The following is a 57,671-nucleotide window of genomic DNA, read 5'->3' on the forward strand; positions in this document are numbered from 1 at the left end:
TTGATTCCCCATCGCTGACCTACTCCGACACCATTGTCAAAAACAGCCCAGTTTCCGGTTCCTAAAGTCCAGTTAGTGGAAGGAAGTGCATCCGGACCGGTAGTTGATTCGAATCCTTCCACTGCCATTTGAGCATAACCACAAATGGATAGTAGGAAAGGCAATAATAAGATGGTAATTTTTTTCATAATGGTTGGTATTTGGTCAAGGGTAATAGGAGTTGTTTACATCAGACTTTAAAAATACCGCCTATCGTAACAATTCTTTGCAGGAAAAAGAAATTCTGAGAGGCTCTGTCAGCTGTATTGTGAGTTATTCTGATATCATTCATATCAATGTAACCTCCTTTAAATTCAGTTTGGAGGAAGAAGTGCTTAAAGAAAGTAAAGTTCAAACCCACTTTTGCTGAAACACCGTAACCCGCTATGTGAAACTCATCATAACGCTCTTTTCCCATAACCATAGCATTGGTTTTAGGGTATAAAAAGCCGGCGCCAAGTCCTTCGGTCAGGTTAATTTGAAAAATGTCGGTGTTGTTTATGTTGAAGATTTTAGAAATATCATCTACACGACTAATTTCGGTATTGATGTAATTCAACCCATCGGTATGCTCGAAAGTCAAAAAGTCCTCAGTTAAAATAATCGGATCGTTGTTGTAAGTTCCGTCGAATATGCCTCCTTCGTTGATTGTACCGTTTATAGTTGTGATTTGATTTTGATTCATCACATACTTCATGTGGTCAACTCCAATAGATATGTTGTAATGGTCTGAAATAAAATAACCGATTCTGAGATTAGTTTGAGGGATAGTCATTCTCGCCGGGTTAAAGTAGTCGATGTGCCAACCTTTAGGTTTGTCGTTAGCTGTAATATTGTTTAGGGTAAAGTTGTAATTTTCTCCTTTTAAATGTAAATCTGATTTTGAGTAACTTTCACGATTTCCGCCCCAGAATATGTACATTTTTCCTTTGTTGTGAGCGGTGTATTTACTTGGATTTGCGGGTTGTTCTTGGGCTGATATGGTTTGCGATAAGGCACAAAAAGATACTAATGAAAATAAAAAAAAATTTTTCAAGGCTTTGGGGTAATTAAATTAAAATGAGTTAATGGTTTTTCGGATGGCTACCAAGCGAGTCATTAAGTTTTCAAAATAGTCTAAATGAAGCATGTTAGCACCATCACTTTTGGCATTAGCGGGATCAAAATGTGTTTCAATAAAGATACCGTCAACCCCAACCGCAATTCCGGCTTTGGCTATGGTTTCTATCATGTCCGGTCGACCTCCGGTTACTCCGGTAGTTTGATTAGGTTGTTGTAAGGAATGGGTAACATCCAAAACCGTTGTTGCATACTGTTGCATGGTCGGGATTCCTCTAAAATCAACAATCATATCTTGATAGCCAAACATTGTACCTCTGTCGGTTACCATTACATTTTGGTTGTGACAGTCTAATACTTTTTGCACTGCATGTTTCATGCTTTCCGGACTCATGAATTGTCCTTTCTTCAAGTTGACAGCTCTACCGGTTTTGGCAGCAGCCACTACTAAATCGGTTTGACGAACTAAAAAGGCAGGTATTTGTAGTACATCAACATATTGTGCTGCTTTATCGGCATCTTCGTTGGTATGAATGTCTGTAACTGTTGGGATGTGAAATGTTTCGGAAACTTTTCGAAGTATTTTTAAAGCTTTTTCATCTCCAATACCCGAAAAACTGTCAATTCGGGAGCGATTGGCTTTTTTGAACGAGCCTTTAAAGACATAGGGAATGGCTAACTTATCAGTGATTGTGACTAATTTTTCGGCGATTTGTAACGCCATTTCTTCGCCTTCTATAGCACATGGTCCGGCAAGTACAAAGAAATTTCCACTATCGGTATTTTTGATTTGTGGAATGGTATTAATATTCATAATAATTTAGGTTTTTAAAAACCGCTAAGTTATGAATATTTTGCTTATGCTGAGCAGATAAATTTCGAACTTATTTTTTGATACTCAGGCCAACAGGAACCAATAAATAGCCACGTTCGTAAATATTTACATATAATTTTACTGGACTTGTTTGCCCTTCCCACTGCAATTCGTATACGTCTAAAAATCCGGCACCCATTTCACTTCTTTTGGTAGGAAATGGACAACAGCTTTCGATTTTGGTGAACGTAATTTTTTCACCGTTTGGGCCAGCTAAGGCATTCAAAAAACGCTCAGCATTCAAATTTTCATCTTTGGTATTTTTGTAAAAAACATTAATCGGATAATCCGGATCGTAACCGTATTTTTTATCTTTACTGTATTCCGTCAGCAGAAAAGTATTGTTTTTGGTAAGCACCGGAATGGGAGCGTTATCGTCTACATTTTTTAAAGTGGATTTGGTACTGATGCAAGAAGCTAACAAAACCACAACAACCAACAGCAATGAAATTTTATACAATCGTTTCATAATAAAAATGTTTTTTTAAATCGTTCGCAAGAACCGTGCAATTATTTTTTTGTTCGCAAAAAGAAAGCGGCAATTGCACCCGAAATGGTTCCCATTGACAAAGCACTGAAGACACTCTGAATCATAAAACTTTTCAAATTGAAATAGGCTTGGGCGTCTTCAATAGCAATATGACGTTTGAGTAACGGACTTTTAGTTTTGTACTCGATTATGGTTTCAAAAAAATGCGGTGTGATGCTTTTGTATATCACGAGTTGCGCTATCGGCATCAATATCGCTATGAAAAAAGACAACACTACACCACTTACAAATCCTTGTGTCCAAGTCATTTGATTATTGAAGAAATATTTTTTCTTTTCGGCTATGGCTAAAAAATAAAACAGCAAAGCCGGAATTCCGAAAAGATTGGTGTAAAGCGCATATCTATCAATCAGTTGGTCGTGTAAACCAGCAAATTTTTCGCCTATCGCCCAGGCTAAAACCAGTAAAATAAATCGTAAAGTCCACTTTATTTCTATATTGAAATTTTTCATAGGCATACTTAATTTGATTTCAAAAGTACTTCATTTCAACAAAATTTCATCTTTCCCTGATTTATATTTCTATTTTTGCGATAAAAAGAGCAACTATGGAATTTATTAGTCAAACTTGGCATTGGGCCATTTCCGGTTTTTTGATTGGAATGGTGATGCTGACACTCAACTATTTCGGTAAAGTTTTCGGTATGTCATCCAATCTCAGGTCGTTGTGTGCTATGACCGGCATTGGTAAAAAAGTCCCGTTTTTTGATTGGGATTGGAAATCACAACGATGGAATTTAGCGGTAGTTGTAGGAGCAATGTTTGGTGGTTTTGTAGCCGTTCACTTTTTGAGCGATACGTCTAATGTTGCTTTAAATCCGCAAACGGTTATACAATTGAATGAAATGGGGATTGAAGCACCAAACGGAAAGTTACTGCCCGATTCAATTTTCGGAACCACTACTTTGCAATCTCCTAAAATGATTATTATTTTATTTGTAGGTGGCGTATTGATTGGTTTTGGCTCCCGTTATGCCGGTGGCTGTACCTCCGGACATGCCATTTCGGGCTTGAGTAACTTGCAATTACCTTCATTAAAGGCCGTTGTCGGTTTCTTTATTGGTGGTTTATTGATGGCGCATTTTATTTTACCTTTAATATTTTAAGCTATGAATTTGTTACGATATATTATTGTTGGTTTTGTTTTCGGTATTATTTTAACCAAAGCTGAAGCGGTCTCTTGGTACCGGATCTATGAAATGTTTCATTTTCAGTCGATTCATATGTTTGGAATCATAACAGTGGCAATTATGACCGGTTTGATTGGTATTCAAATCATTAAAAGAAAACAATTGAAAGACATAGATGGGAATCCTATTATCATACAAGATAAAGAAAAAGGAAATATGCGTTATTGGATAGGCGGTATTATTTTCGGCTTAGGCTGGGCTATGGTCGGTGCTTGTCCCGGACCAATATTTATCCTTTTAGGTGCCGGATTTATGAGTGCAGGCATAATATTAATAGGAGCGGTTTTCGGTACTTTTTTATACGGACTGATAAAAGATAAATTACCTCATTAATAAACTAAACGCTTCAAATTTGAAGCGTTTTTTTAATATATTTTCACAATCTCAAAGCTTAGTTTTTGAGTCTTCTTGTGAGAAACGGATAAGCGAAAACGATTGCGTGATATTTTTGAATTATTCGTAATTTACAATCAGATATAACGGTTTTAAATAGACATTATGTCGATTAAATGTCAAAATCCTCTTTAAAATTCAATTAAAGTGTTGTTCGTAGAGTTTTTAGGTTAAACATCGAGTAAACTAGATGTTTTGATTCACCGATGGTAGTTTTATAGTGTTTTAAATACCAAATCTAAATTAAAACCTAGACTATGAAGAAAATTTTATCGCTACTTATTGTTTTATTGAACTTTTCTAATCAAAGTTTTGCTCAATGTACGGTAACCGGTTCTCCAAATGTTAATTCCAATACAATTACTTGCAGTTCTTTTTCGGGTTGTTCTACTATCTATATTGGTAATGGAATCAATCCGACTAATCTGGTAATGAATAACAATTTAGATTTAAGCTGCTACGGTGCCATTCAATTTGTTGTCAGAAACAATACTACCATAGATTTTTCAAGCGGTAATTATAATTTAACTCTTGCAGCAGGTTCGTCAATTGTAGTTGAAGAAGGCGGAAATATCAGTTCTGTGAGTAATTGTAGTGCTTCGGATTTAATTAAGATTGGTACTATAAAAGTAGCTTCATGTAATGGTAGTGGAGGGGCAATTATGGATTTTCCTACATTGGTTTCCGGAGGAGGTTATAATGTTGTAATAGCATCGGCAACTGCTGTATGTAGTTCAGGTACTTCAGTAATTACCGCATCACAAAATCCGGCCCCGACTTCCTCAACAACTTTCAGATTTTACACAGTCGCATCAGGTGGAACTCCGGTACATACCACAACAGTTTCTGCAAGTCCGTATACAGTGACTTATACTACACCGACTATTTCTGCAACTACTACCTATTATGTAGAGGCCGTTTCGGGTGGTTCAACTACCCCAAGAAAAGCTGTAACTGTAACCGTTAATCCATTACCGGCAACTCCTGCTGTGACTGCAACGCATCCAACATGTACTGTAACTACCGGCAGTGTTACTGTAAATAGTCCTTCAGGTACAGGGATGACCTACAGTATAAATGGTTCCGCTTATTCTAATACATCCGGTATTTTTACTAATCTTGTTCCGGGTACTTACACCATTACCGCTAAAAGTGTTGCGGGTTGTATTTCTCCAGTCAGAACGGTTACCATCAATGCTCAACCTTTAACACCTGTACAACCTACATTAGGTAATGTAACGCAACCTACTTGTACCTTAGCTTCAGGCACTTTTACCATCACTAATTACAATGCTTCTTACACCTATACAATCACTCCTTCAGCCGGGGTGTCTCGTTCAGGAGCAACTGTATCGGCTCCATCAGGGTCGTATACCGTTACCGCCACATCGGGAGCTTGTACTTCTATTGCCTCTTCTCCAATTGTTATATCTAGTCAGCCAACCAATACTTGGAATGGTTCAGTATGGTCTAACGGAACACCAACTCAAGCTCAGAAATTAGTTTTCTCGGGTGATTTCTCATCTAGTGCAAATATTACAGGTTGTACTTGTACGGTGACTTCGGGAGCTGTAGTGATTAATTCAGGTCACACTCTTACAATTTCTAATGAAATTGATGTTCATCCCGGAGGATCGCTAACTTTTGAAAATACCGCAAGTTTGGTCCAACTTGATGATGCTGCTGTAAATACAGGTAATATCACTTATAAAAGGGTTACACGTTCTGTAACAAGATGGGCTTATGTATATTGGGGTTCACCTGTAGAACAGAATGTTTATGGTCAAATTCCAAGTCAGTTTGATTTGGCATATAAATGGTTATCAGGTAGTATGGATGGTTTGTGGAGTTCTTTTAACAGTACATCAGTAGGTGAAGGGTTTATAACAAGAGTAAGAAACATAGCTCCGTTTAACACCGGTAACGGTACCGTTAATTTTTCCTTTGTTGGAAAGCCTAATAATGGCGTCATCAATGTAAATGTTAATAGTTATGACAGTGCATCGCTGGTTTCCGGCAATACTGCATTGTTGGCAAATCCCTATCCAAGTGCTATTGATGCCGCTAAATTTTTACAACACCCAAATAATACCGAATTAGGAGGTACCTTATTCTTCTGGACAGCCGTTACTCATTACGCAGGCAGTGGTCCTTATAATATACAAGATTACGGGAGTTGGAATTTAACCGGAGGAACAGCACCGGTATCTAATGCGGCTTTGGTTCCTAGTGGTAAAATTGCTGCCGGTCAAGGATTCTTTTCACAAATATTTGCTGACGGAACCATTAGCTTTAATAATGCTATGAGAGAAACTGGGAATAACACTCAGTTTTTCAGAACAGCCAATGTAACTGAAACTTCTGAAGAAATTGAGAGACACAGAATTTGGTTAAACTTATCCGGTACCAATACGCTGAGACAAACTCTTTTAGGCTATATATCAGGTGCAACTGACAGTTTTGACAGGATGTACGACGGAGATTCTTTTACCAGTAATGAAATCGATGTGTATTCATTACTAGATAACAGAAAATTAGTTATCCAAGGAAGAGCTCTACCATTCAATACTAATGATGTCGTTCCGATAGGATACCGAGTAACAACTGCCGGTAATTACAGTTTGAATATGGCCATTACTGATGGAATTTTTGCCGGTGAGCAAGATGTATATTTATTAGATAAATCTACCGGAGTTTATCATGATTTAAAAGCAAGTGCTTATTCATTTACTTCAGCCGTTGGGACTTTTAATGACCGATTTGAAATCCGATTCACAAATCAAGCTTTGGGAGTTAATAATCCTACAGTAGCCGATGCTGAGGTAAAGGTGGTATCTAACACTGCCGGAGTTGCAGTTTATTGCAGTGCAGTAACCATTGCTAAAGTTGAAATATTTGATGTTTTAGGGAAATTATTATACCAAAATAATGCTGTTGACAGCAATGCCTTAGAAGGAATTAATTTGCAAAATACCAAAGTATTATTGGTTAAAGTAACCTTAGATAACGGAATGACTTACACTAAGAAAACGTTGGTACCATAACTAACCCTGTTTATCTTATCAGCTTAGCCACCTTTTTCTCCGGAATCAGGTGGTTTTTTTTAATCTGCCAAGCGACGAAGTTTGTTTCTGTCCAGAAGTTTGATGCGTTTGCCGTCGAGTTCAATTAATCCAGCTTTGTTGAGTTCCGATAATAATCGGATACAACTTTCGGTGGCGGTTCCGATCATTCCGGCTAATTCTTCACGAGACAATTGTAATTTCAACGTGCCATCGTCATTTTTTCCGAAATTCTCTTCCAAATAGATTAAAGTTTCCGCCAATCTTTCTTTAACACTTTTTTGCGCCATAGAAACCATATGGTCATCGGCTTCTTTTAAATCGCCACAAATGGTTTTCATAACATTCATGGAGAAATTATTGTTATTGTTGAAAAACTGCATGATTTCTGTCTTTGGAATGAAGCAAACTTCCATATCTTCCAAAGCAATTGCTGTTAAGTTAGCCGGCTCTTCACTAATCATGGAGCGTTGACCTAATAATTCGCCGGGTTTGACCAATTTCACAATTTGATCCTTACCGTTTGCACTGAGTTTGGTCATTTTACAAACACCGTCTTTAACACAATAAATACCGTGAGTAGTTTCTCCTTCTTCAAAAATAGTTTCCCCTTTTTTGATGGTATAAGAGGTTTTGCAATCGGCCATTCGCAGCAATTCGTCCTTGTTCAAGGCTTTCAAAGAACTGAATTGTCTAACGATACATTGTTCACATTTACTCATGGTATTCTAATTGGTCAGCACAAAGATATTTAAAGTATGACAAATATCATATTTTAATTTGTATACTTACAAGACCTTTGCTACAGGTAAAAAATGAGCAAATCAAAAGAGTATGAATCCATCACAGTGTTTCCATTGTGGTAATGATATTGTAAAAAAAGACGAAATCTTATTTGACGACAAGAGTTTTTGTTGCAACGGTTGTAAAACAGTTTACGAAATATTCAGTCAAAACGATTTATCGTGTTATTACGATTTTCAAGCAGCGCCAGGCGCTACGCCACCGGATATTAAAGGCAAATATGATTTTTTAGCCAATGAAGAGATTGTTACTAAACTCCTCGATTTCCAAGAAAGTGCAACTGCCATTGTTTCACTGTACATTCCTCATATACACTGTAGCTCGTGTATTTGGATTTTGGAAAATCTACAAAGGCTTCAACCGGGAATAATTGCTTCTCAGGTAAATTTTCCCAATAAAAAAGTCCGCATTACTTACCATCCCGAAAAAACCAACCTCAAAGAAATTGTTGAGCTACTTTGCGCTATTGGTTACGAACCCTATATCAGTTTAGAAAACTATTCCGAAGCCAAAAAGAAAGTCGATCGTACTTTAATCTATAAGTTAGGGGTGGCTTTTTTCTCTTTCGGCAACATTATGTTGTTATCGTTTCCGGAGTATTTTGAGGTAGGCGAATTTTGGATAGAACAATACAAAGGTTTTTTCCGTTGGTTGATTTTTGTCTTGTCTTTACCGGCATTTGTTTATTCGGCTTCCGGTTATTACGTTGCTGCTTGGAAAAGCATGAAACAAGGATTACTCAATATAGAGATTCCTATAGCCTTGGGCATCATCGTGATGTTCATCCGCAGTACGGTTGATATCGTATTCGATTTCGGTCAGGGTTTTTTCGACAGTATGTGTGGTTTGATTTTCTTTATGTTGTTAGGGAAATTATTCCAGCAAAAAACCTACGATTTTTTATCTTTTGAACGCGATTATAAGTCTTATTTTCCTATTGCTATTACTAAAGTATTACCTGATGGTTCAGAAGAGGCCGTGCAGGTTTACGACATTAAAAAAGGAGACCGATTACTTATCAGAAACCAAGAGTTAATTCCGGTTGACGGGATTTTGATTTCCGAAAAAGCTTCAGTAGATTACAGTTTTGTGACCGGTGAAGCGGTGCCGATTGAAAAAAAATCGGGAGATAAAATTTTTGCCGGCGGAAAGCAACTGGGTAAAGTCATAGAAATGGAAGTCTTGTTCTCCGTTTCTCAAAGTTATCTGACCCAATTGTGGAGTAACGATGTGTTTCAAAAAAAAGTAGAACAAAATCACAAATCCATAACCGATAAAATCAGCCACTATTTTACACCGGCTTTGTTATTACTTTCTGTAGTAGCCTTTATTTATTGGGTTTTTATAGATGTTTCCACCGCTTTTAATGTTTTTACGGCCATATTAATTGTAGCTTGTCCGTGTGCCTTAGCCTTGACGGCACCTTTTACTTTGGGGAATGTATTGCGCATTATGGGGAACCGAAAATTATACCTCAAAAACGCCATCGTTATTGAACAATTGGCCAAAGTAGATACCATTGTTTTTGATAAGACAGGTACCATCACAACCAACAAAAAAACTGCTATTACTTACGAAGGTCAAGCCTTAAGTGATAAGGAATTGCGACTCTTGAAAAATGCATTACGAGGTTCAAATCACCCGTTAAGTCGCCGCTTGTATGATTTTATCCCGCCTCAGGAAAAATTAGAAGTCAAACATTTTGAGGAAATCATAGGGAAAGGTGTTTTTGCCGAATTGGAAGCCGGTACAGTCAAATTAGGTTCTTCTCAATTTTTGCAACACATGAGTGAGAACACCCATAAAAAAACCAAAGTACACGTAGAAATTAACGGTGTTTACAAAGGTAGTTATGTCTTCAATAATCAATACCGACAAGGCTTGGAGCAGTTGTTTGAAACCCTGTCTAAAAAGTATCAATTGGTGGTGTTGTCCGGTGATAACGATGGAGAACGTAAAATTTTAGAAAAAATGTTGCCTTCCAGCACTCAGTTAGTTTTTAACCAAAAACCTGAGCAAAAGTTGGCTTATATCGATTCGTTACAGCAACAAGGTAAAAATGTTATGATGATAGGTGATGGGTTAAATGATGCCGGTGCTTTGGCTCAGAGCAACGTTGGAATTTCGATTTCTGAAAATGTCAATGTATTCTCGCCGGCTTGTGATGGTATTTTAGATGCGAGTCAGTTTGACAAGATTGCCTTCTTTTTAAATTACTCAAAAAACTCAATGTTAACCATTTATATGAGTTTTGTGTTATCTTTACTATACAATGTAGTAGGTTTGAGTTATGCCGTTACGGGAAATTTATTACCTATAGTGGCAGCTATTATTATGCCGCTTAGCACCATAACCATAGTGAGTTTTGTAACGATAATGAGCAATCTTTTTGCTGCAAGGAAATAAAAGTTGAAGTATGACAAATGTCATATTTTAAGCAATAGGGTAAAAGTAACTTTGTCTAACACAAATTAGAGGTATGAGTGTCATTTATATGTTAATCTCGATAAGTATTGTAGTTGCTGTATTCTTTCTTTATGCGTTTATCAAAGCGGTAAGGAGCGGACAATATGACGACGACTATACACCATCAGTCAGAATGCTTTTTGACGACGAGCTAGTAAAAGAAACTAACGAAAATCAAATTAATATAACCGAAGAAAAACAATTATAATTATGGAAATGCAACAATTTCAGTATGACAACAAAATTGTAAGGAACTTCATTTACGCCAGTATCGTTTTTGGTGTAGTAGGTATGTTAGTTGGGTTAATATTAGCATTTATGTTTTTATTTCCCAATGTTACCAGCGGAATTTCCTTTTTAAGTTTTGGACGACTCAGACCGCTTCACACCAATGCGGTAATTTTCGCGTTTGTGGGTAATGCAATGTTTGCCGGAGTATACTACTCTATGCAACGCTTGCTCAAAGCCAGAATGTTTAGTGACTTTTTAAGTAAACTGCATTTTTGGGGATGGCAATTAATTATCGTGGCCGCTGCAGTAACACTGCCGTTAGGTTACACAACTTCTAAAGAATACGCCGAATTAGAATGGCCGATTGACATCGCTATTGCTTTGATTTGGGTAGTATTCGGTATCAATATGATCGGAACCATCATCAAAAGAAGAGAACGTCATATTTATGTTGCAATTTGGTTCTACATAGCCACTTTTGTTACGGTGGCTGTTCTGCATATTTTTAACAGTTTAGCGCTGCCGGTATCTTTAACCGGTATGAAATCTTACTCAGTTTACGCCGGTGTACAAGATGCTTTGGTACAATGGTGGTACGGACACAATGCGGTGGCTTTCTTCTTGACTACGCCATTTTTAGGGATGATGTATTACTTTGTACCGAAAGCGGCTAACAGACCGGTATATTCTTATAGATTGTCTATCATCCACTTCTGGTCTTTGATCTTCATTTATATTTGGGCCGGTCCACACCACTTGTTGTATTCTGCCTTGCCGGATTGGGCTCAAAACTTAGGAGTTGTTTTCTCTGTGATGTTGATTGCACCATCTTGGGGTGGTATGATTAACGGTTTGTTAACCCTTCGTGGTGTTTGGGATAAAGTACGTACCGATGCCGTATTGAAATTTTACGTAGTAGCGATTACCGGTTATGGTATGGCTACGTTTGAAGGACCAATGTTATCTTTGAAAAACGTAAATGCTATTGCGCACTTTACGGATTGGATTATTGCTCACGTTCACGTTGGAGCCTTGGCTTGGAACGGATTCTTATCATTCGGTATGATTTACTGGTTGATCCCAAGAATGACTAAATCTAAATTATATTCTGAAAAATTAGCCAACTTCCACTTCTGGATTGGTACTTTAGGGATTATTTTATATGCACTTCCAATGTATGTGGCCGGATTTACTCAGGCTTCTATGTGGAAACAATTCAAACCGGACGGTACTTTACAATACGGTAACTTCTTAGAAACTGTTACGCAAATCATACCAATGTATTGGATGCGTGCTATTGGTGGTACCTTATATTTAGTTGGGGTTTTAGTGTTGGTTTACAACATCGTTAAAACCATTAAACAAGGTGCAGCTATTGAAGACGATGCGGCCGAAGCACCTGCTTTAGCGGCTATCAGTCCAAACCGTTTGAAAGGTGAAAAATGGCACTCTTGGTTGGAAAGAAAACCGGTTCAATTTATGTTGTATACAACTGTGGCCATCTTGATTGGTGGTGCGGTTCAAATTTTACCTACGATTTTGGTTAAATCCAATATTCCTACTATCGCGGCGGTTAAACCTTATACACCGTTAGAATTACAAGGTAGAGATTTGTACATCCGTGAAGGTTGTGTGAGCTGTCACTCTCAATTGGTAAGACCTTTCCGCTCTGAGGTTGAGCGTTATGGCGAATATTCTAAATCAGGTGAATTTGTTTACGATCATCCATTCCTTTGGGGTTCTAAGCGTACCGGTCCGGATTTAGCCCGCGAAGGTGTTCCAGGAAAACCATTTAACGGAGGTAGAGATGACATTTGGCACTTTAACCACATGTATGATCCGCAAAGTATTTCTCCGGGTTCTATCATGCCTAGCTACCAATGGTTAATTAAAAACACTATAGATAATTCGACCATCCAAGACAAGATGAGAACGATGGTTACTTTAGGAGTGCCTTACACTGATCAGGAAATAGCCGATGCTATGAAATCAATTGATGCACAGTCTTCTAAAATTGAAGCCAAATTGTTAACTAATCCTGAGATCAAAAAAGCTTTCGGTAATGATACTGCTGCTCCGTTGAAAAACAGAGAGATTGTAGCGCTCATAGCTTATTTACAAAGATTAGGAACCGATACTCAAGTTAAATCTAAACAATAACAGTCATGTTGAAGTTTGTTAAACACAATTTGGAAACCATTACCGGCGTAGAAATCTACCCGATAATATCACTGACTATTTTCTTTACTGCCTTTGTGTTGTTTACCATTTGGGCGATGACTTACAGTAAGGAAACCATTAAAAGAGTAAGTGATCTTCCTTTAGAAGACTAAAATAATGACCTTTAAATAGTAAAAAAATGAAAAAAATATTTCCATCATACGTAAGAGTTCCACTGATTTTTGCCATAGTTATGGTAGCCTTGGAATATTTTATCGACTCAGGCGACCGTCCGGCATTCATTCAGTATCCAATGGTTGGTCTGTTTCTAGTGGTTTTCCTCTTTTTGTTGGTTGCCATAGAAGTGGTGATTAACGCTGTGGACAGAGTTACTTACCATATGCTGACTGAGGAACAAAGAAAGCAATTGGAAGAAGCACAATCTGTTTCTTTCACTGAAAGCAAATGGGTTCAGGGTATTATCAAGAATTTGACCCGATCAAAATCTATCGAGCAAGAAGCTGATGTAATGTTGGAACACGACTACGACGGAATCAAAGAGTTGGATAACGTGTTACCACCGTGGTGGGTAAATTTATTTTACGCTACAATCATATTCTCGTTGATTTATTTAGTGAGATTCCATATTATCGGTGACTACAACCAAGCGCAAGAGTTTGACCAAGAAGTAGCCGCGGCTCAATTGGAAATTGAAAAAAACAAAGCTGCTTCCCCTAAAGAAGAAATTACTTTAGACAAAGTTGTAGCCCTTACAGATGAGGCTAGTTTAGCCAAAGGAAAAGAAATTTTCACCAATGCTTGTGCTGCTTGTCACAAAGCTGATGGAGGTGGTATAGTTGGTCCGAACTTAACCGATGAATTTTGGATAAACGGTGGCGGAATTAAAAATATCTTCAAAATTATTAACGAAGGAAGTAAAAACAATCCTTCGATGGTAGCTTGGGGTAAAACTTTAGAATCTACCGATATTCAAAAAGTAGCCAGTTATGTTTTAAGTTTACAAGGTACTAAACCGGCAGGAGCTAAAGCTGCTGAAGGTGAAAAATGGGTAGAGGAAGCCGCTCCGGCCGAAAGTGCTCCGGCTGCAACCGATAGCACTACTGTAGCTGCAAAATAAACAATACAAGAAAGGTTTTGGGTAGTTACTCAAAACCTTTCTAAATTCATACGAATTAGCAATTTAAGGCAATCAAAATGGCAACAAATCTTCCGGATGAGAGTTTCAGAGATAGTATTTCCACTATCGATGACAAAGGGAAAAGAGTGTTTATTCACCCTAAAAAACCTTCTGGTCCATTGTATGACAAACGGAAATTAGTCAGTTATGCTCTATTGGCATTCTTGTTCGCCGCACCGTTCGTCAAAATCAACGGCAATCAATTTTTAATGTTTAATGTCTTAGAAAGGCGTTTTAATATTTTCAGTTTTCCGTTTTGGCCGCAGGATTTCCACTTGTTTGTAATCTCAATGATTATCGGTGTTGTAGGTTTAGCCTTGTTTACGGTTGCTTTCGGACGTATTTTTTGTGGTTGGTTTTGTCCGCAAACCATCTTTATGGAAATGGTGTTTCGCCGAATTGAATTTTGGATTGACGGCGACAGAGCGCAACAAATCCGTTTGAGCAATCAGGCTTGGGATGGTGAAAAAATCAGAAAAAGAGTAACCAAATGGTTTGTGTTTTTTGTCATCTCTTTTATCATTGCGAATGTGTTTTTGGCCTATTTAATCGGAAGTGATGAGTTAATTCGATTTATCAAAGAAGGTCCGGCTAAAAATGCCAGTACTCTTATTGCATTATTGATTTTTACCGCGGTTTTCTATTTTATATATGCCTGGTTCCGAGAGCAAGTTTGTATCATTGCTTGTCCTTACGGCAGAATGCAAGGCGTATTGTTGGACAACAAAACCATCAATGTAGCTTATGATCATGTACGTGGAGAAGGCGAGAAGGGAAGAGGCAAGTTCAATAAAAACGAAGATAGAGCGGCAGTAGGCAAAGGTGATTGTATTGACTGTAAAGTTTGTGTACATGTTTGTCCTACCGGAATTGACATTCGAAACGGAACGCAATTAGAATGCATTAACTGTACAGCTTGTATAGACGAATGCGATTCCATTATGGAAAAAGTAGGTTTACCTAAAGGTTTGATTCGCTATGCCAGTGAAGATGAGATTGTGAAAAAAGAACCTTTCAAGTTAACCGCCAGAATGAAAGGTTACATAGCGGTTTTGGCAATTTTGATTGGTGTCTTTATCGGAATGTTGTTTTTAAGAAACGATGTGGAAGCCACCATATTGCACATGCCGGGGCAATTGTTTCAGCGTGAAGAAAACGGAGTAATCAGCAACATCTATAATTACGATATTATCAACAAAACAGAACGTGAATTTGACAACGTGACGTTTAGATTAGTGGAACCTAAAGGGGAAATTAAGCTAGTAGGAAGTCCGTTTGCCAAAGTACCGAAACAAGGGACAACCAAAGGTACTTTCTTTGTGAAAATCAAAGAAAGTGATTTAAAGGAAGAAAAAGTAGTGTTGAAAATTGAGGTTTACAACAACGATAAAGTTATTGAAACTGCTACTACTAACTTCTTAGGTCCGAGAAACTTTAACTAAAAAGAAATTAAGATGAAACTCAATTGGGGAAAGGGAATTGTTATAGCTTTTGTATTATTCATGAGCTTTATATTGTATTTTGTTATCAAAGTACAATCAGACGATAAGTATGATAACGAATTGGTTACTCAAGAATATTATAAAAAAGAGAAACTGGTTCAGGGAACTATCGAAAGTATAGAAAATGCGAATAATTTAACTGCAAAAGTGGCCATAGCTAAAACAGAACAAGGCCTTTTAATTACCTTCCCGGATTCACTCGACCCAAAAAAAATTAAAGGAAAAGTATCCCTATACAGACCGTCCAACCAAAAACTGGATTTTGAGACCCTCATCTCATTGTCCGGTTCCGATTTGCTCATACCTAAAAACAATCTGGTTGGCGGTCTATGGGGTATTACTATTGCTTGGGAATACGAAGGTAAAACGTATTTGAACAAAGAAGAAATTTATTTTTAGAAATGTCAATTACAATTTAAGATCTAACATTTAATATCCAAAATGCTTTACACGGCTCTCATATTTGGTTTAATTTCCAGTCTGCACTGCATCGGTATGTGCGGACCGATTGCCATGATGTTGCCTGTAGATCATGCCAATCCGACTAAAAAAGCGATACAAATTATTTTGTATCATTTGGGGCGATTGACTTCTTACGGGATTTTGGGTTTATTATTTGGATTGTTAGGCAGAGGTTTCTATATTGCCGGAATCCAACAACAACTTTCCATAGCCGTTGGAGTAGGGATGATTCTTTTGGCTATTGTTCCGGAAAGAGTATTGGCTCGGTACAATTTTTCAAAACCCGTTTACAGATTGATTTCTCAGATTAAAAGCAGTTTGGGACAACAATTTAAACGCAAAACTCCTGATGCCTTATTTACCATTGGTTTATTTAATGGTTTATTGCCATGCGGATTGGTATATGCAGCCTTATTCGGTGCCATTGCCATGCAAAATGTAACTTTTGGAGTAGCTTATATGATTCTGTACGGATTGGGTACTGTACCTATGATGAGTGCGGTGGTTTACGCCAGTTCGCTTTTGTCAATGCCATTCAGGAATAAACTTCAAAAAGCAGTACCTATCATTACGGTTATTATTGGAGTCTTGTTTGTTCTTAGAGGGATGGGATTGGACATTGCCTATATTTCTCCAAGCAATATGAACCTATTCGTGCAAGCTAATGCTAATTGTAATTAATATTTATCCTTACAAACCCTTAAACTAAAAACCCATGGAAAAACACGATTTATTACACGAGTTTCCTGAACATCAGGAAAAAATTCACGAACTAAAAGTTTCAGATTCTCATTTCAGAAAGTTGTTTGATGAGTATCATGAAATTGAGCATCAGATTCACAGAATTAACATGGGTTCTGAAATTGCCAATGATAATTTTGTTCATGAACTGAAGGCTAAATTATTATTCATCAAAGACGAATTATTCGCCTATTTGAATAAGTAGTAATTGAGTTAATTATTTGAAAAAACCACGCTAAGCGTGGTTTTTTTTATGTTGTATACTATATTGAAAATCACTTAGTGTTTTTTTTTGAATATAGCCATACTTAAACGAAAAACCGCCCGGTTAAAGGCGGTTTATCTACCAAAAAACATGAACACTATTCTCCGTTGCCCAAAAATTGGAGAATAGTATGGGATATAATAATTCGGTTATTATGCTAATTCCATTGTAAGTTTACTGTTAATATAGCTTATGATATCTGTTTTATTCAATTCTGTGTTGATGTGGTAAACATCTTTTAAATTTAATTCATTAATATTTGTCGCTAATTTTTTTTTGGTTACACCTAAGAATAATCTTATGCCTTTGTAGCTTGAATTTATTTTTGAAAACAATAATAATTCTTCCAATTCATTAATGATAAAGATGATAGAGTCGTAATAAAATGCATCTATATTTCTAAAATCATTGTAATGACAAACCAATGAGACTTCATACTTTTTTTTATATACTCTTTCAAAGTATCTTGCATAGCCTATTGAAGTGTCAAAGACTAAAATTTTTTCTTGCATGGGGTTTCTATTCACTATTAACTTTACGCTTCTCAGAATTAAAGTATAAATATTTAAAAGAATTACTTTTTTCTGAGGAGTAGATTATTGAAAATATAACTTTTTAAATTGCTTTTAGAATTGTTTCTTTGGGTTTGGTATTTTGCTTAATTCTTCTAATTAATTCTAATGCTTCGGTTTTATATTCCGGTTGTATGTAAGTTTTAATAACATTTTGATCTTTGGTTGTTATGATTATTTTATAATCATAATGTTTGATTAGTAAAGCAGAAATGACAACAGCAGAGGTTAAAAAGTATCCGGCAATTTTAAACTCAAACGGGATATGTTTACTAAATATTATCATTAAGGTTAATAACATCAAACCGGTAATCAGGAGTATGATATTGTTAGAGATTGCTTTTTCTTTTTTTAAAAAAATCTTTCTAACCTGATTGCATTCCAATCGGATCAAGGCATCTTTTTTGTTTAAGTATATGTGTCCGTCAAAAATTAATCCTAACGGGTTGTAATAATCTTTGTGCATAATTAAATTTTATTAATGAATTTATTCATTGATGAAATTGAAGTATCAGGGTTCGTTATTTATTGCTTGTAACGCCAGGTCATTCATCGGATAGTTTGCAAAGTTAATACTACCTGACAGCTAAGAATTTTTTTGTTATCGTAGTTCCGTCTACGGTGATGGCTTTGATAAACAATGCTTGGTAGTTAGTATTCAATCCTGATATTCTCAATCTGACATCCATAACATTGTTGTTTTCATAAATCATTTGCCCGTTCAAATTGAATATGGATAATGATTTTAATTGCGCAGAATTTGATTGAATGGCAACATCATTATAGTCTTGATATATCGTAAGGTTGTTGGAAGTAAATTGATGATTGGTGTTACCCAAACTTGAAACTTGAGTCGGATTGTAGAAAACCAATTTAAAACGTTCGTTGTGCATTCCTACAGAACAACTGAAAGAGTAACTTGTTGTTTTTAAATCGGTATACAAATTGGTTTCAGTGTCCAGGATGTAAATAGGTTGGTTTGTGTTTAAGAAAAATCCGACTGCATGATCTAATGCAAAAGTAAAGGTTCCGTTATAGGTGCTCATGAAACTCAACGGAATTACATCGTACGGGCTGTAATCTAATCCTCTGAATTGAATAGCATATCGATCATTTCCAATCAACGAAGCTAATGCAATCGAACCGTCATTAAAAAAGGCTCCGTCTAATCCTTGGTCGACACCGTTTGTCGCACCGGTTCTATAACCAAATAAAGTTTGAGAAAAAGCTCCGGTCATGTTGTCGGTTGCGTTAATCCAAACCCTATGTCTTTCTATGGTTGACATAGTCTCACTAGACGAGTTGTTGTTTGTTGCTTCAGCGTGGAAGTTTAAAAATAATAGCATTAGCAGCAAAAACCATTTAAGGTTCGCTGCACAATAGTGTCTTTGGGCAATTGTTTTCATGATTCAGCGTGATTTTTGGTTAAAGATTTGGGGGTATCTTCACTACAAAGTTTGTTATAATATCAAAGGAAATGTTAAAAATTAGATGATTCAACTCGATTTTTAGACGAAGGGTTTTTTATGGCAGATAATCGGTAATTGTTCCTTTGTAATGCATTTTTTATCGATAAAATACATTTTTATGATTGCTTTAAAACCGTTTATCTAACGTGAAAATTATGTAATCAGATTTTTAGGTAAAACAAAAAACCCATCCGAAACTTTTGGGATGGGTTGGTTTATGAATTAGGTGTTTTTACATTAAAGTAAATGTACTCGTTTCATTAATTCTGATTTATTCCGTCGGCTAATTGGGATAATATCTTTGCCAATTAAAACGCTGTTGTCTTCTATATCTACAATTTTCTTGGTATTGATGATAAAGGAACGGTGAACTTTAAAAAAGGAGTCTTTGGGTAATTTATTCTCAATTTTTTTCAAAGTATTGTGTATGGTGTAACTATTGTTTTCAGTTTTAATAAAAACATAATCACCATTAGCCCTGAAATATAAAATGGTATTTACATCGATTTTAATAAGTCGTTTGCTATTGTTGATGTAAAACTCTGAAGTCCCGGAATTATCTTCTTCATCCTCTTCTTTAATAGTGCTTTTTTTCTGTTTTTGTTGCTTTCCTTCAAACTCTTTGAGTCTGAGTATGGATTTGTCGAAGCGTTCTTGAGTTATCGGTTTTACCAAATAATCAACAATGCAGTTATACTCAAAAGCCTCGATAGCAAAATTTTTATCAGAGGTTATTAAAATTACATTTACAGTTTGATTGATAGTATTTATAAAGTCAAAACCGTTAAAATTGGGCAGATGAATATCCAAAAAAATCAAATCAACCTCGTTGTGATTCAGGTATTTCAAAGCCTGAATGGCATCAGGAAAGTCTCCTACTAAATGAAGTTCGGGTTTGGTGTTGATGAGCTCAGTCATTACTGTTCTCGACATCAATTCGTCGTCAATAATTATACACTTTTTCATCTTTGTAGTTATAATTGGTCAATAAATCTTTTAATTTGGTCTATAACGGCTTCAAATTCAACTTGTAAGTCTTTGTTGCCCTCTCTTAATTCGTATTCGTATTCTTGAGCAATAACGTAACTCTTTTCCATCCCGAAAGCTCCAATTTTATTTTTCAGTTTATGAACCGCCTCCGAGGCGTTTTTCAATTGGTTTTCTTGTATAAAGTTATGGTATTCTTTCAAGTCTGATGGAAATTCAAACTTTACAACATCGATTAACTTTTGCATGAAATTCAAATTGTTACTCGATAATTTTTCGAAATAGTCTAAATTAGGTTGTTCCATGTTCTTTAGGCAATTTAATAAAAAATGTAGTACCAATTCCTTTTTCGCTTTCAATCCAAATTTCTCCGTTGTACTTCTCAACAATCTTTTTTACGATAGACAAGCCAATTCCGGTGGATTTGTTATCGGATGAATAAGATTCGAATAAATGAAAAATTTTGTTTCTGAATTTTTTTGAAATTCCGGGGCCGTTATCTTTTACAGAGAACGTATAGGAATTATTGTCTTCAGTAAAGTCAATAATTACAGAACCTTTTGCTTTATCGTTGTGAATTATGGCATTACTGATTAAATTTTGAAACAACTGCTGCATTCTGAAACGATTGGTGTTTTTTACCGGAAGTTTCTTGGCAATAGTGATTTTCATATTTTGAGGAACGTCTATAATTCTGATGGCGTTCTCTACAATTTCATTCAAATCCACAAGCTCGTCAGTGTTTTCGTAGGAATCGATTTTAGAAAAAGTTAGGATTCCTTCGATGAGATAATCCATTTTTTCAACTTTTTCTTCTATTAAACTAATGTATTCTTGGGTTTGCTCGCTCAATACATTTTCCTTTTCACCTTTAATCCAAGTCACTAAAGTGTGAATACTTCTGAGAGGCGATTTTAAATCGTGTGATACAATTTGAGCATATTCGTTCAAACTTTCGTTTTGTCTCTCCAAATTCTTGAGCAATTCTTCTTTTTGAATCTCTAATTTTTTGAGTTCGGTAATGTCGAGATGAATCCCAATACTTCCAACCAATTCACCATTCAAGTTGTAATTAGGAGCGCCACTCACAAGCCAATATTTTTCTTCTTTAGATTTCATTTTGGCTTTGATTTGATACGAATCGGAAATTCCTTTTTTTCTAACGTTGATTTTGGAGTGAAGTATGGCTTTATTTTCAGGGTCTAAAAATAGTTCAGAGGCTTTTTTGCCGATTAATTCATCCTGAGTATAACCACTTAATTCACAAAATGACTGATTGACGAATTGAATTCTGTCATTCAAATCTACTTCCAGTAATCCCATGTTCATGTTGGCAATGATATTACTGTATTTTTCTCTTTCGGCCTCTAAACTTTGTTCATATTTCTTTTTAATGGTAATGTCATCGTAACTCCATAAGTGACCATTGTATTTATTGCCCTGATAAATAGGAATGAAGCTGCGCTGAAAAATTCTGCCATCAGCCAATTCTATATTTTCCGCAATAACGGTAGTTTTTTTAGCTAGTATTTCATCTATACGCTTTAAAAATTGCTCCGGGTCTTTGAATAAAAGTTTGGTTTGGTCTGCCGTTTCGGCACAATCTAATCCTTTCAAGAGTTCGGGATCAATAGGTATTCCGAATACTTCACAGAATTTCTTGTTGACTACTACTATTTTACGATTGACATCTTCCAATAATATCCCCGATTGGAGGTTGATGATTAGCGAATACAGTCGGTTTTCGGAATCGATGAGTTGTTGGTTGAATTCTTTTTCTTTTGAAATGTCTTGTTGGATGGTAAAGTATTTCAATACTTTACCGTTTTCGTCATTCAAGGATCTGCCTTGAACATTAGACCAGTATTTTTCTTTTGATTTTTTATAATTGATAATATCGCAATTAAACGGCTGTCCGGTTTTCATTTGCTGGCCTAGGTAAGCCATTGTTTTTTTATCTGTTTCCGGACCTTTCAGCACGTCTTTGATTTGTTTGCCAATGACTTCTACTAAGGAGTATTCGGTGATGTCGGTGAAACTTTGGTTGACCCATTCAATTCTTCCTTTGTTATCGCAAATGATAACGGCGGCAGTGTTCTTTTCTGCTATAGAGGAAAGTAATCTCAGCTTTTCTTCTTGTTCTCTTTCCAAAGTAACGTCCTCTATAACCGCAAAGTAGTAGATGATTTTATGGGCTTCATCTCTTACCGGTTGCTTGGTGGTTTTATACCAGTGGGTTTTGTTATTTATGGTAATTTTGGCTTTTTCGCCTTCAAAAATTTGCCCTTCTCGGAAGCCTTGTAATACCTCTTTAATTTTATTTTTATCGGTAATTTTACATGGACCGAAATCAAGGATGAATTTTCCAATAACTTCATCAATGCTTAACGAAACAATATCTAAATAAGCTTTGTTACACCACAAAATAGTTCCGTCAGGAGAGAAGAGCACTACTCCGTTTTTGTTGGCACTGGCTACTAATGAAAGTTTGTTTAGTTCTTCTTTGTCTTTTTTGAGTGTAATTCTTTGTTGGTTGACCGTTTCAAGTAGTTCCTTTAATTCTTTATAATTGATTTCTTGGTTTTTAGAAATGTGTAAAATATCGAGTAAAGGATCGTGAAAGGCGAAATCATTGAGGGTTAGGTTGTTTTCTACCACGTCGTTGATGGATACAAACCAAGGTGACCCCAAGAATAAATAACCTTCTTTAATTTTTTCAAATTGGCCTCTGAAAGTAACATCCATTGAATCTTTCAATGAGATAATTACTAATTGATCCAAATTATTATCAAATTTTTCAACTGTAATTTCTTCAGTATAAGGGCGAATAATTTTAAAAGAGTCGCTGAATAAGTTGTTTTTTTTCAAATCAGGAACTAGTTTCAGGATACTTCTTCCAAAACTTTTAACGTGCAACTGTTCATCTAACAAAATATAAAAGGGGAATATTTTGTTAAAAAATGACTCGCTGAATGTGAACTGATTTTTATTCATTCTTTTAAATTATTTCCATTGAATTTTAAAGATCTCATTTTTATCTCCCTGGTTTCTTGAAGCAATCAACTCAATCGTAGTTTCTGTTTCAAACATTTCTCCTAATCCCATTATCAATCCTCTGACAAATTCTTGTAAGCCTTCTCGTTTAGAAATGTAGTGCAAGTGCAGACTGTTTTCTTCGAGATGGCTTATTTTAAATTCAGGCGGCGTAAGTTTCGGGTACAGTAGCATTACTCTATTGTGCAGGATTGGTAAATTGATTAAAAATTCTCTCAAGTTGTTTCCTCCGGCTTCTATTAAGCCCGAGTATTTGTCTTTAGTGGTTTTTAATACCCACCATTTTCCGAAAGAGATCAAAACCGATTCCAAGCTGATATTCATTTCTGTTGCTATAGTTTGAGCCAGCTTGAAGGTAATTTCATCATCATATGGTTCGTTACTGATGAAAAAACTTTCTTCAATGCCGCTTTTTTTTAATATTAAAGCCCATTTTTCAGCACCATAGTCAGCAATAACTAAATCTTCGATGGCTTTGTTTACAATCCCGTACATTGGCCTACATTTTAATTAATTCATTATTACTCCAATAATTCAGAATATTTTCTACACTAACCACATAGTCTTCATATTTAAGAGGTTTAATGATGTAGCCGGCAATTCCAATCTTGTAGCATTCAAAAATATCTTTAGGATTATTTGATGTTGTTAAAATAATAGCCGGGATATGTTTTAGTTTCTTACTCTTTTTTAAAGTGCTTAAAAACTCAATTCCGTTTATTTTCGGCATGTTTAAATCCAATACAATAATATCCGGCAATTGCTTAGTGTTGTTCAAAAATTTTAAGGCTTCTTCACCATTTCGAGTCTCAATAATTTCATGTTTTACCCCAATATTATCTGTGACTTTTACAAATTTCATCACCTCTATAGTGTCATCTTCTATCAGTAGTATTTGAAGTATTTTTTTCATGCAAATTTGGGTTTAAGTACTACTCAAAAATAGATTTTTATACTCTCATCAGCTTATAATTTAGACTAACGGAGTTAATTGTTAGCTTAAAAGTATGATTAAATATTTAAACGGTATATATATTAAGATAAATAGATTTTAAAAAAACTTAGTTTTGAGCCTTTATTCTATGAAGTTAAATCAGTATGAAAGCCTTAATAGCTATATGATTACTGCAACATACTTCGTATTGATGGGAATGTTTTTGTTTTTATGTTTCTTTATGACAGATTCAAATTATACTGTCATAGAAAATAATTGATTTTGTGGTGTGCGGCGTTTTAATCTCAGGTCGAAAGCCATGCAAATATTGCGTACAAACGGCTTTCCTTTTTCGGTCACCACTATACTGTTGGGTTTAATGATTAACAATCCGTCGTTAGTCATTTCTTGCAAGCTTTCCAAGACTTCGTGTAATTCTTTAAAGTTACCTTCGTTGTAATGCCAAGTCGTTTTGAATTGGCACATTAGATTGAGAATGTGTTGGCGGATAATTAAATCTTCTTCGGTTAAAATATGTCCTCTGAATACCGGCAATTCGTCACGGTTGATTCGCTCGTAGTATGCTTCAAGTTCTTTTTCGTTTTGGGCAAAGCCGTACCAACTGTCACTTATAGACGAAGTGCCTAAACCTATCATCAACTGCGTTTTCGAAGCAGTATATCCCATAAAATTGCGGTGTAGTTTGCCTTCTTGAAACGATTGGTACATGCTGTCGTCAGCCAAAGCAAAGTGATCCATCCCGATTTCATGATATCCGCGCTCTGCCAAAAGTGCTTTTCCTACTTCGTAGAGTTTTCGTTTTTCATCGTCTTTAGGAACGTCTTCGTCTTTAAATCCGCGTTGACCATTGCCTTTAATCCACGGAACATGTGCATAGCTGTAAAAGGCTAAACGATCCGGTGCCAAGGAATTGGTTTTTTCAATGGTATCAATCACATTGTCTAAAGTTTGGAAAGGCAAGCCAAATACCAAGTCGTGGGAAATGGAAGTATAGCCGATTTCTCGAGCCCAAAAAGTCACTTTGGCTACATTGTGAAACGGTTGCATGCGATGAATGGCCGTTTGTACTTTTTCTGAATAATCCTGAACACCGAAACTTACCCTACGAAACCCCAAATCGTATAATTTTTGTAAATGTGCTCGGGTAGTATTGTTCGGATGTCCTTCGAAACTGAATTCGTGTTCTTTTGCTCGTTCAGCTCTCAAAAAGATACCGCTAATCAATCGTTCCAGATTCTCGGGAGAAAAAAAGGTTGGTGTACCGCCGCCTAAGTGAATCTCTTTAATAATCGCTTTTTCCGGGAATAAATTACAGTACATATTCCATTCTTTCAACACCGCTTCGATGTACGGATTTTCTACTTCGTGACGTTTGGTAATACGTTTATGGCAACCACAAAACGTACACAAACTTTCGCAAAAAGGCAGGTGAATGTACAAACTGATGCCTTCCGAAGCGTTACTTTCTCTAAAACTTTGCAATAAAGTTTGATTCCATTGTGCTGAAGAAAATGAACTTTCATCCCAATACGGAACGGTTGGATAACTGGTGTATCTCGGACCGGGAACGTTATATTTTTGGACTAATGAAACAGACATATTACAAATTTTCAGAAACAAATGTAGGGCGACTCCATGCTAATTAAAATGACAATTGTCATATCGGCCTAAAAAAAACCTCTTCGGGTTAGGGAAGAGGTTCTTTCAAAATAGATATTTGTGGTTTAGCTTTTGGTTAGCATGATGACAATTTTATTGAAATCGGCGGCAGCATTGATTACGTTTTTGTAATCGTTGAATTTCTCCAACGGATAGTTCACCGCATTGTAAAATTCGGTATTGGTTACCGTAATTACGCCGTCTTTTTCGGTGTAGTTGCTTACAAATCCTGCTTCGGTTTTTTGGTTGAGATCGGTTTTAAAGTTCATGTTAAACTTTTCCAGGTTTTTAGCCGTAACGCCTTTGGGCAAGATGATTTTGAGGGTTCTTTGGTAAGCATGCGGATGATCAATTTCTACCGGTAACGTTCTTTTGTCTTCTTGGTACAATTCCATTTGGCTACCGATTAGTTTCCCTACCGAGAATAAATAATTTCCGCCGGCATTCTGAATCAAATCTTTGCCCTCAAAAGTCAGTTGCATCACAAATGGTTTTTTACCGATGTTTTCTACGCCGTCGTTTTCGGTTTTGAGCGAAGTATATTCGGTATTAATGGTATAATTTTCGGCTATACTTTTCAAAATGGTTTGGTATTGCTCGGCGGAAGTAAAGTCTTTTATCGGTTGGAAGTTTAACGCCGTATAACCACCAAAATCAATTGAAGTCGTGATTTTAGGGTTTTCCAAATCCTCTGTAAAATCGACTGTAATCACCATATGGTCGGTAGTGATTTCTACACCAGGTAATTCGATAAAGTTGATTTCACTGATGCCCATTCCAACGCCGCCAAATATTTTTTCGCTGATGAACAAACCATTGTTATTCCCTAAACTGTCCGGAAATAACGGAATTCGATATTCAATTTCGGTAGGCGTGAGGTATTTTTTGATGGCCGGGAAATAAAACAAGGCTTCGTCTAAATTCTCGTAGCTTTCAAAATCTTTTTCAAACGGAATTTGGAAACGGTCTGAGGTTAGCACTACTTTGTTTTCAATTTTAAAATGACGGAAAACCGCTGAATACAATTTGAGCAAATCCACTTTATTAGATTGTTTGGTCTTGATGATGGCTGCTATACTCTCAGCATTGTCGGCATATAAATTGTAAGCAATGGTTTTCTTGATTTTGTTTTCGATGTTCCAAATTTGCTCTTGTAAATCGTTCGATTTCGGAATCTGACTGCAAAAATCTTCTACGGTTTTCAGCTCTTTTTTGTCGAGTACGGGATTGATTCGGTCATAGAAATTCGATGAAAATTTAGCGTAGCTGTTGATGTTTTTAGCACCGGTATAAAAATTCTCATCTAATTTGTAGCGGAACAATTTCAAGTACACATCACGGTTTGAATACTTTTCGTCGTCTTCCAAAGGCGCAATGTTTTTATCGAGTACCGTGAGTGTTTTTTTCAAAGTATCGGTTGCGGTGGCTTCTACGGCTTCGGGTAAACCGTTGGACGATTTGGTTTTAAACTTCAAATGACGTGGATAAATCAATTGGAATTCGTTGCTTACAATAGGAATGCTCGATTGCATGCGCATGGTTTTTCCGTCCAATTCCGGGAATTCTTCCAGCATGAATATTTTTTCGATTACGCTGCCTTTTTCCAAACCGGTAATGGCGAAATAGTTGTATTTGATTTGCTTTTCTTCGTCTATTTCTTCTTTGATGTCTTTTTTGTCAAACAAAGTCACTTTGCCGTTTTGTTGGATGACACGTACTTTGGTTTCCAATACGCTTTCATTCATTTTGAACGGAATGTATACCTTATTGTTGCGTTCTACTGCGTCGTTAGAGTTGATGTAGATGCGTTCGTGTATCATGTAGTATTGAGCGGCACCTTTTCCTTTAGAAGCCAACTCGATTTTGGTCACGCGCGACAAAACCACTTCCTTTTCGTCTTTATATTGCGCCGGAACATCAATGGTTTTATTGTTGTCGTCCCAATGGTAATTTTGGAAACTGAAATCTTGTGCGTGCAGCGATACCGAAAACAATACGGTCGCTATCATTGAAAGCCCAGCGGCAAAGTTGCATTTCATGGAATTGTATTTAGGAAGGTTATTTTTCTTTTAAAATGACGGTTTCGGAGTAACCCGATTTGAGTTTTTTAACGGTTTCGTTCCAAAGGGCGAAATCTTTCTTCTCCAACATGATTTTTTTGGTTTCCAATGTCAACTTCATCGAAACAGTGTTGCCTTGTAATTGGTAGGCCAGTTGTACTTTAATCAGCTCATTATCTAACTCAAAGTTCTTAGGCACATACTTTACTTCATAACCTTGCGGAATGATACAGGTTACGGTAGAAATGAATTGGTTTAAGAAATCGAAGTCGTAGTTCATCTCGCGGTCTTTTTCCAAATTGGATTTTTCGTAGTATTTATCGAAGGCCAAGTTGAGGTAAAGTTCTTTATCTACTTTTACAATGTAGTTTTCAATATTGAAATCGTAACCTACTTCATACGGCAGGTCTCGGTCTTTCAGATTGGCTTCGCAATAATCGTTCAGCGTAAACTTGTTGTTGCCTTTTAGGACCAAACTTTTAATCATTTCAAAGCGGGTTTTATTCGAGGCATCGCCCAATTGTCCGAGTGTATTGGTTCGGTTGTAGCCCGAAATTTGCAACCATCCGGAACCCGATATTTTTTCGTTTTGGAATGATAGGACTACCGAATCGTAAATTAGGTTTTTGGCTGGTGGCGTAATCGGAACTTTGACAATTTGGTATTTGTCGCCGTTGTACAACAAAGCTTCTTTGTCTTGTATAAAAGCCGAAGGCAAACCGTAGGCTGTTTCCTGGTCGGTGGCGTCGAGGAAAATGTAGTCAGCACCTTTTTTGTACACAGCGATCATGTGATCGGTTGTAGAAGGCGTGGCCACTTCGCTGAATGAATACGGAATGTTGCGCGTACCAATCCAAGCCAAGTAAACATTAGAAACTCCGGCGTATTTGGCCATGGCCGAAATGATGCTCGCCATGTCTTTACAATCACCGAATTTACGCTCGTTCACCAACGCGGCTTCGCGCGGAATAAATCCTTCGTAGCCGTTCTCGAAAGCAATGTATTTGATGTTGTCTTTTACCCAATAAAATATAGCTTTAACCTTTTCTTCTTCGGTGGCTTTGTTGGCGGTAATGGTTTGAGAAATTTCTTTCAAGGCCGCGTCTTCCTTGGTGTTCAGGTTTTCTACAAAACTACTGTAGTAGGTATACATTCGTTGGATATCACCAAGAAGCGTTACTTTATTTTTATCGGCGGTGTAATCTTCAATGTAAAAAATAATGTGCGGCACACTGTAGAGAACGCTTGGCGCATTGCCTTCAAATTTAAGCGGTTTGCTGTCTTTTAACGTCCATTGGTAGAGGTTGTAATCTTTCTTTTCAATTTTATTGAAAACAATCTGATGGTTCGGATCATTAAAGAGTTTGAAACCGATAGTAACGTTTTTATCGACTTTGATTTCCAGGCTGGTATTTTTCGTCGGTAGTACTTCGCCGAAGATGAATTTGTGCAGCAAGTTCGGATCGGTAAATTCGGTAGTATATTCAAATACTTTTTTGGCTCCGGCTTCTAAATTCGGGAATGACATTTGTTTGATTTTCACATCGTCGTGAAAAATACTTCCGCTGCGCGATTGCTTTTCCAAGGCTTGAGTCACTTTGATTTTCTTTTCTTTTCCGCCGTTGGACACTATGGTGTACGCATCGAAAGAAATCAGTTTGACAAAATCGGAATAGGAAAAACTCTCTTTGTTGTTTTGAATGCCGTTATCCGACAATATCATCGATTCGTATTGGTTGTCTTGGATTACCTTTAACTTCTTATCGATTACACTAATGGTGTAAGAAGTAGCATTGTTGACAATTAATTCGTTAAAATCGGGATATTGTTTTTTGTATGTTTCGAAATTATTTTGTGCAAAAGTGGCCATAGCACTTAGTCCTACAGCCACGGTTAGCATCGTTTTACTTGATAATTTCCACCAAATAGTCTGAGTCATATTTCTTAGTTACTGTTAGTACGCCATTGGTAAAGATTTGTGTTTTACCATGCAATTCATCGTTTTTGTACTCGGCTTTGATCCAAGGTTTTCCGTCTTCTTTATAGTATTCCTGAACGCCTTCATAATCGTTGCTCACGAAGTGCTCTTTGAGGTAGATATTTCCGTTCGCGTAGTATTCAATGCGGTCGTTGTGCACTACATCGTCTTTGTAAAACGCTTTGTATTCAGGTTTGCCTTGTTCGTTGTTGATGATGAAATCACCTTCCTTATTACCTTTGTTGAACGTAATTTGCAACGCAATTTTACCGTTCGGATAGTGAGATGTTAAGGTTCCGGTTTCGTTTTCGATGATCACTTTTTCGGACAACTCGCCGGATTTTGATTTTTTGATGTAGTACTGTGGCTTATCGTCTAAGAAGAAAATGGTCATCAACGGTTCGCCTTTCAGGTTGTAGTAAGTGAAGTCGCCTTCCTTAGCATCGTTTTGTTGGGTATACTCATACATTTTCGATTTGTTGTGGTAGTATCGAATGGTTTTGCCGTTTTCCACGCCATAGTTGTATTCGGAACTAATTTTCAAATGTCCGGTTAAGTCGTAGTTTTTAGACAAACCATTTACCATGCCGTTGTAATAGTTTTGCTCCAACAAAACGGTGTCATTCGGACCGTATTCTTTATATGTATTGATGGGTGAACCACATTTGTAATCGCCTTCCAACATTGGGTTGTTGAATTTGTCTTTGCGAATGTATTTACCGTCTAAGAAACCGTTTTTGAGTTCGAATACCGAAGTATAAGTGCCGTTGTTCATGCTTTGGTTAACAGGACCCGATTTGTGGTCGTACACAAGTGTTGAAACAATTTTGCCTTTGTTGTAGTAATCGGTAGATAAGGTAATGTTTCTGTACATGTGATCTACCATTAACACTTCTCCCGACTGTGAAAATGTTTTGCGTTCGCCTTCCAATTCGTCTTCGTCGTAGAAGCCTTCGGTTAAGAGATTGCCGTCGGCGTAAAATACTTTGTATGGTCCGTTTAAATTGCCGTTGCGGTAGTTGTAAGTTCTTCTTAAATTACGGTCGGTAAACACATCGTTTTTGCCTTGCAAAGTATCTTTACTGTAATAGCTGATGGAATTGATTAAACCGTTTTTAGAGTAGGTTTTAGTCAATCCTTCTCTTTCGCCTTTTACGAAAGCGGTTTCAGTTTCCGGTTTGCCCGAAGCCGATTGGAATTTCCATTGGCCGTTTCTTCTGCCTTTTTCGAAAGCACCGGTAGCGACTACCTTGCCGTCTAAGGTTTTGATTTCGAATGATTTTCTGGCCAAGTTGATTTCGGTTGGCTTGGCGTTGTCTCGGCTGTATTGGCGGATGAGTTTGATTTCTTTAGAATTGAAAACCTCGTCGTAATATTTCTCTCCTGAGGCATTGAAGTAGGAAGTGGCCATTAATTCGCCTTTTTCATTGTACTGCGATTCGCCCGATTTTACTCCGGTAGCATGATACTCTGTTGAGGCACTGATTTTGCCGTTTAGGTATACTATTTCTTCTTCCAGTTTGCCGTTGGTATAGTATTTTTTGAACGAACCTACTACTTTTCCGGCTTTGTATTCCGCTTCTTCCTGTAGGTTTTTGCCGCCGTAGTATTTCATATATTTTCCTTCTAATTCGCCGTTTTTGTAACTTTCGGTCGAAGTTAGGTCGCCCACTTTATTATACGTATTGTAAACACCTTCCAATTTTCCGTTTACGTAATTGCTTTCGTTTTTCTTGGTTCCGGTTGGATAGTAACAGGTTAAGGTACCGTTGATTTCACCATTGATAAAGGTACCGTCGCAGTTGATGCCGCCTGCTACATGGTAAGAAGTTGATTTGCCGTCAAGTTCACCGTCTTTATAAACTTCTTCCAAACTTATGCTGCCATTAGGGTAATACACGGTGCGTTTACCGTTCAGTTTCCCGTTAGCGAAGGTTTTCTCTTCGTATACTTTTCCTTCTTCGTTGTAGTATTTTTGCAATCCGTGCAATTCATTGTTGACAAATTGGAGTTCTCCTTCAAGGTTTTCAAATTCGTTTAAGAGTTTGAATTTACCTTCTTTTTTATCGTTAATTACACTTCCTATCAGGTTTGGTAATCCTTCATCTACATAGATGATTACCTCTTTGTCTTCCCCGAACAGATTCATCTTTCTGCGGGCAAAAGTGGTCCAAAAGCCTTTGCCGATATATTCTTCACTGAATTGCAGGATTTTCTTTTTCTGTGTCAATAGCGTTTTGCCTAATTCTTCTTCTAAACTCATCAAAATATAGTAGCTGAAGCCTTCAATTTGTTTTTTATCGGCTACTGATTTTAACCAAGGCAAATAGATGGTTTCAAAAAAACCATCACCCATTTTGTGGGTTTGGGTATATTCTAAAATGGCTTGTACTTGTCGGGTCACCGCATCGTCTATTTTAGATTCTATTTTGTAGGCGCTGCGCAAAGGCAATTGGTTGCGAAGAATGGTTTCCAGTTCTTCAAAATTGTCTCCGGTTTTAGAGAAAACGAATTTGTTTTTTTCCAAATAGTTTTCGCCCATTTTGGCATTAAGTTTGAACACTGCATTTTTAGAGAACTTTCCGGTTGGTGCAATCATTAAATAGGATAGGAGTGCCATGCTTCCTTCAACAATTTTGCCATTCTCGAGCGCCACAGAACCTAATAAATAATGTGAAGAGGCACTGTTAGGATTGTTGGCAATAATTTTCTTTAACGTATCGATGCAGTCCTGTACTTTCTTGGCTCGGTAATATAAAATAGCCAGGTTGTATTGGTGGTTGGTATTGTTTGGGATGAACTGTAGTCCTTCTTTGAATATTTTTTCTGATTCGGCGTATTTCTCCTCATCACTCAAAAAACTGCCGTACAAGGTGTAGAGTGTAGGGAGTTTTTTCATCCATTTGGAAGAATATAGCTTATCAAAATGGGCTTTTAAAGCCTCTTTTTTCTCTTGGGCCGCTAGGGTGAGCGCTATTTCGTATTGTGCTGCTCCGTATTCCGGATCGAGTTCATGTACTTTTTGAAACTCTGCCATGGCGGCATCGTATTTTTCTTCTTCGTAAAGTTTGACACCGTTTTGGACAAAAGCGGCGCCATTGTATACGGCTGAATAATCGGTTTGAGCGCTTAGGAAAGCTGTGGCCATGAAAGCCAACGAGATAAAGAGACGTTTCATTTTTGAAGTATGGGTTGAAAGAATCAAATATAGAATAAAAACTTGTCAGAAAAAACCAAAAGAGACGCCACTTTGATTTTTGCGAAATTCTGAAAAACACAGTGTAATTTGCTGTTTTTGGTGTGGTATTCTTATTGTTTTAGGTTGGGCATTGGTTATATCTTTATTATTTTACCAAAATTGCCATAATTTTTATTTCAAACTTTTTCCTCCGGTTTGCCAAACGGATTCGTCGTATTTTTGATTTATCCAAAAAAAGAGCGGTTGTTTTTTGCAAAGAAATCAGAAAAGAAAGTACTTTATTGTTTTTAATCTTACCTTTGAATTTTATCAGCAATATGCCAAAAACAATCTGAAAATGTATCCGACTACCTTAAAGGAAAAGCTGAAGGAACGTATTAAAGAATTGGAGTGTTTGTATGAGGTTTCCAATTTGTTGTACCAACAGGAAGGTACTGTAGCCGATGTTTTGAAAGCAGTAGGATTAAGTGTTAAAAAAGCACTGTTACATCCTGATGCCGCTACAGTTGAACTTCGTTTGGATGATTTTCACAGCCTTACAGGAGTTTTGCCTAAGGACACCGTTTTTATTGAGTCCCGACTTGATGCTTTGGACGGAAGTTATTTTGGTTTTATTAAAGTGCATTATCCCAAACCGATTTTCAGTAAGCGACATTTTTTAAAAGAAGAAAAGGTGTTGTTGTCTGAAATAGCTAATAGTATTGGGGCTTTTTATGAAAGGCATTTGAACAAGGAACGAGAGGCTGTGGTTCGCAATACTGCAAAATTGGTTGATCGATTGTCGATTTTGGCTGAAATTACTGCCGGAATAGCGCATGAGATTAACACGCCTTTGGGTAATATTTTGGGTTATGCCGAATTGTTGGCTCAGAAAAAGCTGGATGCCCAAAGCGCTCAAGATGTTAACAAAATAAGAAGTGCCGCCATTTACTCTCGCGAAATAGTGAAGAAACTGATGTTTTTTTCTTGCGAGATGCCTTATAGTTCGGACTGGGTGGAAATCAAGTCGACTGTATCTCAGGTTTTGTCTATTTTAGAACACAAGTTTGCCAAGCAAGCTGTTTTTTATCGTTTGGAGTTTGATGATGACCAACTCAAGGCGCGCCTCGATTCAGTACAGTTTTCTCAGATCTTATTCAATTTACTGCTTAACGCGCTCTATGTATCACCCGAAGGCAGTACGATAAAAGTTAAGGTAACCCATGACAAAAATTTCTTTTATATTGCCATCGCCGATGAAGGTCCGGGTATACCCGATAGCATCAAGGCCAAGGTTTTTGAGCCGTTTTTTACCACCAAACCTTTGGGTGAAGGTACAGGCTTAGGATTGAGTGTTGTACATGGTATAGTAAAAAGTCACCATGGCGATATTTTGATTCGCGACAATCAACCCAAAGGAACCGTTTTTACCATAGTTCTCCCATTTTAGAGCTAGTTTATGAAATTAAAAAAAGAAAATGTACTCATAGTAGATGACAATTACGATATGTTGGAGTTGTTGCGACGCCATTTGCATTCGTTAGATTATCACACTTATAAAGCCTCTTCTGTAACTGAAGCCATCAGTGTTTTGGAGGAGACTACTATTGATTTGCTGATTACCGATTTACAGATGCCGGGCATGAATGGTATTGAATTGCTGAAATATGCTGAGGAGCATTTTCCTTCGATTCCCAAATTGGTGATTACTGGATTTCCCTCGGTAGAGAGTGCTTTGAATGCTGTAAAAGCCGGAGCCGAAGATTATTTGGTTAAACCGTTTACTTATGATGAGTTTCAGAAAGCCCTCAAGCAAACGTTAGAAAAATCATCGGTCAGTGTCAAGACAACGCCTGTCGGTGTGGCGGAGAAACACACTGCGAAAGCACATCATTATGCCGGGATGGTAGGTACTTCTGAGTCGTTTTTGAAAATGACCGATGTGATAGAAAGGGTAAAAGACCTGACCGCTACTGTTTTGATTCAAGGTGAAAGCGGCACCGGAAAAGAGTTAATAGCCCGAGCAATTCATTATCAAGGTAACAGAGCCAACCAACCGTTTATACCGGTTAACTGTGGTGCTATTCCCGAGCATTTGATGGAATCTGAACTTTTTGGATACGTCAAGGGTGCTTTTACCGGTGCTAATGAAAATCGTATGGGGTTATTTCAGGCAGCGCAAGGCGGTACTTTGTTTTTGGATGAAATAGGCACTGCTTCACCGGCTGTTCAAACCCGATTATTACGCGTTTTGCAAGAGAAAGAAGTTACGATGATTGGTTCTCAGAAGCCTCAAAAAACGGATGTGCGTATTATCTCGGCTACCAATGTTGATTTGGCTGCTTTGTGTCAGAAAGGAACTTTTAGGGAAGATTTGTATTATCGATTGAATGTGGTGCAAATTGAAACTACTCCGTTGCGTGAGCGCAAAGCCGACCTACTTCCGATAACCCAACAGTTGCTACAAAAATACGGGGCAGAATACAACAAACTTGGTGTAACGTTGTCTGATAAAGCTACGGAGGTTTTAATGCGGTACAGTTGGCCGGGTAATGTGCGTGAGTTGGAAAACGTGATACAGCGAATGATTATTTTAGGCGGTACCCATTTGGATTTACAAGATGTACCGGGTTATTTAAAATATGAGTTGCCTGAATCGGAGATTGGATTATTGCCTTTGAAAGCCGTTGAAAAAGCTTATATATTGAAAGTCTTGGAAGCCGTAGAAGGTAACAAGAGCAGGGCCGCCGCCATACTTCAAATTGATCGCAAAACTTTACGACAAAAGCTTTTGTGAGATGAGGAATTTCTACTCAGTTGGTCTAAAATTCCCCGGTTATTTTTTACCATGTTATAGTCTTTTGTTTTTTAATCTATTGAAAATCAATATCTTGGTTTTTATGATATTCTTATGGCATGCCCTTTGCTTAGTGAGGAGCAGTAAAAAAGTGTGTTATGATGAAATCGGAAGACCTGTCTGTTGAGAGAAGACACAAAACTACTACACTCCTTCAGCACCATGGTGTGAAAGGAGCCACCGATGACGTTTTAATTAAAACTGCTGTGAACAAGCAAACTGCTTTAAAAAACAATTCGATATCAGGATTGTGCAGTAATTGTGAACAGTTGGCTAATTGTCATTGGAAAGAGAACCACAAAATATTTTGCGAACATTATTATTAATTTATATGGATACAAAAGTTGTAAAAAGCAGCATGTATGAAACCGTTATGCAACAATTTAACAAGATAGCGGACAACATCAATTTAGATCAAAATATCAGAAAAATTTTAGAAGCTACAACCAATGAGATTGTAGTGCATTTTCCGGTAAAGTTAGACAATGGAGAGGTTAAGGTTTTTACCGGATACCGAGTACAGCACAATAACGTTTTAGGACCTTACAAAGGTGGTTTGCGTTACCATCCGTCATTAGACATCAATGATGCTAAGGCTTTAGCGATGTGGATGACTTGGAAAACTTCACTTGCAGGGTTGCCTTACGGAGGTGCTAAAGGAGGAATTCAACTAAACCCACGCGAATATTCGGCGGGAGAGTTGGAGCGTATCAGTCGTCGTTTTACGTTTGCTTTGGGCGATAATATCGGTCCTGAGTATGACATTCCGGCTCCTGATGTGAATACCAATGAGCAAACTATGGCTTGGATAGCCGATACTTATATGTCGACTAAGCCAGCTGCGGAAAGATCTTGCAACAAGCATGTGGTTACCGGAAAACCGGTAGGAACAGGCGGTCTTGAAGGAAGAGATCGTTCGACCGGTTTTGGGGTTTATTTGACTATTAAGTTGTGGTTCCAAAACAAGAACGAAAGTTTAAAAGGAAAAACCTTTATTGTACAAGGTTACGGAAACGTAGGATACTGGGTATCTCACTTCTTAACGCTTGACGGTGCCACTTTATTAGCTGTTCAAGATGCTCATGCTACCCTTTATAACGAGAAAGGAATTGATGCGGAAAGCTTACACGAACATTCTAAACCGGTACAAGGTTCTATCAAAGGATTTACCGGTGCAACTGAAATTCCGGCTGAAGATTTCATGAGTTTACCTTGTGACATCTTGATTCCTGCCGCTTTAGGAAATCAAATTACCGGCAGCAATGCCCATTTGATTAAAGCTTCATTGGTTGCTGAGGGCGCTAATGGTCCGACAGATGTTGAAGGAGAGCGTATTTTATTAGAAAGAAACATCGGTCTTATTCCGGATATTCTATGTAATTCGGGTGGTGTTATCGGTAGTTACTTTGAGTGGCTTCAAAACCGAAACGGAGAGATTTGGACCATGGATGAAGTGATGCAAAAATTAGAGCGCAAACTTGGTGAGGCTTACAAGAAGGTGTCTTCTATTGCCAATGAGAAAAATATAGATTGGCGTTCTGCGGCTTATATTTTGGCTATCAGTCGCATTGAGACGGCTTACAAACAAAGAGGGATATTCCCATAATTCAGCATAATATTTAAACCCTAAGGCTATGAAATACGGAAGATTAGTAGTAGAAAGACGTGAATATGATAAAGTAAAACAAATATTGGCCAGTGCCGAATATTTGAATGATGAAGAGCAAAAAACGGCTATCAGAAAATTGCAAAATGAATTGAAAGCGGCCGAGTTAAAACCGGAGCTTGAGATGCCGAGCGATGTAGTACGATTGAATTCGACTGTAATTTTTCGCATGCCTGAGATGAGTTTGAAACGCTTTAAGATAGTAGCTCCTGAGGAAAGCGATGTTTCCCAAAAGCGACTTTCCCTTTTATCACCTATGGGCTTGGCCTTATTTGGCTATGCCCAAGGCGATGAAGTAGAATGGCAATTTCCGTCCGGTATGAGAACCATATCGATAATAGAAGTTGAGCAACCCAAAAGTGAGGTGCTATGATGCAGTTTGATGACACGACCCAAAGACCGGCCATAGTGAATTTAGAAAACATTTTTGTAGCGCGTGATTTGCGCCATTGGAAAGAAGAATTGTCTACTGCTCGCGTAGAGATGGTTTTTTGTTATAAGTTGTTTTCTTCGATTATTGAAGGTTCAAAAGTAAACTCGGCTACTAAGTATCATAACATTTTGGAAAAGCTGGCTGCGCTGAAAGCGGCCACTCTACTGTTTGAAGATCGTTTGCAGCAATTAGCATTACAGTTCGAAGGGTATGCTGAATGCGATGATATGCAGTGTGATCAATATTATATGAGTAATCATCTTGATTTTAGAGAAAAAATAGAAAAGCATTTGTTGGAATACCGTCAGTTTAAGCAGAAATTATTAAACGGTATCCAAACTTAAGAGTTTTGTTTTTTGGTTAATTAAAAGGACATGTAACCTATTATGTGTCAAAATACAACCTGTTTCCGGTCCTCTTGTAAAATTATACTTTGTGACAAAAGAAATCTACATGCTATTGTGATGGTAAGGGTCAAGGCCTTACTTATCCGTAGGAGGAAACCGGAACAGGTTTATTTTTTTCTGCATTTTGTTTAAAACGCAACGCTAGTCGTTGCGTTTTTTATGGGGTAAATATAAGAAGAGTATGGGGAAGTTTTTCTATGGTTCTCGGTACATTTTTGTTCCGTTACTCTGTTACCGCACGAAATGCAATTCGACGGAGTCAATCCTTTTATGTGGTTCTTGATTAGTCAGAATCTAAAAACAACTATAGCGTCAATGAATTCTTTTTAAGATACTATTTTATTGAATGTGATCCTTCGCGAAAGAATTGACTTCGTCGAGTTTCATTTCGCGAGGTAGCAAGGCTATTTTTTTATAAACTTGGTGGTTATTTTTTCATTTTCGGCATAGGCTTCCAAAATGTATATTCCATTGGCCAGCATGGCAATGTTCAGTGTGTTGGTATTGTTGTATTGTTCCAGCACGATTTTACCGTTAGAGTCGATTATTTTGATTTTTGTAATCGTAATATCTCCTGAGGTTTGCCATTGGAGTACTTCGTTTGCCGGATTTTGACTGATGGTAATCGCTTGATTTTTAAAGGAAGCGTTGTTTAAAGCGTCACGGGATAATTTTACGACCCAACAATCGGCACCTCCTTGGTTGGTGGTTACATCACCATTAGCGGCACTGTTGTAGCCCACTACAATATAGCCGTTATCGTTGGCATTGAGTAGGGCTGCCATACCGTCGGCAGCGGCGCTTCCTATTGATTTTTGCCATTGTAAAATACCGTTGGCATTGAGTTTTGCCACCCAGCCATCATACCCTCCGTGATTACCCGTAACTTGGCCATTATTAGAGCCACTGTTTCCTGCTATTATATAGCCTCCGTCCGGTGTGGGTTGTATGCCGTAAGCAATTTCCATACTTGAGCCGCCCAGTGCAGTTTGCCACTGTAAGTTGCCATTGCTGTTTAACTTTACGACCCAATAATCATAGAGTCCGTTATTGCCGGTCACGTTACCATTATTAGAGGCGGTGATTCCGCCCACTATATAGCCACCATCAGCGGTAGTTTGGATACAGGTTGGTTCGTCGCCACCGGATCCTCCGTAGGATTGTTGCCATTGTATATTGCCCGTTGCATCGAGTTTTACAATCCAATAATCAAAGCTACCTTGGTTACCTGTAACGTCGCCGTTATTCGAATTGCTTAAGGCTGCCATGATAAAGCCACCATCGGCAGTAGCCACAAGAGCTTCAGCCTCGTCGGTACCTGTGCCTCCAAATGATTTCTGCCATAGCAGGTTACCGGTCCCATCTATTTTTATTATCCAAGAGTCGTAGTTTCCGTGGTTACCGGATACGTCACCATTATTGGAATTGCTGGCACCGGCTATGATGTAACCGCCGGCTGCAGTAGCTTGGATGACTTGGGCTTCTTCATTGCTTGAACCACCGAATGTTTTTTGCCATAGTATGTTACCCGCTGCATTGAGTTTTACCACCCAATAGTCGTTGAGACCACCGTGGTTTCCGGTTACATCGCCGTTGTTTGAGCCGGTGCTTCCGGCTATAATGAAACCGCCATCTGCTGTGTTAGCTACGCTGCGAGCTATATCGTTGGCACTGCCGCCCAGAGATTTTTGCCACTGTAGGTTTCCGGTTGCATTGAGTTTTACTACCCAGCAATCGGCATTGCCTTGATTGACAGTAAGGTTGCCGTTGTTGGAGGTGCTGCTGCCCACTAAGATGTAGCCGCCGTCCGGTGTGGGTTGGATGTCGTTAGCATAGTCATTACCGCTTCCTCCATAGGACTGTTGCCATTGGATTACAGGGGCTTGCGCCATGCTAAAGTGGGTTAATAGCAAGGTTATGAAAAGTATAAGTAGGGATTGTTTTTTTATCACGGGTGTTTGTCAGTTACCTATTTATTGAGCGGTATTATTAATTTATCAAGTGTTGCTTACAAAAATAGCAAAATAAATAGGTTTAGCATTGTTGTTTTTTTGGGACTGACGCTTTATGAAATTGTTTCGACTTGTATGCAGCGAACTGACTGTAAGCTAAAAGTCTTTTCATGAACAAAGGTTCTCGATTTCCTTCGGCAGTCGGCTTCGCCTCGAGTGCTTCGCTCAATTCGGCTACGCCTCGTGTCAATTTTCCCTCCACTGCGTTACGTGAAAGCCACTCGAATTGACGGGATGGTGTAATAGGACTAAATATGATCAGTCTTCCTTATAGCAGTGGTACTAACATTTGGTTAACGAGTGCTACTTTTTGATGCAAGCGGAACACAGGTAAATCTATTTCGGTATGCTGACCGAGAAATAGGCTATTGTCCCAATTGCGTTTCCTGATTTCGAGTTGGAGAAGGTTGAGGTAACGGAAGCGTGATGCTGTCCAGGCTTTGAGAGCTACTACTCTGTTTACTCTTTCTAATAATTCCGAGTCTGTGGCGGAGGCTAGGGCAGCTTGCATTGGCTTTCTTGGTCTGCCGGGAATAAAAATGTATTAATAACACAACAAATTAAATTACGGTTTAGCTACGTCGTGAAATGCCATAAAGTATGAGGTTACTCCACACATTTGAACGACTATTCCGCATACTAAGCCACCGTGTCGTGGGTTGATTGGTAGCAAGGACTTTTGAAATAACAACAGATTTTTAGTATGGCTCTGTTAGGTTGACGTCTCGAGTTATTTTCAATCTTTGAAAACTAATTGTACCAATCAGATTCGCTGAAGTTATCCTATTTGATGCAGAAAAAAAAATGATTACCAATTTTTCAATTGATAATCATTTTATTGTGGTTATTTCCGTTTTGTTTTATTGCTTTACAAACTGTACTTCTGCGTTAAGTTTGATGTCTTCACCTACTAAAACGCCTCCTGTTTCCAAAGCGGCATTCCAGGTAAGTCCGAAGTCTTTGCGGTTGATAGTACCGGTTAGTGATAATCCGATTTTGGTATTTCCCCAAGGGTCATTCATTAAGCCGCTGTATTCCGCATTAAGTGTGATGTTTTTGGTTACGTCTTTCACCGTTAAATCACCTTTAATTTCGTATTGTCCTTCGTTTACTTTCTGGATTGCGGTGCTTTTAAAGGTTAAGGTACCGAAAGTATCGGTGTCGAAGAAGTCGGCACTGCGCAGGTGATTGTCGCGATCGGTATTTCCGGTATTGATTGATTTTACCTCGGCTGTGAAACGAATATCGGAAGTTTCAAAATGCGCTTCTTCGTTTACTATATCGGCTGTAAAGGCGTCGAATTTACCTGATACATTGGTAAACATCATGTGTTTTACTTTGAAACCGATTTCTGAATGGGTTGGGTCTATGGCCCAGTTTACTTTTGACATAATTTTATTTTTAGGTTAAACAATGACTATTTAATAGTATGATACAAAGGTATTATGGATAAAGGTATTAGTCACTTAACCTAGATTAAGAAATGATTTTTTATAGTGAAATACAACACAGTTGCTATTTTACATAATGCATGTTTTGATATACTACTCATATACTAAGTAGGGCTTTAGTAGGGAGGAGATATGGGAGAAGTACGAAGTGCAAAGTACAAAGTACGAAGTATGACCCGTCCTGAAATAACTATACAGATTATTAAATAAATCCTATTTACAGCTATACAAGTACGGTTCTTAATCCTAAAGATACTATACCATTGCTTATTGAAGTTGTTTATTTTTTAAACAGGTTTGATTTGGTTTAACGCTAGAGTAACTCGTAGGTTGAGTTTGTGGTTACCCGACGATTAAAGGCATTACGTGTTCCAGTTTCAGTCCGGTGAATTGGCAAAATTCTTCTACAGCTACCAAATGGTGTGGCTGTTTGTTATAATGCTTTCTGACTTCTACCAGTAACAGGCGAGAATAGCGGTATCCTCTTCCGGTAATTCTTTGAACGTCTTTGGGGTAAATACAAATTCTTTTAGGTTCAGGTTTGGCCATAGAATTTCTTTGTTTACTCCTGTACCCTTTTTGGGTAACTCAAAAATATAAATAAAATATTACATTTTATAATTTTCGATGGGATTAAAAGGTATTCGATAGGCCTTATTGGTCCTTATTGGTTCGTGCTATTTTGTTGGTTACGTGTTGTTTATAAGCTTTGTGGTGTAATTCGGATTACAGATGCATCAAAAAAACGGATTCCGAGGTTTGGTGAAATGTACCTTACAACATTTCGATTTATTCATTTTTAAATTTTAGAAATCATGGCCAGACAGAAAGGCATATTTAAAGTAAAGGGTACTATCGGCGATATTACCTTTTATAAAACCAAGGACGGATACCTTGTAAAAGAGAAAAGTGTTATCGAGGCTAACAGGATTGCCAGTGATCCCGCTTTTCAACGTACTCGCGAAAACAACAGCGAGTTTGGCAGAGCCGGTAAAGCCGGTAAAGTATTGCGCACCGCTTTGCGACCATTGTTGTTAAACACTGCTGATAGCCGTATGGTTGGGCGTTTGACCCAAGCGATGATGAAAGTTATCAAAGCTGATACGGTTAGTGACAGAGGGCAGCGCAACGTTATTGACGGGGAGACCGAATTACTGATTGGATTTGAGTTCAACAGTAACGGTAAATTGAGCAACAGTTTGTATGCTCCAACGACTCCGAATATTGATCGTGTTACAGGGGAAATCACTTTAGAGATTCCTTCTTTTGTGCCGATCAATATGATTGCCGCTCCGGCAGGAACCACCCATTTTAAGATTATTTCGGGTGGGGCTGAATTGGACTTTGAGGCTGAATCGCATGTGGTTGCTACCTCAGAGACGGCGATTTTGCCTTGGGACAGTACCCCGACAACTTTAATTACGCACACCAATACGGTTACTCCCAACAGTACCAAACCATTGTTTTTAGCTGTTGGTGTGGAGTTTTATCAAGAAGTCAACGGTACCAACTATCCTTTGAAAAACGGTGCTTACAATCCGCTTTCCATTTTGTCCGTTGACAGTGGTGTATAATGGACTTCGGTAACTTCAGTTTGATAAACGCAATAGCGCAATGAAGTTAGTATTGACCCGAACTTATTCCCCCGATGGTACTAATGGGAGACTGGAATGTGATGGTGAATTGATTTGTTATACGATTGAATTGCCATGGAGGGATAACTCCAAAAGGGTTTCCTGTATACCGGAAGGGGACTATTTTATTGTTAAGCGGTATAGCGCGAAATATCGATGGCATATGGAGGTTAGGGATGTACCTAACAGGCAATTTATCCTGTTTCATCCTGCCAACTATGCGTTGAAAGAATTGCAAGGCTGTATTGCTCCTGTTACACAACTTACCGGGTTTGGCACCGGACTTGGATCGAGAAAGGCTTTTGAGTTGCTTAAGACTAAAGTTTACGGGGCTATTGACCGAGGTGAGAGTGTGGTTTTAAAAATTCATTAATACTTTTAATTATGAATGTAGTAAAAAGAGCGAAAGCTCCCACTCCCAAGTTTTTTAAAGTGCTTCGAACTGTAGGATTGGCTTTGGTTGCTGTTGGCGGTGCCATCTTAACAGCGCCCGTTGCTTTGCCTGCTATAGTAACTACCCTTGGTGGATATGTTGCCGTAGCCGGTGGTGTAGTTACCGCTGTGAGTCAGCTAACTACCGAATCTGAGAATGCAGATCCCGCTAAAAAGAATGACTAACAATCATTCGGTTTTGTTTGGTACTGCAGGAGGAACCTTTTTAAGTGTAGTGTCGAATATTACGACTGAGGACTTGACCCGAACCGCTGTGTTAGCGGCTATAGGAGCGATAGTCAGTTTTACGATTTCGACGATACTGAAGTGTATCCTTAAGAAGCACGAAAAATAGTTGCGACTGTTTTTGACCCAGGCTGAGAGGCTTGGGTTTTTTTTTGAGTTGCTGAGTTGCTGAGGTTCTGAGGTTCTGAGGTTCTGAGGTGGGTTCCCGCCTGCGAGGGAAAGATAGGAGAGGGTTGCGAGTTACGGGTTGCGGGTTTCGGGTTGGCTCTTCGACTGCGCACAGGGCAGGCTTAGTTCAGGGTGACAGGGTTACACAGAGATTCACGGAGATTTTCAGAGATGCACAGAGGGTGGGTTCCCGCCTACGCGGGAATGACAAGTTGGATTTGGCTGCTTTTGAAGGGGTTGAAGGAAGGGGAATAGTTTAGGTATTGTTTGTTGTGGAGGTCTTTTAGGCATTTGTGGTAGGTGGCTCGGGAGTTGATTTTGCTGAGTTTCATGATTTCGGTGCTGGAGATGCTGATTGGGTTGGTTTTGTTGTTTTGTTGCCAGCAATGGTAGATGGCTAGGTAAAGGCTGATGTGGGAAGGATTGAGATTGTCTGATTGGCCTTTGGTCAGAAATAAGGTTAGGAAGTCCATAAGCGTTTGTTTTTGGTTGGGACAAAAATGGGCTTATTGGTTGGGGTGGTTTCAGAAGGGGGACAGAAGGGGGTTCCCGCCTTCGCGGGAATGACAGGTGAGGGTTGCAGGTTTCGAGTTTCGGGTTTCGGGTTACACAGAGATTCGCGGAGGTTCACGGAGATACACAGAGGTGGGTTCCTGATTTTGCGGGAATGACAGGTGAGGGTTACGGGTTTCGGGTTGCGAGTTTCGGGTTTCGGGTTACACAGAGATTCGCGGAGGTTCACGGAGATTCACAGAGGGTTGGGTTCCTGATTTTGCGGGAATGACAGGTGAGGGTTACGGGTTGCGGGTTACGGGTTTTGGGTTTGGGTTCCCGCCTTCGCGGGAATGACAGGCTGGGAATGACAGTTATGGGTTAGGATTTTTTTAGTTGTTGGATGAAGAAGGTTGGGGACATTTCTGTTTTTTGTTTGAAGGCTTTGGTGAATTTTTGGGTGGAGTTGAAGCCTACTTCTTCTGCGAGGGCTTTGTTGGTGTAGTTGCGGTATTTGTTTTCTGTTTTGAGTAGGTTTATGATGTAGTCGATTTTGAGGTCGGTTATGTAATCGATGGATTTTTTGCCCCGGTATTTTAGGATGACTTTGGCGGCGTATTTGGCATTAGTTTTTAGTGCCGGAGCCAGTTTGACCATGGTCATGTCTTTTTCGAGGTATTTGTGTTTTTCTTCGAATTTTTCGAGGTTTTTGAGGATGCTCTCGACTAATTCGGGATTGATGTCAAGTGTGATGTTTTCGTAATTAATTGGTGTTGGGGCTATTTTAGTATTGCTGTTGCGCATGAATTCGTCGAACTTTTGTTTCATGCGTTTTTTACTTTTTACATGTTGGTTGAATAGTAATACTATTGTTAGTGACATGACTGTTATCACTGAAACCCCCACTTTTTTGTTGGTTATTAATGATTGTTCCAAATCGTTTTTGGCTTCTAAGAGCTTTTTAGTGTCGTAGTCTTTGTGGATTTTTTGAGATAAGTATTTGTAGTTGTGGCTCAGGGTGCTGTCGATTTTGAGCAAGTTGTTGATGTATTTGAGTTGGGCTTGGGTGTTTTGTTGTTTGCTGAAGTGATTAATTAATATTTCATGGTTCTCTCTTAGGTCGGGACGGGTGTAATGGTGTACTGCAAAAGCTTTATCCACTTTGATGAAGTAGTTAATGGCTTTGTTGGTATTGTTTAATTTCAGATAACTTTTACCGATATAAAAGTCGGCCACAGTTTCGTTGGCAAAATCCTTTTTTTGTTTTAAAAACGGAATGGTCTCATTGAGGTGGCTGATGGCTTTATTGTAGTTTTTTTTGAAGTAAAGATTGATCCCTTCCGAGTGCTTGAAATAAGGTTCCATTTCCGTGATTTGGTATTCTTTTCCGGTTTTTAATCCTAATTTATTGTAATACGTTGTTTTGTTGTACTCTCCCATTTTGTTGTAACACAAACCCAGAGCATATATAGTGTTTAAATAGGCCAAGTCGTTTTCTTCTTCAAAATAGTCGAGGCATTCTTTTAACAATGCTTTGGCTTCATGGTAGAACCCTAAGTAATATTTGGTGTTGGCAATGGCGTATTTGGTTTTGTGTATGTTATATTGGTCTTTGGTTTTTATGATGTATTGGTCTGCCAGAAGGTAGTTGTCCAGTGCCTTGTTTAACTCTTTTTGATTGTAATGCATGACGCCTTTGGTAAGGTAAGCTTCCCCAATGCATTTGTTGTCTTTTGTTTTTTGCGCTGCCCAAAGCATGCTGTCGGCATATTTCAATACTTCATTCTTATTGGCTTTATACATTTTTGCTCGGTAAGTGTCTGCTATTTTTTTCCAACTGTTTGATGATTTTTGATTGTTTAGTGTACTTTCTTCTCCGGGACTGTAGATCAATTTGTCTTTTTTAAGACTATACATTACTCCATTACTGTTTAAGCGTAAAACCCTTGATGCTTTGCTTATTTCACCAAAGGTAATCCCCGGTTGTAAACACAATACCAGTAAAATAAAATAGACTAGCTTTTTGGCGATTTTTTGTTGTAAAGTTTGCATGATACCTGAGATTAAACAATTCCTAAAATGTAGCTAAATTACTAAAAAGGATGTGATGATTGGGTTTAAAAATTACAAGTGTCGCTTAAGCATGCTTTGCTTTTTAAAGGGTTGATAGTATGTGACTTGTTTAGAAACTGTAGGTGTTTCATTCGGGAATACAAGATTTTCAATTCGGGAATGGAATGGAAGTTGGCTTGTTTGCCTTGGATTAGCCCGATAGCTTTGCTTTGAATTCAGAAGGGTTTGCGCATATACCCAAGAGTTGTTCAGAGTACCCCGGGCGAAATGAACTGAGAAAATCAGTTTCATTTTAAAACATTACATCATGAAGTTTTTTAGCTTATGTTTTTTTCTTTTTTCTTTATTTATTTCTTGCAGTTCTTCCGAATTGACTGCAGAAGCACCCATTGACAATCATTCTTTTTATCGATTGGTTGATTTGGGATATGATTTGGATGCCCGTAATGCGGCTAATCCCTACGATGATGTGGGACAAGTGCACAACGAATTGTTGCTCACGTATTATTATGCCGATAGTTTGCCGTCTACTTTTAACGGTATCGTTACTACATTGACTTCTATTGCTAATAATAACTCCTCGTTTACTGATTTGCATAAGAATGTTCCTTATGAATTTAGTAATGCTGCTGAAAACCGAGTTTTGGCTATAATGACAGAGCAGGATAGTTGTTTGACTGCAGTTATCGACAGCAGTGTGGTAGGACAAGTTGCTCGAGACAGTTTGGATGACTTTGTACATGACTTTTTGGATTTGTGTGATACGGAAGAGGATTACAGTGTTATTTATGATTATGTAGTAGCTTATGAGGACGCTGTTTTGAAATTGACCTGGTCGGCAGAAGATAAGCGAGTGGTTTTGATTACTACGACAGTTGCCCGACATTCGGCTTACGCCAAAAAGAAGCGACCAAAAAAGAACAAAGATCCGGATTGGAGTTATTTGGTTTGGAATATCATTGCCACTATTGATGGTGCCGATGAGGGGGAGGCTGAGGCGGTGATGAGGGGATTGGTTGCGGGGGTGGTGGAGAATTAGGATTTGGGATTTAGGATTTAGGATTTGGGATTTAGGATTTGGGATTTGGGAATTAGGAATTAGGAATTAGGAATTAGGATTTGGGAATTAGGAATTAGGAATTAGGAATTAGGATTTGGGAATTAGGATTTGGGAATTAGGAATTAGGAATTAGGAATTAGGATTTGGGAATTAGGAATTAGGAATTAGGATTTGGGAATTAGGATTTGGGATTTGGGAATTAGGATTTGGGTTTAGATTGCTTTTATTTAATGATCCCTCTTTTTGTGAGAGGGATTTTTTTATTTGGCGTCGGTTTCGAAGATGCGGATGGTTAGTTTTTCTTTTAGGGTGTTGAGGAAGTGGGTGGGTTCGATGGTTTTGCGGGCGCAGATTTCGTAATAGGAGCGGTGGTATTGGCCCAGTTTGGTGTTGAAAACCGTTTCTAAGGTTTGGGCTATTTGGTTTAAGGAGGCGTCACCATTGTTGAAGGCTTGGGCTGAGTGAAGGGCATAGAGCAGTTCGATGAGGGCAACTTTGGGGGCTGTCCAAGTGAGGCAGTTTGCGGAAGATTGCCAGTGTTGTTTTGTATTATTCAATTTACTTTCCAGGTATTTTTTTAGGGCTTTGTTGGCTTTGTAAAGTGCTACGGTTTGGTCGTGGGCTGTAGTGAAAAAGGCTTCCTGCAGGAGGTTGTTGTTGGCTGAGAGTTGGCACTCGAAGTTGTTGCGTAAAAAATAGAGGTTGTCTGCAAAGGTGTTTTTGGCTTTGAGGTATTGGCAGATATGGTTATTTTTTTTGTGCCACTTGTTTAACTTCTTGAGGTGGTGTTTGTAGTGTTTGTTTTTGTTGCCCGTTTTGCCGGTTTCTATTTGGTAGATTTGGGTATAATAGCTGAGTTTGGCTGTGAATTTGGGTTTGATTTTTTTAAAGAATTCAATTTCTTCTTTTTGGGATTTGAAGTTGTACTCTGATATAGCTACTTTGAGTTTTTCGATTGCCTCGACCACTACTCTTATGGCTTGTTTGCTGTACTTGACCGGCTTGATTGTTTGGTCGTGGATGACAGCTAATTGTTGGTTGAGGTCGGCTAAAAGGGTGGAAGCTACTGTTTTCATGACCGATAGTTTTACAGCGTTGTGGTGTAAAGCTATTAGGTATGATTATGATTTACAAATGGTTTGGTGTTGGATTCGGGAATTGATAAAGACAAGTACTTAAAATACTGAAAACGTTATTATGCTATTTTACGGGTACTCCTTAACAATTCAGGGGGAGATATTACCGGTAAGATGACTTGTTGTAATACAGTGTCTTTCCAAAGCATAAAAAGCATTCCTCTCATTGTAGAAAAACTTATTGCCAATAGTGTGGATACAAAAACACCGCTGAAGACAGGTTTTCCCTCAATGATGTTGTAATGGTCTTTTAAATCATCGATTTTGAATAAAAAATCTAACTCGTAATTCCCTCCCTGATTTATGGTTTTACCCTCTATTTCACCACTCATATCCAGAAAAAGTCGAATTTTAACCACTTCACTTTGAAGATTATGCATCATATTGTGCGCCATCTGAAAGTTGTATGACGGGTTTTTAGCCAATTTATTTTTTAAAATAACATTATGCTCTTTAACCCAGTTTATCTGCAAGAGATGAATTTTTTCGGGGATGACTACATTTGCCATTGTATCAGATTGCTTTTTTTTCACCGTCTGTAGTTGTCTCTACGTGGGATTGTTCAAAATCTAATGCTTCCGGAAGCACATTATCATTTACCATTACTTTGAAGTAAATGTATTCCTTTTGCGGTTCAATATGGATGATATCAACACCTAGAGCTATTTCGATTTTTACAATAGTTTTAGTGGTAAAGGTATGTGTGCCAGTAAGCCATTTACTTATTTCAGAAGGTTTTTTGTCTAACAATCGGGCTAAGTCGGCCGGCTTTAATCCTCTTTCCTCAAGCAATTGGTGGATTTTGTTGGCAATTGCCAGATTTTTTTCCACTAATTTATCTATTTGAGGATTTTGGTTTTCTTGCAACCAATCAGAAATAATATTGTTTTTTGTGTTTTTCATAGTTAAAATTGAATCATCAAGTCGGAGTGGAACACAATATCAGTTAGTGTTTCATTCCAAAGAATATCTTTTTCAATAAATGCTTGATCGATGGCTTTTGAAATTTGATTTGCCATATTAAAATGTTTACTGACATTTGGGCAATCTTGTGCTTTTTGAGTGGTTTTTATATCTCCATTGAAAAGGAATACTACATTATTGTTGGCTCGTAAACAATACAATCGTAATGAATTGGCTTTTTTCTTTCCGTTTTCAATGTAAGAAGGACTCCTGTTTTCGACAGGGGGTAAAGCTGAAGCATCTGCATTTTTTCCTTCGGGTCTAAATAAATAGGTTTGTGCGCCATATTTGTTTCCTATAACCTCTAACCACTTTACTATATGGTAAAGTTTTTCTTTGTTAGCATTATTGTGTTGGGCTATGAAATTCTCAAATAATGAGTGTTCTTCATTTTCTAATACAACGGAGTAATATGATACCTTATCATAACTTCCTATGTGTTTTATGTGTGCAAAAGTATTCACTTATAAGTTAACTACCAAACTTTTTGTTTACTTTTAAGTTAACTTTAATAGATTAACCCATAATTAGTAGTCATTACAATATTAGTTTAATTTATCTTTATTTACTTACAGTAGTAGTAAATGTTATTAACTAAGTTGTCAGTAATTTATTTAAAAAGTGGGTTTGTCAAAGATTAAATGCAACTTCTTACTTTATGTCCCAAACAGTAATTTTAGTTTAAACTACTTTCATATTGATTTTATAAATGGTCTAATTTGTTTGTTTTTTAATCTTGGGGAAGCTAAGGAGTGTAGGTGTGCAAATCCGTAAGTTTAGTTTTGCCACAGGGTTTGAAATCATTATGCATTTCTTATTCATTTTATGTGTACTTTTCTATATTAGGGTTATTACAGTTGTTATTGTAATTTTATTGTATTAGTACATTTGGGGTAGTTGGTGCAGCCTAAAAAGATGCCGAATTTGCCTTGGCGCATTACTAAAATACCACCGCATTTTGAACACTTTTCTTTTCTCTTGAGCGCTTCATTTTGTTCGATTCTTTGCTGGATTGATTTGATGTGCTTGCGTTTGTCAAAAGTGGCAATGCTATTGGCCGCTTTGATTTTTTCAACAATTGCTTCTTTTTCAGTAGCTGGTAGGTTATTAACGGAATATCGTTTAATAGTTCTTGTCAAACGAGCGGTATATACAACCTTGGTAGTTGTATGTACCTTTAAAGTAGCTCTGGATGAAAATGCAATAATTGATGTATAGATAAGATTGGGAAACTCAGGCAAACATTTTTTTAAGGCTTTGATATGTCCTTGGTTTTGTTTTATGGGATTATAGAGTTTTTCTCGGTGGTTAAAGATGACCTGCGTCCAATATTGCGCCTCTTCATTTCCGAATATCCAACCTTTATAATTTTTAGTTTCAATTACAAAAATCCCGTAATCAGAAATAACTATATGGTCTATTTGTGTGGTGTAGCCATCCGATTCTAAAACAATATTGTGCAGTACTTTGTATTTCTTTTTATCTAAGGAATGTAAGTATAGGGCAACGGTTTGTTCACCAATAGTGCCTTTGATTTTGGCTTTGTAGAAGTTGACTACAAATAGTAAGGCAATGAAGATTAGTAATAGAAATAATGGCATAAAAATTACTCCTTCTTTTTATGGTTTATTAGCTTTCCAAACCTAATTTCATCAAAGTGTCCCATTAAATAAAAGGTGTCAATCTTAAATCGATTCCAATTTTTTTTGGTGTATTTAAACCCATAAACGGCTCTGGTGAAATAATCATGATTATTCATAACAATTTCTAAAACATCTCCGGTTTTAAAATCCAATTGCAGGTCAAACGCATCCGATTCTTGTAACCTGTTTTCAAGAATGGAATAGTTTGATTTATAATTTGGCTTAAACAATTCATATGGCAACAGTATTTCTCCAACCACCATCATATTCTTGTCTTTGTTTCTTCTGTACAATACCCAATAGTTTTTCAGTCTATTCGTTGAAGTAGCTTTACAGGAACAAAGTTTTATTTTGTTGGAGAGGGTGCACATTCGTCAGATTGTTACACCTAAAGCTCTAAACAAATCTATCGTTTTAATACATGTAATGCCTTGAGGACTTGCGGCATCAGGAAGCATAACTCTTTTTCGACTATTAGGACTGCTGGTTTCATGAGTTACAATTTGATTTTCATTTGCCATTGCATATGCAATTAGCCAAGCATCAGCTTCATCAACATCTAAAAACTCACTAATTGCAGCTTGTGAGTATTGGTCTGATTTAGAGTAAACCCATCCTGTAAGTAATGCATAATTTAAAACACTAGAAGTAGTGTCTTTAAAAAAATCATCAGCTAAATTATCAATACACCATTGTGATAGTTCATCATTGTTTTTTAATAACTCTTTTTGAACCTTATCGATAGATATGATTTTTCCGTCTGCGATCAATTCTTTAACTTTTAGCCAAAAACTTGGTACAACATCAAATGGATAGGTTGTTCTGTGAGCTTCAATAAAGAAGTTACTATCAATTAGGAAAGGCGCCGTCATACTATTAATGCAAATGTTGTGTTACAAACTTTTGATAAGTATCTCCTTTCAGCCCTGTAATTTTATATGCATCTCGATAAAGTAATTTGTTTTGATTTACAGCTTGATTCACATAAGTTGCAAAACTAACACTAACACGTTTACGAGCCGTTGCATAAAAATCACCACCGCTACCTTGATTTTCTTTTTTTTGTTTAAAGCTATCCATATAGCCATTATAGAAAGTGAAGAATTCGCCTCTTGTAATGAGCCCTAAGTCCATTGCTCGTCTAGCAATAACTATTGGGCTTACTTTAAAATAACGTCTTGCATACTCGATACTTGGCTTGTCTTTCCAAATATCAATTAAAGAACTTGCAGGCACTAAAAACTCTGCCGCTATAGCATCACATAATTTTTCAACTGGGTCGTTGGCTGGTAATAAGTTTTGATTGTCAAAACCGGCACTTTCGCCTAACCAAATATGAGCTAATTCATGAATAATTGTAAAAAGTTGGGCGGCTTTAGCATCTGCTGCATTGATAAACATAAATGGCGCATGCTGATTTACTAACACAAACCCTCTGCATTCATCAACACTTATTGGTCTATGAGTATTGTTTTCAACCACACCATTAAAGTTTATAAATATTCCAATTTCTTCAATTTTGTGTGTTATGAAAGCTAATGTATCTTCAAAAGTAGCGAAATTACAAGCCCAATTAGCTTGTAAACTCAACGTGTTTCTGATATCTACTACTATAGTATTCGCATTAGTGTTCTCATTAAACTTCCCTACGAAGGTTAATGGTTCATGGTCGTTATCTATTAAATAATCTGTTATCCAATCTTGTCGTCTTTGTAGTATTTGAATGGTGTCAAATACATTTAGACTTACTTTGTCTGTATTGTTGTTTCCGGTTCTAAAAAATGGAAATGGAATGCTTTCATTTGGCGGTTCTGGCATAAATAAATAGCCAAATGGAATATGAACTCTAGTAGCAAAAGCCTCTAGTTGCTTTACTGTTGGTTTCTTTACTTCTTCAATCCAATTTTGAATACTAGGGTTGTTTTCGAGAAACTTTTCCACGTCAAATCCTGCCCGAGCTATTGCCCAAGTGATAAGATTAGGATTTATTTTAACTTCTGTTCTCATTTTAAGCAAAAGTATGAAATAATTGTATTTTATTTAGCTGTAAACTTTTCAATAATATTAGATGGCATAGTAGGGGAAGAGTCCTCTTTTAACAATCCAGTATCAGCTCTACTAAATAGTGATTGTAATATTAATTGTCGCTCCTCTGGTTCAATTGTAGTGTCTTTTTTAAGTGCCAAATAAAAATGAGTTAGTTGTTCTCGCTCTTCAGCATCTCTTGACAAGTGAAAAGAACTAAAAGTCATTTTTGATAATATCTTTATGGTAAATGCTAAAAGAGAAACAATTGTAATTAATATTATAGACCATTTAATCCCTTTAACATTATCGTTAAATGCAGTTTCAAAATAATCTGTGCCTAAAAGCATCAACAATGTAAATAATAAAATTGCCGCTATTACAGAAACCCCAATCAACCAGTTTAGATGCTTGTTTCCTTCACCTTTTAGTTTTAATGCTCTATCTTTCCAATATTGAGCGGGAGCTTCTAAACGTAATTTTTCTCTATATAAATCTTCATTGCTTTTTATGGAATCACTCGACTCTTTGAAAAAAGTATCAAAACCCTCTTGGATACCGATAAACCAATCTTCAAAATTTTTATTTTTTTCAGTTTTTAATTTATCGACTGTTTCAAAGTGCTCTGTCAAATTATCTTTCGCATCAGATAAATAGCCATTTAGTTGTTGTTCAGCTTCTACAATGTATTCATTATACTTGTCTCTTATTCTACTTAAGCTTAGCTTTTCATTATTTCTACGATGAAGAATTTCTGAATCATCTTGATTTTTAAATTCATAACCATAAAGAAAGCCAATGAAATAATCTTTGCCGTTATTAAAATTAATATTTTTCCCTATTGTAAAGTCAATTAAACCCTGTGTGTAATTAGGATTAGTAGTATTTATTTTTAATATAAAATCTGTTTCAGGACAATCATATACAAAATTGTAAGTATTGGAAGTATTCTTTTCTTTATTAAAGTGGGATAAAAAATCATTCCAATAGTGGTCAAATTGACTTTGATTACTTTCACTAAAATAATCAGATAACTGAATTAATTTTGCTTTTAAATATTCAAAATGAGATTTAGATTGGATAAAAATGTTTGGAAGATTTTCTATTTCATTCCAATGGATTACTTGATCTAATACAAATTTATAAACCGATTGAATGCCTTTAAACTCTTTAGTGTAATTTAAAACAGGATAATTCAAAGTAACTTCCAAACTATTCAATTTATCTTTGATAGTGCTATCGAGTACCAGCTTTCTATAACTTTTAATATCCATACTTTATATTTTAATTAAACCTCCTCTTTCCCCTGCAACGCCTCCCTCAAAACCTGCTGCAACAAAAGTTCATTATACCTTTGACTTTCCTTAATACTCTTCTCTAAACCATCACAAAACGTCATTAACTCCTCTAACTTAGCCACAATTTGCTCTTGCTCGTTAAGTGGTGGAAGTGGAATGATAGCATTCTTTATTTTCTCTAAAGTAACTCTAGTTATAGCTACTCCATACATTTCATTTCTTGTTGCTTGATAATAAAATGGGCTTCTCATAGAATACATTAAATATTTATTAAATAAACTATTTGACAATTTTAGCAATGCTACACTTGACAACATACTATATTCTTCATCTAAGTTATTAATAGTTACAATACCTGTAGTAGCTCCATCTTTAATGTAAAGTATGTCTCCTTTTTCGGGATTACATCTAGAAAAAATTTCTTTATGCACTTTTTCATTCACATAAGTAATATTTGATAAATCAATTCCTTCATCTTTAATATTCTTGGCTGTTACATATTTATATTCACCGCTTTGAGTGTTTGTCGGAGAATGATGTGTTCCATCAGTAATTTTCAAACAAATCTCCCCCAATCTACACCAAGCCCAATGCTCAGGAATTTCAAAAGGAATTTCCTCATTAGTAATAGGCGGTAATTCTTTTTCTTTCTTGAGTTTCTTTTCTGCAATGAGTTGTGCTTTCTCAGCTTTTATTTTAGCTAACAAGTCGTGACCGGTTTCACTGCTAACCTCTAAAGTTTCACTGCTGACTAACTTACCCTGCATCGCTTCACGCAAAAAAGCCTGACGTAGTTGTATGATTAGGTCGAGTTGGTGGGTGAGTTCGGAATTTAAATCTATTTTAGAAGATTGCATTTTAACAAATTGATTTTTAGTTTCAACTTGTTTATCTATTTGAAAATAAGGTAATTTATAATTACCGAAAGATTTTAATCCAATTGCTTCTTTAGAAGTTCCTGCTTTTGTGTTTTTTACAATATCATCTTTAAATTCATTAAAGATCATATGATAAAATTTTAAATCAATTGGAAAATTTATTGGATCTTTAGGGGTAATTACAAAACACAAATCACTTGCTATGAATTTCCCATTTAAATAGTGAGTTCTTCCTAGTGAACCTGATGCAGCAGCTGCAAACACTAAAGCCTCACAATTATGTGTATATTCATTATGTGTTTTCCATTCTGATGAAGCAGTAATAAAGTCAAACTCACCTTCAGTACATTTTGAACTTTGTAAACTACCTTTTTCAAAGTGAAACAAATCATTTATTCGCATTAAACTCATTTCACTGCTTCTTTTAGTTGGTTCAACAAATTATTGCTTTTTTCAAAAGAGGTATGCAGCAGTTCCATTAATTCCACACTACTATATTCGTGAACTTCTTCCTGCTTGGTAGGGTTTTTAATGTCTAAATCGTAATTGCGGTCGATAATGGTTTGTATAGGTACTTTCCAAGCAATGTCATTTTCCTTGCGGTCGTTCCACCATTTTTTTATGGGTTCAAACTCCTTAGCTTGTATTGGCTTGGTTTTGTTATAGGCTTTTTGTCCCTCGGGCAAACGGTGTTCGTAATACCAAATTTCTTTGGTTGGCGAACCTTTGGTAAAAAACAACAAATTGGTCGCTACCGTCGCATACGGTTGAAACACCGAGTTAGGCAAACGTATAATGGTGTGCAAATTACATTCTTCCAATAGTTTTTGGCGTACGCGTTGTTTTACGCCATCACCTGTTAACGAACCATCAGGCAATACAATACCCGCTCTTCCGCCTTGTTTTAATAAGTGTATCATCAATATCAGGAACAAGTCGGCACTTTCTTTGGTTCTAAAGTTTTGAGGAAAGTTGTTTTCGTTATTGTTGGCTACAATACCGCCAAAGGGTGGGTTGGCCAAGATGGCATTTACTCGGTGCTTTTCGGTAAAGTTAGATAACGGTTGGTCTAAAGCATCCCCAAAACGAATGTTGGGGACTTCCATATCGTGTAATATCAAGTTGGTCGTAGCCAACAAATAGGGCAGTGGCTTGTATTCCCAACCCATTACGTTTTCGGCTATGCTCTTACGGTCTTCTATACTATTGGCTTGCGCTTTTAAATGCTCAATGGCACAGGTTAAATAACCTCCCGTTCCACACGCAGGGTCTAATATCTTTTCACCCAATTGAGGGTTAATCATTTCGGTAATAAAACTCGTAATGGCTCTTGGTGTATAAAACTCCCCACTTTTTCCGGCACTTTGCAGGCCTTTTAAGATGGTTTCATACAATTCGCCAAACGCATGACGGTCTTTGGCAATGTTAAAGTCAATTTCGTTGAGCTTGTTCAACACTTTTCTAATGTTGATGCCGCTTTTCATATAGTTGTTATTCCCTTCAAATACTTCACGTACAATCAAAGCACGGCGGTTTCCAGTACTCACATCAATATTGCGCAGCGCAGGGAATAGTTTTCTATCAACAAATTCTAATAGTTCATCACCGGTCATGCCTTCGTCGTCGCCCGCCCAGTTGCCTTTGGCTTTTACCCAATGGAATTCATCGGGTATCGGAGAAACATAGTTGTCGTCTAATAATTCGAGTTCTTTGTCTTTATCGGAGTATATTTTTAAAAACAACATCCAACCGAGTTGTTCAATGCGTTGGGCATCACCGTTTAGTCCGGTGTCTTGCCACATGATGGTTTGTATGGATTTTAAGATGGAGGAGATGTTGGACATTATGATCTAGGTATTTGCAATTGATTTAAATTTAAAGGCTGAACTA

Annotated in this window: 59 protein-coding genes (1 of these 59 running past the window's edge); 23 read left to right on the forward strand and 36 right to left on the reverse strand. The window is 37.4% G+C overall.

Annotated elements, in window-relative coordinates:
* The 5 genes from Q0M21_RS02375 to Q0M21_RS02395 all read right to left on the reverse strand — a co-directional run.
* On the reverse strand, positions 1–188 hold a 188-nt coding region (locus Q0M21_RS02375; RefSeq protein ID WP_295334201.1), incomplete at its 3' end, for a hypothetical protein.
* Between the two features lie 41 nt (positions 189–229).
* Complete coding sequence (locus Q0M21_RS02380) at positions 230–1,021, reverse strand: hypothetical protein (RefSeq protein ID WP_295334367.1); 792 nt, start codon at positions 1,019–1,021, stop codon at positions 230–232.
* 72 nt (positions 1,022–1,093) lie between these two features.
* The gene (kdsA, locus tag Q0M21_RS02385; protein WP_295334205.1) at positions 1,094–1,912 is read right to left on the reverse strand and encodes a 3-deoxy-8-phosphooctulonate synthase; all 819 of its coding nucleotides are present in this window, start codon (positions 1,910–1,912) and stop codon (positions 1,094–1,096) included.
* 70 nt (positions 1,913–1,982) lie between these two features.
* A complete protein-coding gene (locus Q0M21_RS02390; RefSeq protein WP_295334208.1) occupies positions 1,983–2,441 on the reverse strand; it encodes a 2-dehydro-3-deoxyphosphooctonate aldolase in 459 nt (152 codons plus the stop codon).
* 41 nt (positions 2,442–2,482) lie between these two features.
* The gene (locus Q0M21_RS02395) at positions 2,483–2,974 is read right to left on the reverse strand and encodes a DUF4199 domain-containing protein (protein ID WP_295334211.1); all 492 of its coding nucleotides are present in this window, start codon (positions 2,972–2,974) and stop codon (positions 2,483–2,485) included.
* Between the two features lie 95 nt (positions 2,975–3,069).
* Here Q0M21_RS02395 and Q0M21_RS02400 point away from each other — a divergent pair, with 95 nt between their 5' ends.
* From Q0M21_RS02400 to Q0M21_RS02410, 3 genes are all read left to right on the forward strand, one after another.
* Positions 3,070–3,627 (forward strand): YeeE/YedE thiosulfate transporter family protein, encoded by a 558-nt coding sequence (locus Q0M21_RS02400; RefSeq protein ID WP_295334213.1) that lies wholly within the window; start codon positions 3,070–3,072, stop codon positions 3,625–3,627.
* A gap of 3 nt (positions 3,628–3,630) precedes the next feature.
* A complete protein-coding gene (locus Q0M21_RS02405; RefSeq protein WP_295334217.1) occupies positions 3,631–4,044 on the forward strand; it encodes a DUF6691 family protein in 414 nt (137 codons plus the stop codon).
* A 317-nt stretch (positions 4,045–4,361) separates the two neighbouring features.
* Complete coding sequence (locus tag Q0M21_RS02410; protein WP_295334219.1) at positions 4,362–7,148, forward strand: hypothetical protein; 2,787 nt, start codon at positions 4,362–4,364, stop codon at positions 7,146–7,148.
* 59 nt (positions 7,149–7,207) lie between these two features.
* Here Q0M21_RS02410 and Q0M21_RS02415 read toward each other — a convergent pair whose 3' ends face one another.
* Positions 7,208–7,888, reverse strand: a complete 681-nt coding sequence (locus Q0M21_RS02415; protein ID WP_295334221.1) for a Crp/Fnr family transcriptional regulator — start codon at positions 7,886–7,888, stop codon at positions 7,208–7,210.
* Positions 7,889–8,000: 112 nt separating this feature from the next.
* Between Q0M21_RS02415 and Q0M21_RS02420 the strand changes: the two genes are divergently transcribed.
* From Q0M21_RS02420 to Q0M21_RS02460, 9 genes are all read left to right on the forward strand, one after another.
* Positions 8,001–10,376, forward strand: coding sequence for a heavy metal translocating P-type ATPase metal-binding domain-containing protein (locus Q0M21_RS02420; protein WP_295334223.1), 2,376 nt, complete (start codon positions 8,001–8,003; stop codon positions 10,374–10,376).
* 73 nt (positions 10,377–10,449) lie between these two features.
* Complete coding sequence (ccoS, locus tag Q0M21_RS02425) at positions 10,450–10,644, forward strand: cbb3-type cytochrome oxidase assembly protein CcoS (protein WP_295334226.1); 195 nt, start codon at positions 10,450–10,452, stop codon at positions 10,642–10,644.
* A gap of 2 nt (positions 10,645–10,646) precedes the next feature.
* Complete coding sequence (ccoN, locus tag Q0M21_RS02430; RefSeq protein ID WP_295334229.1) at positions 10,647–12,827, forward strand: cytochrome-c oxidase, cbb3-type subunit I; 2,181 nt, start codon at positions 10,647–10,649, stop codon at positions 12,825–12,827.
* A gap of 5 nt (positions 12,828–12,832) precedes the next feature.
* Entirely contained in the window at positions 12,833–13,000 is a 168-nt protein-coding gene (locus Q0M21_RS02435) for a CcoQ/FixQ family Cbb3-type cytochrome c oxidase assembly chaperone (protein WP_295334232.1), read from the forward strand.
* Positions 13,001–13,026: 26 nt separating this feature from the next.
* Entirely contained in the window at positions 13,027–13,965 is a 939-nt protein-coding gene (locus tag Q0M21_RS02440; protein WP_295334234.1) for a cbb3-type cytochrome c oxidase N-terminal domain-containing protein, read from the forward strand.
* Between the two features lie 77 nt (positions 13,966–14,042).
* Positions 14,043–15,467, forward strand: coding sequence for a cytochrome c oxidase accessory protein CcoG (ccoG, locus tag Q0M21_RS02445; protein WP_295334236.1), 1,425 nt, complete (start codon positions 14,043–14,045; stop codon positions 15,465–15,467).
* A 12-nt stretch (positions 15,468–15,479) separates the two neighbouring features.
* Positions 15,480–15,926, forward strand: a complete 447-nt coding sequence (locus tag Q0M21_RS02450) for a FixH family protein (RefSeq protein WP_295334239.1) — start codon at positions 15,480–15,482, stop codon at positions 15,924–15,926.
* A 42-nt stretch (positions 15,927–15,968) separates the two neighbouring features.
* Complete coding sequence (locus Q0M21_RS02455) at positions 15,969–16,670, forward strand: sulfite exporter TauE/SafE family protein (protein WP_295334241.1); 702 nt, start codon at positions 15,969–15,971, stop codon at positions 16,668–16,670.
* 34 nt (positions 16,671–16,704) lie between these two features.
* A complete protein-coding gene (locus tag Q0M21_RS02460) occupies positions 16,705–16,935 on the forward strand; it encodes a DUF465 domain-containing protein (protein WP_295334243.1) in 231 nt (76 codons plus the stop codon).
* Positions 16,936–17,147: 212 nt separating this feature from the next.
* On the opposite strand, the gene Q0M21_RS02465 is transcribed toward Q0M21_RS02460, so the two are convergent.
* The 12 genes from Q0M21_RS02465 to Q0M21_RS02520 form a co-directional block, all read right to left on the reverse strand.
* Positions 17,148–17,507, reverse strand: a complete 360-nt coding sequence (locus Q0M21_RS02465; RefSeq protein ID WP_295334246.1) for a hypothetical protein — start codon at positions 17,505–17,507, stop codon at positions 17,148–17,150.
* Between the two features lie 103 nt (positions 17,508–17,610).
* Complete coding sequence (locus tag Q0M21_RS02470; RefSeq protein ID WP_295334249.1) at positions 17,611–18,033, reverse strand: hypothetical protein; 423 nt, start codon at positions 18,031–18,033, stop codon at positions 17,611–17,613.
* A 109-nt stretch (positions 18,034–18,142) separates the two neighbouring features.
* The gene (locus Q0M21_RS02475) at positions 18,143–18,973 is read right to left on the reverse strand and encodes a T9SS type A sorting domain-containing protein (protein ID WP_295334252.1); all 831 of its coding nucleotides are present in this window, start codon (positions 18,971–18,973) and stop codon (positions 18,143–18,145) included.
* Positions 18,974–19,273: 300 nt separating this feature from the next.
* Positions 19,274–20,002 carry a LytTR family DNA-binding domain-containing protein gene (locus Q0M21_RS02480; protein WP_295334255.1) on the reverse strand — a complete coding sequence of 243 codons (729 nt, stop codon included), beginning with the start codon at positions 20,000–20,002 and terminating at the stop codon, positions 19,274–19,276.
* An 8-nt stretch (positions 20,003–20,010) separates the two neighbouring features.
* Positions 20,011–20,328 carry an Hpt domain-containing protein gene (locus Q0M21_RS02485; RefSeq protein WP_295334258.1) on the reverse strand — a complete coding sequence of 106 codons (318 nt, stop codon included), beginning with the start codon at positions 20,326–20,328 and terminating at the stop codon, positions 20,011–20,013.
* Positions 20,315–23,017 (reverse strand): PAS domain S-box protein, encoded by a 2,703-nt coding sequence (locus Q0M21_RS02490; RefSeq protein ID WP_295334261.1) that lies wholly within the window; start codon positions 23,015–23,017, stop codon positions 20,315–20,317. The genes Q0M21_RS02485 and Q0M21_RS02490 overlap by 14 nt, the downstream gene beginning before the upstream one ends.
* 9 nt (positions 23,018–23,026) lie before the next feature.
* Positions 23,027–23,572 (reverse strand): heme NO-binding domain-containing protein, encoded by a 546-nt coding sequence (locus tag Q0M21_RS02495; protein ID WP_295334263.1) that lies wholly within the window; start codon positions 23,570–23,572, stop codon positions 23,027–23,029.
* A 4-nt stretch (positions 23,573–23,576) separates the two neighbouring features.
* Entirely contained in the window at positions 23,577–23,990 is a 414-nt protein-coding gene (locus Q0M21_RS02500) for a response regulator (RefSeq protein ID WP_295334266.1), read from the reverse strand.
* A 276-nt stretch (positions 23,991–24,266) separates the two neighbouring features.
* Positions 24,267–25,631: an oxygen-independent coproporphyrinogen III oxidase gene (gene hemN, locus Q0M21_RS02505; protein WP_295334269.1), complete on the reverse strand. Its 1,365-nt coding sequence runs from the start codon at positions 25,629–25,631 to the stop codon at positions 24,267–24,269.
* A gap of 125 nt (positions 25,632–25,756) precedes the next feature.
* The gene (locus Q0M21_RS02510; protein ID WP_295334271.1) at positions 25,757–27,730 is read right to left on the reverse strand and encodes a DUF3857 domain-containing protein; all 1,974 of its coding nucleotides are present in this window, start codon (positions 27,728–27,730) and stop codon (positions 25,757–25,759) included.
* Between the two features lie 19 nt (positions 27,731–27,749).
* Positions 27,750–29,690 carry a DUF3857 domain-containing protein gene (locus Q0M21_RS02515; RefSeq protein WP_295334273.1) on the reverse strand — a complete coding sequence of 647 codons (1,941 nt, stop codon included), beginning with the start codon at positions 29,688–29,690 and terminating at the stop codon, positions 27,750–27,752.
* Positions 29,656–32,907: a CDC27 family protein gene (locus Q0M21_RS02520; RefSeq protein WP_295334276.1), complete on the reverse strand. Its 3,252-nt coding sequence runs from the start codon at positions 32,905–32,907 to the stop codon at positions 29,656–29,658. The genes Q0M21_RS02515 and Q0M21_RS02520 overlap by 35 nt, the downstream gene beginning before the upstream one ends.
* Before the next feature lie 358 nt (positions 32,908–33,265).
* On the opposite strand from Q0M21_RS02520, the gene Q0M21_RS02525 reads away from it, so the two are divergent.
* From Q0M21_RS02525 to Q0M21_RS02550, 6 genes are all read left to right on the forward strand, one after another.
* Positions 33,266–34,357 carry a sensor histidine kinase gene (locus Q0M21_RS02525; protein ID WP_295334278.1) on the forward strand — a complete coding sequence of 364 codons (1,092 nt, stop codon included), beginning with the start codon at positions 33,266–33,268 and terminating at the stop codon, positions 34,355–34,357.
* Positions 34,358–34,366: 9 nt separating this feature from the next.
* Positions 34,367–35,704, forward strand: coding sequence for a sigma-54 dependent transcriptional regulator (locus tag Q0M21_RS02530; protein WP_295334281.1), 1,338 nt, complete (start codon positions 34,367–34,369; stop codon positions 35,702–35,704).
* Between the two features lie 158 nt (positions 35,705–35,862).
* Positions 35,863–36,090 (forward strand): hypothetical protein, encoded by a 228-nt coding sequence (locus tag Q0M21_RS02535; RefSeq protein ID WP_295334284.1) that lies wholly within the window; start codon positions 35,863–35,865, stop codon positions 36,088–36,090.
* 5 nt (positions 36,091–36,095) lie between these two features.
* Entirely contained in the window at positions 36,096–37,370 is a 1,275-nt protein-coding gene (locus tag Q0M21_RS02540) for a Glu/Leu/Phe/Val dehydrogenase (RefSeq protein WP_295334287.1), read from the forward strand.
* A gap of 28 nt (positions 37,371–37,398) precedes the next feature.
* Positions 37,399–37,803 carry a GreA/GreB family elongation factor gene (locus Q0M21_RS02545; RefSeq protein ID WP_295334290.1) on the forward strand — a complete coding sequence of 135 codons (405 nt, stop codon included), beginning with the start codon at positions 37,399–37,401 and terminating at the stop codon, positions 37,801–37,803.
* Entirely contained in the window at positions 37,800–38,207 is a 408-nt protein-coding gene (locus Q0M21_RS02550; protein WP_295334293.1) for a hypothetical protein, read from the forward strand. The genes Q0M21_RS02545 and Q0M21_RS02550 overlap by 4 nt, the downstream gene beginning before the upstream one ends.
* Before the next feature lie 467 nt (positions 38,208–38,674).
* On the opposite strand, the gene Q0M21_RS02555 is transcribed toward Q0M21_RS02550, so the two are convergent.
* The 4 genes from Q0M21_RS02555 to Q0M21_RS02570 all read right to left on the reverse strand — a co-directional run bounded on the left by Q0M21_RS02555 (position 38,675) and on the right by Q0M21_RS02570 (position 42,282).
* On the reverse strand, positions 38,675–40,162 hold the full coding sequence (locus tag Q0M21_RS02555; protein ID WP_295334296.1) for a T9SS type A sorting domain-containing protein: 1,488 nt from the start codon (positions 40,160–40,162) through the stop codon (positions 38,675–38,677).
* A 388-nt stretch (positions 40,163–40,550) separates the two neighbouring features.
* Complete coding sequence (locus Q0M21_RS02560; RefSeq protein WP_295334298.1) at positions 40,551–40,793, reverse strand: hypothetical protein; 243 nt, start codon at positions 40,791–40,793, stop codon at positions 40,551–40,553.
* 349 nt (positions 40,794–41,142) lie between these two features.
* Entirely contained in the window at positions 41,143–41,673 is a 531-nt protein-coding gene (locus Q0M21_RS02565; protein WP_295334301.1) for a YceI family protein, read from the reverse strand.
* A 402-nt stretch (positions 41,674–42,075) separates the two neighbouring features.
* Complete coding sequence (locus tag Q0M21_RS02570; RefSeq protein WP_295334304.1) at positions 42,076–42,282, reverse strand: hypothetical protein; 207 nt, start codon at positions 42,280–42,282, stop codon at positions 42,076–42,078.
* Positions 42,283–42,548: 266 nt separating this feature from the next.
* On the opposite strand from Q0M21_RS02570, the gene Q0M21_RS02575 reads away from it, so the two are divergent.
* Genes Q0M21_RS02575 through Q0M21_RS02590 form a run of 4 tightly spaced genes read left to right on the forward strand, consistent with a single transcriptional unit; the run spans position 42,549 to position 44,154 of the window.
* Entirely contained in the window at positions 42,549–43,307 is a 759-nt protein-coding gene (locus Q0M21_RS02575; protein WP_295334306.1) for a hypothetical protein, read from the forward strand.
* A gap of 40 nt (positions 43,308–43,347) precedes the next feature.
* Positions 43,348–43,740: a DUF5675 family protein gene (locus Q0M21_RS02580; RefSeq protein ID WP_295334309.1), complete on the forward strand. Its 393-nt coding sequence runs from the start codon at positions 43,348–43,350 to the stop codon at positions 43,738–43,740.
* An 11-nt stretch (positions 43,741–43,751) separates the two neighbouring features.
* On the forward strand, positions 43,752–43,985 hold the full coding sequence (locus tag Q0M21_RS02585; RefSeq protein WP_295334311.1) for a hypothetical protein: 234 nt from the start codon (positions 43,752–43,754) through the stop codon (positions 43,983–43,985).
* A complete protein-coding gene (locus tag Q0M21_RS02590; protein ID WP_295334314.1) occupies positions 43,978–44,154 on the forward strand; it encodes a hypothetical protein in 177 nt (58 codons plus the stop codon). Before Q0M21_RS02585 ends, Q0M21_RS02590 begins: the two co-directional genes overlap by 8 nt.
* Positions 44,155–44,407: 253 nt before the next feature.
* Here the strand turns inward: Q0M21_RS02590 and Q0M21_RS02595 are convergent, their stop codons facing one another.
* Positions 44,408–44,686, reverse strand: a complete 279-nt coding sequence (locus Q0M21_RS02595) for a hypothetical protein (protein ID WP_295334317.1) — start codon at positions 44,684–44,686, stop codon at positions 44,408–44,410.
* A 400-nt stretch (positions 44,687–45,086) separates the two neighbouring features.
* Positions 45,087–46,757 carry an AraC family transcriptional regulator gene (locus Q0M21_RS02600; RefSeq protein ID WP_295334320.1) on the reverse strand — a complete coding sequence of 557 codons (1,671 nt, stop codon included), beginning with the start codon at positions 46,755–46,757 and terminating at the stop codon, positions 45,087–45,089.
* Positions 46,758–47,085: 328 nt separating this feature from the next.
* On the opposite strand from Q0M21_RS02600, the gene Q0M21_RS02605 reads away from it, so the two are divergent.
* Positions 47,086–47,817 (forward strand): hypothetical protein, encoded by a 732-nt coding sequence (locus Q0M21_RS02605; protein WP_295334323.1) that lies wholly within the window; start codon positions 47,086–47,088, stop codon positions 47,815–47,817.
* A gap of 281 nt (positions 47,818–48,098) precedes the next feature.
* Here the strand turns inward: Q0M21_RS02605 and Q0M21_RS02610 are convergent, their stop codons facing one another.
* The 12 genes from Q0M21_RS02610 to Q0M21_RS02665 form a co-directional block, all read right to left on the reverse strand.
* Positions 48,099–48,914 (reverse strand): RteC domain-containing protein, encoded by an 816-nt coding sequence (locus tag Q0M21_RS02610; protein ID WP_295334326.1) that lies wholly within the window; start codon positions 48,912–48,914, stop codon positions 48,099–48,101.
* A gap of 119 nt (positions 48,915–49,033) precedes the next feature.
* The gene (locus Q0M21_RS02615) at positions 49,034–49,483 is read right to left on the reverse strand and encodes a hypothetical protein (RefSeq protein WP_295334331.1); all 450 of its coding nucleotides are present in this window, start codon (positions 49,481–49,483) and stop codon (positions 49,034–49,036) included.
* Between the two features lie 4 nt (positions 49,484–49,487).
* Entirely contained in the window at positions 49,488–49,877 is a 390-nt protein-coding gene (locus Q0M21_RS02620) for a helix-turn-helix transcriptional regulator (protein WP_295334333.1), read from the reverse strand.
* A 2-nt stretch (positions 49,878–49,879) separates the two neighbouring features.
* Positions 49,880–50,401, reverse strand: coding sequence for a hypothetical protein (locus Q0M21_RS02625; RefSeq protein ID WP_295334336.1), 522 nt, complete (start codon positions 50,399–50,401; stop codon positions 49,880–49,882).
* A 396-nt stretch (positions 50,402–50,797) separates the two neighbouring features.
* Positions 50,798–51,538 carry an NERD domain-containing protein gene (locus Q0M21_RS02630; protein ID WP_295334339.1) on the reverse strand — a complete coding sequence of 247 codons (741 nt, stop codon included), beginning with the start codon at positions 51,536–51,538 and terminating at the stop codon, positions 50,798–50,800.
* Positions 51,539–51,543: 5 nt separating this feature from the next.
* Positions 51,544–51,873 carry a hypothetical protein gene (locus Q0M21_RS02635; RefSeq protein WP_295334342.1) on the reverse strand — a complete coding sequence of 110 codons (330 nt, stop codon included), beginning with the start codon at positions 51,871–51,873 and terminating at the stop codon, positions 51,544–51,546.
* Positions 51,874–51,954: 81 nt separating this feature from the next.
* Entirely contained in the window at positions 51,955–52,452 is a 498-nt protein-coding gene (locus Q0M21_RS02640) for a DUF4411 family protein (protein ID WP_295334345.1), read from the reverse strand.
* A gap of 4 nt (positions 52,453–52,456) precedes the next feature.
* The gene (locus Q0M21_RS02645; protein WP_295334348.1) at positions 52,457–53,587 is read right to left on the reverse strand and encodes an ImmA/IrrE family metallo-endopeptidase; all 1,131 of its coding nucleotides are present in this window, start codon (positions 53,585–53,587) and stop codon (positions 52,457–52,459) included.
* Between the two features lie 29 nt (positions 53,588–53,616).
* Positions 53,617–54,879: a DUF6161 domain-containing protein gene (locus tag Q0M21_RS02650; protein WP_295334352.1), complete on the reverse strand. Its 1,263-nt coding sequence runs from the start codon at positions 54,877–54,879 to the stop codon at positions 53,617–53,619.
* A 14-nt stretch (positions 54,880–54,893) separates the two neighbouring features.
* The gene (locus tag Q0M21_RS02655; RefSeq protein WP_295334355.1) at positions 54,894–56,192 is read right to left on the reverse strand and encodes a restriction endonuclease subunit S; all 1,299 of its coding nucleotides are present in this window, start codon (positions 56,190–56,192) and stop codon (positions 54,894–54,896) included.
* Positions 56,189–57,625 carry an N-6 DNA methylase gene (locus Q0M21_RS02660; RefSeq protein WP_295334358.1) on the reverse strand — a complete coding sequence of 479 codons (1,437 nt, stop codon included), beginning with the start codon at positions 57,623–57,625 and terminating at the stop codon, positions 56,189–56,191. Before Q0M21_RS02660 ends, Q0M21_RS02655 begins: the two co-directional genes overlap by 4 nt.
* Positions 57,625–57,671: the 3' portion of an HNH endonuclease domain-containing protein gene (locus tag Q0M21_RS02665; RefSeq protein ID WP_295334361.1), read on the reverse strand. 1,573 nt of this gene lie beyond the right edge of the window; only the last 47 of its 1,620 coding nucleotides appear in the window; the start codon falls outside the window, past its right edge — the gene reads right to left on this strand; the stop codon is at positions 57,625–57,627. Before Q0M21_RS02665 ends, Q0M21_RS02660 begins: the two co-directional genes overlap by 1 nt.

The organism is Flavobacterium sp., from assembly GCF_024710485.1.
In the GTDB taxonomy this organism is placed as follows: Bacteria; Bacteroidota; Bacteroidia; order Flavobacteriales; family Flavobacteriaceae; genus Flavobacterium.

Excerpts from the sequence above, each read along its gene's own strand:
- Q0M21_RS02645 (WP_295334348.1), bottom strand. The coding sequence starts at position 53,587 with ATGAGAACAGAAGTTAAAATAAATCCTAATCTTATCACTTGGGCAATA.
- Q0M21_RS02605 (WP_295334323.1), top strand. The coding sequence starts at position 47,086 with ATGAAGTTTTTTAGCTTATGTTTTTTTCTTTTTTCTTTATTTATTTCT.
- Q0M21_RS02630 (WP_295334339.1), bottom strand. The coding sequence starts at position 51,538 with ATGCCATTATTTCTATTACTAATCTTCATTGCCTTACTATTTGTAGTC.
- Q0M21_RS02650 (WP_295334352.1), bottom strand. The coding sequence starts at position 54,879 with ATGGATATTAAAAGTTATAGAAAGCTGGTACTCGATAGCACTATCAAA.
- Q0M21_RS02395 (WP_295334211.1), bottom strand. The coding sequence starts at position 2,974 with ATGAAAAATTTCAATATAGAAATAAAGTGGACTTTACGATTTATTTTA.
- Q0M21_RS02620 (WP_295334333.1), bottom strand. The coding sequence starts at position 49,877 with ATGAAAAACACAAAAAACAATATTATTTCTGATTGGTTGCAAGAAAAC.
- Q0M21_RS02555 (WP_295334296.1), bottom strand. The coding sequence starts at position 40,162 with ATGGCGCAAGCCCCTGTAATCCAATGGCAACAGTCCTATGGAGGAAGC.
- Q0M21_RS02500 (WP_295334266.1), bottom strand. The coding sequence starts at position 23,990 with ATGAAAAAAATACTTCAAATACTACTGATAGAAGATGACACTATAGAG.
- Q0M21_RS02600 (WP_295334320.1), bottom strand. The coding sequence starts at position 46,757 with ATGCAAACTTTACAACAAAAAATCGCCAAAAAGCTAGTCTATTTTATT.
- Q0M21_RS02540 (WP_295334287.1), top strand. The coding sequence starts at position 36,096 with ATGGATACAAAAGTTGTAAAAAGCAGCATGTATGAAACCGTTATGCAA.
- Q0M21_RS02420 (WP_295334223.1), top strand. The coding sequence starts at position 8,001 with ATGAATCCATCACAGTGTTTCCATTGTGGTAATGATATTGTAAAAAAA.
- Q0M21_RS02400 (WP_295334213.1), top strand. The coding sequence starts at position 3,070 with ATGGAATTTATTAGTCAAACTTGGCATTGGGCCATTTCCGGTTTTTTG.
- Q0M21_RS02435 (WP_295334232.1), top strand. The coding sequence starts at position 12,833 with ATGTTGAAGTTTGTTAAACACAATTTGGAAACCATTACCGGCGTAGAA.
- Q0M21_RS02545 (WP_295334290.1), top strand. The coding sequence starts at position 37,399 with ATGAAATACGGAAGATTAGTAGTAGAAAGACGTGAATATGATAAAGTA.
- Q0M21_RS02460 (WP_295334243.1), top strand. The coding sequence starts at position 16,705 with ATGGAAAAACACGATTTATTACACGAGTTTCCTGAACATCAGGAAAAA.
- Q0M21_RS02580 (WP_295334309.1), top strand. The coding sequence starts at position 43,348 with ATGAAGTTAGTATTGACCCGAACTTATTCCCCCGATGGTACTAATGGG.
- Q0M21_RS02490 (WP_295334261.1), bottom strand. The coding sequence starts at position 23,017 with ATGAATAAAAATCAGTTCACATTCAGCGAGTCATTTTTTAACAAAATA.
- Q0M21_RS02535 (WP_295334284.1), top strand. The coding sequence starts at position 35,863 with ATGATGAAATCGGAAGACCTGTCTGTTGAGAGAAGACACAAAACTACT.
- Q0M21_RS02470 (WP_295334249.1), bottom strand. The coding sequence starts at position 18,033 with ATGCACAAAGATTATTACAACCCGTTAGGATTAATTTTTGACGGACAC.
- hemN (WP_295334269.1), bottom strand. The coding sequence starts at position 25,631 with ATGTCTGTTTCATTAGTCCAAAAATATAACGTTCCCGGTCCGAGATAC.
- Q0M21_RS02615 (WP_295334331.1), bottom strand. The coding sequence starts at position 49,483 with ATGGCAAATGTAGTCATCCCCGAAAAAATTCATCTCTTGCAGATAAAC.
- Q0M21_RS02590 (WP_295334314.1), top strand. The coding sequence starts at position 43,978 with ATGACTAACAATCATTCGGTTTTGTTTGGTACTGCAGGAGGAACCTTT.
- Q0M21_RS02595 (WP_295334317.1), bottom strand. The coding sequence starts at position 44,686 with ATGGACTTCCTAACCTTATTTCTGACCAAAGGCCAATCAGACAATCTC.
- Q0M21_RS02480 (WP_295334255.1), bottom strand. The coding sequence starts at position 20,002 with ATGAAAAAGTGTATAATTATTGACGACGAATTGATGTCGAGAACAGTA.
- Q0M21_RS02520 (WP_295334276.1), bottom strand. The coding sequence starts at position 32,907 with ATGAAACGTCTCTTTATCTCGTTGGCTTTCATGGCCACAGCTTTCCTA.
- Q0M21_RS02610 (WP_295334326.1), bottom strand. The coding sequence starts at position 48,914 with ATGAAAACAGTAGCTTCCACCCTTTTAGCCGACCTCAACCAACAATTA.
- Q0M21_RS02450 (WP_295334239.1), top strand. The coding sequence starts at position 15,480 with ATGAAACTCAATTGGGGAAAGGGAATTGTTATAGCTTTTGTATTATTC.
- Q0M21_RS02530 (WP_295334281.1), top strand. The coding sequence starts at position 34,367 with ATGAAATTAAAAAAAGAAAATGTACTCATAGTAGATGACAATTACGAT.
- Q0M21_RS02510 (WP_295334271.1), bottom strand. The coding sequence starts at position 27,730 with ATGAAATGCAACTTTGCCGCTGGGCTTTCAATGATAGCGACCGTATTG.
- Q0M21_RS02390 (WP_295334208.1), bottom strand. The coding sequence starts at position 2,441 with ATGAAACGATTGTATAAAATTTCATTGCTGTTGGTTGTTGTGGTTTTG.
- ccoN (WP_295334229.1), top strand. The coding sequence starts at position 10,647 with ATGGAAATGCAACAATTTCAGTATGACAACAAAATTGTAAGGAACTTC.
- kdsA (WP_295334205.1), bottom strand. The coding sequence starts at position 1,912 with ATGAATATTAATACCATTCCACAAATCAAAAATACCGATAGTGGAAAT.
- Q0M21_RS02410 (WP_295334219.1), top strand. The coding sequence starts at position 4,362 with ATGAAGAAAATTTTATCGCTACTTATTGTTTTATTGAACTTTTCTAAT.
- Q0M21_RS02570 (WP_295334304.1), bottom strand. The coding sequence starts at position 42,282 with ATGGCCAAACCTGAACCTAAAAGAATTTGTATTTACCCCAAAGACGTT.
- Q0M21_RS02495 (WP_295334263.1), bottom strand. The coding sequence starts at position 23,572 with ATGTACGGGATTGTAAACAAAGCCATCGAAGATTTAGTTATTGCTGAC.
- Q0M21_RS02550 (WP_295334293.1), top strand. The coding sequence starts at position 37,800 with ATGATGCAGTTTGATGACACGACCCAAAGACCGGCCATAGTGAATTTA.
- Q0M21_RS02575 (WP_295334306.1), top strand. The coding sequence starts at position 42,549 with ATGGCCAGACAGAAAGGCATATTTAAAGTAAAGGGTACTATCGGCGAT.
- Q0M21_RS02565 (WP_295334301.1), bottom strand. The coding sequence starts at position 41,673 with ATGTCAAAAGTAAACTGGGCCATAGACCCAACCCATTCAGAAATCGGT.
- Q0M21_RS02525 (WP_295334278.1), top strand. The coding sequence starts at position 33,266 with ATGTATCCGACTACCTTAAAGGAAAAGCTGAAGGAACGTATTAAAGAA.
- Q0M21_RS02415 (WP_295334221.1), bottom strand. The coding sequence starts at position 7,888 with ATGAGTAAATGTGAACAATGTATCGTTAGACAATTCAGTTCTTTGAAA.
- Q0M21_RS02660 (WP_295334358.1), bottom strand. The coding sequence starts at position 57,625 with ATGTCCAACATCTCCTCCATCTTAAAATCCATACAAACCATCATGTGG.
- Q0M21_RS02455 (WP_295334241.1), top strand. The coding sequence starts at position 15,969 with ATGCTTTACACGGCTCTCATATTTGGTTTAATTTCCAGTCTGCACTGC.
- Q0M21_RS02440 (WP_295334234.1), top strand. The coding sequence starts at position 13,027 with ATGAAAAAAATATTTCCATCATACGTAAGAGTTCCACTGATTTTTGCC.
- Q0M21_RS02640 (WP_295334345.1), bottom strand. The coding sequence starts at position 52,452 with ATGACGGCGCCTTTCCTAATTGATAGTAACTTCTTTATTGAAGCTCAC.
- Q0M21_RS02515 (WP_295334273.1), bottom strand. The coding sequence starts at position 29,690 with ATGACTCAGACTATTTGGTGGAAATTATCAAGTAAAACGATGCTAACC.
- Q0M21_RS02585 (WP_295334311.1), top strand. The coding sequence starts at position 43,752 with ATGAATGTAGTAAAAAGAGCGAAAGCTCCCACTCCCAAGTTTTTTAAA.
- ccoG (WP_295334236.1), top strand. The coding sequence starts at position 14,043 with ATGGCAACAAATCTTCCGGATGAGAGTTTCAGAGATAGTATTTCCACT.
- Q0M21_RS02485 (WP_295334258.1), bottom strand. The coding sequence starts at position 20,328 with ATGGAACAACCTAATTTAGACTATTTCGAAAAATTATCGAGTAACAAT.
- Q0M21_RS02465 (WP_295334246.1), bottom strand. The coding sequence starts at position 17,507 with ATGCAAGAAAAAATTTTAGTCTTTGACACTTCAATAGGCTATGCAAGA.
- Q0M21_RS02405 (WP_295334217.1), top strand. The coding sequence starts at position 3,631 with ATGAATTTGTTACGATATATTATTGTTGGTTTTGTTTTCGGTATTATT.
- Q0M21_RS02655 (WP_295334355.1), bottom strand. The coding sequence starts at position 56,192 with ATGAGTTTAATGCGAATAAATGATTTGTTTCACTTTGAAAAAGGTAGT.
- Q0M21_RS02475 (WP_295334252.1), bottom strand. The coding sequence starts at position 18,973 with ATGAAAACAATTGCCCAAAGACACTATTGTGCAGCGAACCTTAAATGG.
- Q0M21_RS02560 (WP_295334298.1), bottom strand. The coding sequence starts at position 40,793 with ATGCAAGCTGCCCTAGCCTCCGCCACAGACTCGGAATTATTAGAAAGA.
- ccoS (WP_295334226.1), top strand. The coding sequence starts at position 10,450 with ATGAGTGTCATTTATATGTTAATCTCGATAAGTATTGTAGTTGCTGTA.